Origin of the sequence: Streptococcus sp. HMSC061E03 (assembly GCF_001813505.1) — a bacterium.
In the GTDB taxonomy this organism is placed as follows: domain Bacteria; phylum Bacillota; class Bacilli; order Lactobacillales; family Streptococcaceae; genus Streptococcus.
Genome location: NZ_KV812786.1, coordinates 20419 through 78089, shown reverse-complemented (window position 1 = coordinate 78089; position 57671 = coordinate 20419). Strand labels below are relative to the sequence as shown.

49 protein-coding genes are annotated in these 57671 nt (G+C 42.4%); 35 read left to right on the top strand and 14 right to left on the bottom strand.

All coding sequences use genetic code 11. The features are described 5' to 3' along the window. Positions 1-187 precede the first annotated feature (187 nt). A complete protein-coding gene (rpsD, locus tag HMPREF2917_RS07005) occupies positions 188-799 on the top strand; it encodes a 30S ribosomal protein S4 (protein WP_070589864.1) in 612 nt (203 codons plus the stop codon). Between the two features lie 188 nt (positions 800-987). Here the strand turns inward: rpsD and HMPREF2917_RS07000 are convergent, their stop codons facing one another. Further along, positions 988-1521, bottom strand: a complete 534-nt coding sequence (locus tag HMPREF2917_RS07000; RefSeq protein WP_003001962.1) for a TetR/AcrR family transcriptional regulator — start codon at positions 1519-1521, stop codon at positions 988-990. Positions 1522-1655: 134 nt separating this feature from the next. On the opposite strand from HMPREF2917_RS07000, the gene HMPREF2917_RS06995 reads away from it, so the two are divergent. Further along, a complete protein-coding gene (locus tag HMPREF2917_RS06995; RefSeq protein ID WP_070589862.1) occupies positions 1656-4451 on the top strand; it encodes a YhgE/Pip domain-containing protein in 2796 nt (931 codons plus the stop codon). Between the two features lie 86 nt (positions 4452-4537). Here HMPREF2917_RS06995 and HMPREF2917_RS06990 read toward each other — a convergent pair whose 3' ends face one another. Beyond that, positions 4538-5221 carry a DUF4947 domain-containing protein gene (locus tag HMPREF2917_RS06990; protein WP_083307677.1) on the bottom strand — a complete coding sequence of 228 codons (684 nt, stop codon included), beginning with the start codon at positions 5219-5221 and terminating at the stop codon, positions 4538-4540. Positions 5222-5310: 89 nt separating this feature from the next. After that, complete coding sequence (locus HMPREF2917_RS06985) at positions 5311-6558, bottom strand: carbohydrate-binding domain-containing protein (RefSeq protein WP_070589858.1); 1248 nt, start codon at positions 6556-6558, stop codon at positions 5311-5313. 213 nt (positions 6559-6771) lie between these two features. Here HMPREF2917_RS06985 and HMPREF2917_RS06980 point away from each other — a divergent pair, with 213 nt between their 5' ends. The 10 genes from HMPREF2917_RS06980 to HMPREF2917_RS06935 all read left to right on the top strand — a co-directional run bounded on the left by HMPREF2917_RS06980 (position 6772) and on the right by HMPREF2917_RS06935 (position 16365). Beyond that, positions 6772-7551, top strand: a complete 780-nt coding sequence (locus tag HMPREF2917_RS06980; RefSeq protein ID WP_070589857.1) for a polyphosphate polymerase domain-containing protein — start codon at positions 6772-6774, stop codon at positions 7549-7551. Further along, positions 7544-8227, top strand: coding sequence for a DUF4956 domain-containing protein (locus tag HMPREF2917_RS06975; RefSeq protein WP_070589854.1), 684 nt, complete (start codon positions 7544-7546; stop codon positions 8225-8227). The genes HMPREF2917_RS06980 and HMPREF2917_RS06975 overlap by 8 nt, the downstream gene beginning before the upstream one ends. 329 nt (positions 8228-8556) lie before the next feature. Then, positions 8557-8685: a teichoic acid D-Ala incorporation-associated protein DltX gene (locus HMPREF2917_RS06970; protein ID WP_003002102.1), complete on the top strand. Its 129-nt coding sequence runs from the start codon at positions 8557-8559 to the stop codon at positions 8683-8685. Positions 8686-8703: 18 nt separating this feature from the next. After that, positions 8704-10254 carry a D-alanine--poly(phosphoribitol) ligase subunit DltA gene (dltA, locus tag HMPREF2917_RS06965; protein ID WP_021154127.1) on the top strand — a complete coding sequence of 517 codons (1551 nt, stop codon included), beginning with the start codon at positions 8704-8706 and terminating at the stop codon, positions 10252-10254. Continuing rightward, positions 10251-11504 carry a D-alanyl-lipoteichoic acid biosynthesis protein DltB gene (dltB, locus tag HMPREF2917_RS06960; RefSeq protein WP_070589852.1) on the top strand — a complete coding sequence of 418 codons (1254 nt, stop codon included), beginning with the start codon at positions 10251-10253 and terminating at the stop codon, positions 11502-11504. The genes dltA and dltB overlap by 4 nt, the downstream gene beginning before the upstream one ends. A 15-nt stretch (positions 11505-11519) precedes the next feature. Beyond that, positions 11520-11759: a D-alanine--poly(phosphoribitol) ligase subunit DltC gene (dltC, locus tag HMPREF2917_RS06955; RefSeq protein WP_003002265.1), complete on the top strand. Its 240-nt coding sequence runs from the start codon at positions 11520-11522 to the stop codon at positions 11757-11759. Then, positions 11752-13020, top strand: a complete 1269-nt coding sequence (gene dltD / locus HMPREF2917_RS06950) for a D-alanyl-lipoteichoic acid biosynthesis protein DltD (protein ID WP_070589849.1) — start codon at positions 11752-11754, stop codon at positions 13018-13020. Before dltC ends, dltD begins: the two co-directional genes overlap by 8 nt. A 251-nt stretch (positions 13021-13271) precedes the next feature. After that, positions 13272-13496: a hypothetical protein gene (locus HMPREF2917_RS06945; RefSeq protein WP_021154124.1), complete on the top strand. Its 225-nt coding sequence runs from the start codon at positions 13272-13274 to the stop codon at positions 13494-13496. A gap of 97 nt (positions 13497-13593) precedes the next feature. Beyond that, a complete protein-coding gene (gene aspS, locus HMPREF2917_RS06940) occupies positions 13594-15348 on the top strand; it encodes an aspartate--tRNA ligase (protein WP_049482684.1) in 1755 nt (584 codons plus the stop codon). A 75-nt stretch (positions 15349-15423) separates the two neighbouring features. Continuing rightward, on the top strand, positions 15424-16365 hold the full coding sequence (locus HMPREF2917_RS06935) for a YitT family protein (protein WP_003009152.1): 942 nt from the start codon (positions 15424-15426) through the stop codon (positions 16363-16365). A 29-nt stretch (positions 16366-16394) separates the two neighbouring features. Here the strand turns inward: HMPREF2917_RS06935 and pulA are convergent, their stop codons facing one another. The 6 genes from pulA to HMPREF2917_RS06905 all read right to left on the bottom strand — a co-directional run bounded on the left by pulA (position 16395) and on the right by HMPREF2917_RS06905 (position 23954). Then, positions 16395-18470, bottom strand: coding sequence for a type I pullulanase (gene pulA / locus HMPREF2917_RS06930; RefSeq protein WP_070589847.1), 2076 nt, complete (start codon positions 18468-18470; stop codon positions 16395-16397). 8 nt (positions 18471-18478) lie between these two features. Continuing rightward, positions 18479-19462: a LacI family DNA-binding transcriptional regulator gene (locus HMPREF2917_RS06925; RefSeq protein ID WP_013904333.1), complete on the bottom strand. Its 984-nt coding sequence runs from the start codon at positions 19460-19462 to the stop codon at positions 18479-18481. An 11-nt stretch (positions 19463-19473) separates the two neighbouring features. Next, positions 19474-20286 (bottom strand): DUF1189 family protein, encoded by an 813-nt coding sequence (locus HMPREF2917_RS06920; protein WP_021154118.1) that lies wholly within the window; start codon positions 20284-20286, stop codon positions 19474-19476. Between the two features lie 144 nt (positions 20287-20430). Then, on the bottom strand, positions 20431-21273 hold the full coding sequence (locus tag HMPREF2917_RS06915; RefSeq protein ID WP_021154117.1) for a sugar ABC transporter permease: 843 nt from the start codon (positions 21271-21273) through the stop codon (positions 20431-20433). Position 21274: 1 nt separating this feature from the next. Next, the gene (locus tag HMPREF2917_RS06910) at positions 21275-22570 is read right to left on the bottom strand and encodes a sugar ABC transporter permease (RefSeq protein WP_070589844.1); all 1296 of its coding nucleotides are present in this window, start codon (positions 22568-22570) and stop codon (positions 21275-21277) included. A gap of 127 nt (positions 22571-22697) precedes the next feature. Next, positions 22698-23954: an extracellular solute-binding protein gene (locus HMPREF2917_RS06905; protein ID WP_023919928.1), complete on the bottom strand. Its 1257-nt coding sequence runs from the start codon at positions 23952-23954 to the stop codon at positions 22698-22700. Positions 23955-24403: 449 nt separating this feature from the next. Between HMPREF2917_RS06905 and malQ the strand changes: the two genes are divergently transcribed. The 5 genes from malQ (at position 24404) to nrdI (ending at position 32995) form a co-directional block, all read left to right on the top strand. Next, a complete protein-coding gene (gene malQ, locus HMPREF2917_RS06900) occupies positions 24404-25933 on the top strand; it encodes a 4-alpha-glucanotransferase (protein WP_070589841.1) in 1530 nt (509 codons plus the stop codon). Positions 25934-25978: 45 nt separating this feature from the next. Beyond that, positions 25979-28237 carry a glycogen/starch/alpha-glucan family phosphorylase gene (gene glgP / locus HMPREF2917_RS06895; protein WP_070589838.1) on the top strand — a complete coding sequence of 753 codons (2259 nt, stop codon included), beginning with the start codon at positions 25979-25981 and terminating at the stop codon, positions 28235-28237. 488 nt (positions 28238-28725) lie between these two features. Beyond that, positions 28726-31536, top strand: a complete 2811-nt coding sequence (locus HMPREF2917_RS06890) for a GbpC/Spa domain-containing protein (protein ID WP_070589835.1) — start codon at positions 28726-28728, stop codon at positions 31534-31536. Positions 31537-31962: 426 nt separating this feature from the next. Then, positions 31963-32478 (top strand): ABC transporter permease, encoded by a 516-nt coding sequence (locus tag HMPREF2917_RS06880; RefSeq protein WP_070589829.1) that lies wholly within the window; start codon positions 31963-31965, stop codon positions 32476-32478. Positions 32479-32539: 61 nt separating this feature from the next. After that, a complete protein-coding gene (gene nrdI, locus HMPREF2917_RS06875) occupies positions 32540-32995 on the top strand; it encodes a class Ib ribonucleoside-diphosphate reductase assembly flavoprotein NrdI (protein ID WP_070587707.1) in 456 nt (151 codons plus the stop codon). 242 nt (positions 32996-33237) lie between these two features. Here nrdI and HMPREF2917_RS06870 read toward each other — a convergent pair whose 3' ends face one another. Next, positions 33238-33483, bottom strand: coding sequence for a hypothetical protein (locus tag HMPREF2917_RS06870; RefSeq protein WP_023919916.1), 246 nt, complete (start codon positions 33481-33483; stop codon positions 33238-33240). 152 nt (positions 33484-33635) lie between these two features. Beyond that, the gene (gene argS, locus HMPREF2917_RS06865) at positions 33636-35324 is read right to left on the bottom strand and encodes an arginine--tRNA ligase (protein ID WP_070589826.1); all 1689 of its coding nucleotides are present in this window, start codon (positions 35322-35324) and stop codon (positions 33636-33638) included. Positions 35325-35428: 104 nt separating this feature from the next. Here argS and argR point away from each other — a divergent pair, with 104 nt between their 5' ends. Together argR and mutS are read left to right on the top strand one after the other, a co-directional pair. Then, positions 35429-35869 (top strand): arginine repressor, encoded by a 441-nt coding sequence (gene argR, locus HMPREF2917_RS06860; RefSeq protein WP_023919910.1) that lies wholly within the window; start codon positions 35429-35431, stop codon positions 35867-35869. A 109-nt stretch (positions 35870-35978) separates the two neighbouring features. Beyond that, positions 35979-38528 (top strand): DNA mismatch repair protein MutS, encoded by a 2550-nt coding sequence (mutS, locus tag HMPREF2917_RS06855; RefSeq protein ID WP_070589824.1) that lies wholly within the window; start codon positions 35979-35981, stop codon positions 38526-38528. 35 nt (positions 38529-38563) lie between these two features. Here mutS and HMPREF2917_RS06850 read toward each other — a convergent pair whose 3' ends face one another. Together HMPREF2917_RS06850 and HMPREF2917_RS06845 are read right to left on the bottom strand one after the other, a co-directional pair. Further along, the gene (locus HMPREF2917_RS06850; RefSeq protein WP_049492667.1) at positions 38564-39019 is read right to left on the bottom strand and encodes a DUF3021 domain-containing protein; all 456 of its coding nucleotides are present in this window, start codon (positions 39017-39019) and stop codon (positions 38564-38566) included. After that, a complete protein-coding gene (locus HMPREF2917_RS06845) occupies positions 39013-39453 on the bottom strand; it encodes a LytTR family DNA-binding domain-containing protein (protein ID WP_021154101.1) in 441 nt (146 codons plus the stop codon). Before HMPREF2917_RS06845 ends, HMPREF2917_RS06850 begins: the two co-directional genes overlap by 7 nt. 247 nt (positions 39454-39700) lie before the next feature. On the opposite strand from HMPREF2917_RS06845, the gene mutL reads away from it, so the two are divergent. Genes mutL through HMPREF2917_RS06830 form a run of 3 tightly spaced genes read left to right on the top strand, consistent with a single transcriptional unit; the run spans position 39701 to position 42834 of the window. Then, entirely contained in the window at positions 39701-41644 is a 1944-nt protein-coding gene (gene mutL / locus HMPREF2917_RS06840) for a DNA mismatch repair endonuclease MutL (RefSeq protein ID WP_070589928.1), read from the top strand. A 20-nt stretch (positions 41645-41664) separates the two neighbouring features. Next, positions 41665-42258: a Holliday junction branch migration protein RuvA gene (gene ruvA / locus HMPREF2917_RS06835; RefSeq protein ID WP_070589821.1), complete on the top strand. Its 594-nt coding sequence runs from the start codon at positions 41665-41667 to the stop codon at positions 42256-42258. 9 nt (positions 42259-42267) lie between these two features. Beyond that, positions 42268-42834: a DNA-3-methyladenine glycosylase I gene (locus tag HMPREF2917_RS06830; protein ID WP_070589818.1), complete on the top strand. Its 567-nt coding sequence runs from the start codon at positions 42268-42270 to the stop codon at positions 42832-42834. Between the two features lie 211 nt (positions 42835-43045). On the opposite strand, the gene HMPREF2917_RS06825 is transcribed toward HMPREF2917_RS06830, so the two are convergent. Beyond that, positions 43046-44077 (bottom strand): S66 family peptidase, encoded by a 1032-nt coding sequence (locus HMPREF2917_RS06825; RefSeq protein WP_070589815.1) that lies wholly within the window; start codon positions 44075-44077, stop codon positions 43046-43048. 376 nt (positions 44078-44453) lie between these two features. Here HMPREF2917_RS06825 and HMPREF2917_RS06820 point away from each other — a divergent pair, with 376 nt between their 5' ends. From HMPREF2917_RS06820 to HMPREF2917_RS11300, 13 genes are all read left to right on the top strand, one after another. After that, positions 44454-45722, top strand: coding sequence for a competence/damage-inducible protein A (locus HMPREF2917_RS06820; RefSeq protein ID WP_070589813.1), 1269 nt, complete (start codon positions 44454-44456; stop codon positions 45720-45722). 120 nt (positions 45723-45842) lie between these two features. Beyond that, positions 45843-46988 (top strand): recombinase RecA, encoded by a 1146-nt coding sequence (gene recA, locus HMPREF2917_RS06815; RefSeq protein ID WP_003002082.1) that lies wholly within the window; start codon positions 45843-45845, stop codon positions 46986-46988. 87 nt (positions 46989-47075) lie between these two features. Further along, entirely contained in the window at positions 47076-47474 is a 399-nt protein-coding gene (gene spx, locus HMPREF2917_RS06810) for a transcriptional regulator Spx (protein ID WP_003009108.1), read from the top strand. Positions 47475-47609: 135 nt separating this feature from the next. After that, positions 47610-48206: an SP0191 family lipoprotein gene (locus HMPREF2917_RS06805; protein ID WP_031576799.1), complete on the top strand. Its 597-nt coding sequence runs from the start codon at positions 47610-47612 to the stop codon at positions 48204-48206. 124 nt (positions 48207-48330) lie between these two features. Continuing rightward, on the top strand, positions 48331-48597 hold the full coding sequence (locus HMPREF2917_RS06800) for an IreB family regulatory phosphoprotein (protein WP_003002070.1): 267 nt from the start codon (positions 48331-48333) through the stop codon (positions 48595-48597). Continuing rightward, on the top strand, positions 48597-49016 hold the full coding sequence (gene ruvX, locus HMPREF2917_RS06795; RefSeq protein ID WP_003014525.1) for a Holliday junction resolvase RuvX: 420 nt from the start codon (positions 48597-48599) through the stop codon (positions 49014-49016). The genes HMPREF2917_RS06800 and ruvX overlap by 1 nt, the downstream gene beginning before the upstream one ends. A gap of 22 nt (positions 49017-49038) precedes the next feature. Beyond that, entirely contained in the window at positions 49039-49344 is a 306-nt protein-coding gene (locus HMPREF2917_RS06790; protein ID WP_003001941.1) for a DUF1292 domain-containing protein, read from the top strand. A 207-nt stretch (positions 49345-49551) separates the two neighbouring features. Further along, positions 49552-50784, top strand: a complete 1233-nt coding sequence (locus HMPREF2917_RS06785; RefSeq protein WP_070589810.1) for a bifunctional folylpolyglutamate synthase/dihydrofolate synthase — start codon at positions 49552-49554, stop codon at positions 50782-50784. Positions 50785-50860: 76 nt separating this feature from the next. Next, complete coding sequence (locus HMPREF2917_RS06780; RefSeq protein ID WP_070589807.1) at positions 50861-51271, top strand: SP_0198 family lipoprotein; 411 nt, start codon at positions 50861-50863, stop codon at positions 51269-51271. A gap of 276 nt (positions 51272-51547) precedes the next feature. Next, positions 51548-53083 (top strand): cardiolipin synthase, encoded by a 1536-nt coding sequence (gene cls / locus HMPREF2917_RS06775; RefSeq protein ID WP_070589804.1) that lies wholly within the window; start codon positions 51548-51550, stop codon positions 53081-53083. Between the two features lie 171 nt (positions 53084-53254). After that, a complete protein-coding gene (locus HMPREF2917_RS06770) occupies positions 53255-55093 on the top strand; it encodes an MFS transporter (RefSeq protein ID WP_070589801.1) in 1839 nt (612 codons plus the stop codon). Between the two features lie 122 nt (positions 55094-55215). After that, positions 55216-57426: an anaerobic ribonucleoside-triphosphate reductase gene (gene nrdD, locus HMPREF2917_RS06765; RefSeq protein ID WP_070589926.1), complete on the top strand. Its 2211-nt coding sequence runs from the start codon at positions 55216-55218 to the stop codon at positions 57424-57426. Positions 57427-57437: 11 nt separating this feature from the next. Continuing rightward, on the top strand, positions 57438-57578 hold the full coding sequence (locus HMPREF2917_RS11300; RefSeq protein WP_141751538.1) for a hypothetical protein: 141 nt from the start codon (positions 57438-57440) through the stop codon (positions 57576-57578). Positions 57579-57671: the final 93 nt, after the last annotated feature.

Sequence of the window (57671 nt, the reverse complement as noted above, 5' to 3'; positions counted from 1 at the left end):
ACAAAGTTTCTATTCCGTGATAGAATAGAATTTGTGCGAAATGACAGCAGGACAAAATGAAGCTCGTCAACAGGAAGTCAGCTAGAAAAGTAACCTTTGCTGTTTGGGCGAAGGCTTTCTGAACGAATCAGGTTTGTCTAAAGCGTTATTTCCTACAAAAAATTATTTTTATAGGAGGACATTTTAAATGTCACGTTATACAGGACCATCTTGGAAACAATCTCGCCGTCTTGGCTTGTCACTTACAGGTACAGGTAAAGAATTGGCACGTCGTAACTACGTACCAGGTCAACACGGACCAAACAACCGTTCAAAATTGTCAGAATACGGTTTGCAATTAGCTGAAAAACAAAAACTTCGTTTCTCTTACGGACTTGGTGAAAAACAATTCCGTAACTTGTTCGTACAAGCTACTAAAGTTAAAGAAGGAACTGTCGGTTTCAACTTCATGCTTCTTTTGGAACGTCGTTTGGATAACGTTGTTTACCGTCTTGGACTTGCGACTACTCGTCGTCAAGCTCGTCAATTCGTTAACCACGGTCACATCCTTGTTGACGGAAAACGTGTTGATATCCCTTCATACCGCGTAACTCCAGGTCAAGTGATCTCAGTTCGCGAAAAATCAGCTAAAGTTCCAGCTATCCTTGAAGCTGTTGAAGCTACAGTTGGACGTCCAGCATTCGTATCATTCGATGCTGAAAAATTGGAAGGTTCATTGACTCGCCTTCCAGAACGTGATGAAATCAACCCAGAAATCAACGAAGCACTTGTCGTTGAATTCTACAACAAGATGCTTTAATTTTAAGATATACCTTACAGAAAGCCTACTACAGTGGGCTTTTTGTTTTGTCTTAAAGGGTTGATTTCTGGCTTTGTTCAGTTACAAATTTTCTAAAGCTGTTTCATTACATGAGACAGTTTTTTGTTTTCTTAAAACTGAAACCTTCTAATAAAAAACTCCTGATCTATCTAGATCAGGAGAGACTATTACCGTAACATTTTCATTAAAAATTCAGCCATTTGTTGAGGGCTTTCTTTTTTTCCGCGAGAAACCCACATTTGACAGACTCCGAAGAAGGCATTGGTCAGATAGACAGAACTGTAGACTCTTTCAATATCTGTTAATGATTTATGACTATAGCGCTCTTGCAAACTATCAACCAGAAGAATCTGTAATTTATGTCTTAAGAAGGTTTGGATCTCCTTGGTTCCATTCTCTGTCAGAAGAACCGCAAAGAGTGGCTCCTTGGTTAGAAATTCGAACACTTCTGTAATCGCTTGGCGCTTGTCGTCTTGGTGTTTATCAAAGATATATTCAAGCTTGTGAAAGAGTGCTTGTTGGTAGCGCTCGATCATATCGTACTTGTCTCGATAGTGGGTATAAAAGCTAGAGCGACTAATGCCGGATTCTTGTGCTAACTCAACCGTTGTGATTTGGTCAAATGATTCCTTTTCGAGTAGTCGAACCATCGCCTCCTCAATATTTCGTTTTGTTTTTAATCGTTTATTGCTCTCAGTCATCTGTTCATCCTTTTTGCACAAAATTATACACAGTGTCTAAAAAACAAGATTTCCTACTTGTGAAATTTTCTAGAAACTGTATAATCTATTATATCAGAAATTTAGACATTGTGTATAAAAAGGAGACAAAAAATATGATGAAAGAATGGAAGGCTGTTCTTAAAAAGCCAACATTTATCATTGTCATGATTGGAGTTGCGTTGATTCCAGCTCTTTATAATATTATTTTTCTATCTTCCATGTGGGATCCATATGGTCAGGTTTCGGATCTTCCTGTAGCGGTTGTCAATAAGGATCAATCTGCTACATATAATGGACAAAAAATGGAAATCGGGAAAGACATGGTGTCCAATTTGAAGGACAATGACTCACTTGATTTTCATTTTGTAGATGAGAAAGCTGCGAAAGATGGTCTCAAAAATGGCGATTATTATATGATTGTAACCCTGCCTGAGGATCTTTCAAAGAAAGCTAGCTCCATTCTAACCAATCATCCAGAACAGATGACCATTGATTACCAAACGTCCAGTGGTCATAGTTTTATCGCAGGAAAAATGAGCGACTCTGCGATGACAAAAATGCAGCAGACAGTGGCTGAAAAAGTGACCAATACTTATACAACAGCTTTATTTTCCAAAATGGGATCGCTTAAATCTGGTATGGGGACAGCGGCAGATGGAAGTGCTAAATTAGCAGATGGTGCAACAAAGTTGGAAAACGGTGGGCAAACACTGACCACTAATTTGAATACCTTAGCTAGTTCCAGTTTAACATTTTCAGATGGTGCAACCACCCTTCGTACGGGTCTAGCAGCCTATACAGATGGTGTTGGTCAATTAGGAAATGGTCTTAATCAAATGGCTGGTCAACTTCCAAACTTGGTATCTGGAGTCAATCAATTAAATAATGGGTTTGGTACTTTTAATACAGGCTTGATGGCTTACGCTACCGGAGTGGATCGATTAGGAAATGGTCTCAATCAAATGGCAAGTCAAACCCCTCAGTTGGCTTCAGGAGTTGGTCGATTAACCAGCGGTATGGGGACACTCAATGACGGTCTTGGGAATTATACCAATGGCGTGCGTCAATTGAATTCGGGTCTATCTAACTTTTCAAATGGTTTAGTGACCTATACAAATGGAGTTGCTACATTATCAGAGGGAGCGGGTCAATTAAGTAGTCAATCCGCTACTCTTCGAAATGGGGTTTCTCAATTAGAATCAGGTATTCAAACATTATCAAGTCAGCTACAAGCTTCTACAAGCCAATCAGCTCAGATTGATCAATTGGCAGCTGGTTTGAACCAATTAAATGCAGCGATTCAAAATGCTTCGGTAGATACCAGTCAACTTTCATCTGGATTGACGAGTATTGCGAATTCAGCCCAAGCGATCCTTTCTTCTGCCCAAGCAGATCGTGCAAATGCCCTTGCAAGTGTACAAGGGACAGCAGCTTATCAAGCAATGACAGCTGATCAACAAGCAGAAATCAATGCGGCTATCTCATCAAGTCCAAGCTCGAGTGAAACAGCAGCTCAAGGGATCTTGACAACGATCCAAACGATCCAAAGTAGTTTGAATACAGGAAATAACTTGACACAGTTGCAAACTGCAGCCAATCAAGTTTTACCGACAGCTTCTTCTACCTTGACAGACTTGTCAAGTGGCTTGTCTAAGATCCAATCCGCAGTTAGTGGACAATTGTTGCCAGCTAGCCAAACCATCAGTCAAGGGGTCGGCGCTTATACAGCTGGTGTTGATAAAATCGCTAGTGGAGCAACCCAACTTCAGACCAATAGTAGCACTTTAACGGATGGTGCTAGTCAGTTAGCAGCTGGTGTTGGCCAACTAGATAGTAAATCATCAGAATTACTTGCAGGAAGCAATCAATTAGCTTCTGGTCTAGGTGAGTTAAACGGGAAGATGCCTGCCTTGACATCAGGCATGAATCAACTGGCTTCAGGAGCGACCCAATTAACAGGGAAGTCTGGTGAATTGCTTGCTGGAGCTGGAAAATTAGCTGACGGTGTAGGACAATTGAGCAGCAAAACTCCAGAATTGGCAGGTGGTGTCAATAAACTTGTCACAGGTGTCAACCAGTTGACAGAGAAATCAGGTCAATTGGTGACGGGGGCTGATAAACTAGCTGACGGTGCAAATCAAATCTCAGATGGATCCAGCAAATTAGCAGCAGGTGGTCAAACATTGACAAACGGTTTGGGTGAATTAGCAACAGGAAGCCAAACCTTGAGTCAAGGATTAAACGATGCTAAGGGACAATTGAATGCTGCGACAACTGAAAAAGAGAACGCAAAAACCTTAGCAAATCCTGTCACGACCTCTAAAACAGACCATGACAATGTCCCTGTAAATGGGGTCGGAATGGCTCCTTATATGATCTCGGTAGCACTCTTTGTTTGTGCCTTGTCAACCAATATGATCTTTGCAAAATTGCCATCCGGTCGTCATCCTGAAAGTCGTTGGGCATGGTTTAAATCTCGCTTTGAGGTCAACGGAACAATTGCAGTGGTTGCAGGAGTCTTGGTCTATGGTGCCGTTCACTTGATTGGTTTATCAGCCAATCATGAAATGGCTACCCTCTTCCTTTGTGTGATTGGTAGTGTAGCCTTCATGTCTATCGTGACCGCTTTAACAACATGGCAAAGAAAGGTCGGTGCTTTCCTTTCCTTGATCCTCTTGCTCTTACAATTGGCTTCTAGTGCAGGAACCTATCCTCTTGCCTTGACAAATGGCTTTTTCCAAGCCATTCATCCATTCTTGCCAATGAGCTATACCGTTTCTGGTCTTCGTCAAACGATTTCGATGACAGGAGAAATTGGAAATCAAGTGGCCTTTCTTCTGATGACTATTGCTCTTTTTGCAGGGCTCGGAATGTGGTTCTATAATCCAAAAAAATATGAAGAGGACTAATCTTCAGGAACTCCCAACAGAATGTGTTGGGAGTTTTTTGTTTCATGTGAAACAAAAATTCTCGCTTGTTTAAGCGAGAATGTTCATCATTTAAAGAAGACAACATCGGGATTCGGTGTAATATAGAGAAGTTGGTCGTTTTCAAAGACCAGTTGGATGGTGTTGTTTTTATAGGTGTAAATGGTATAGTCTACTCCGGATTTAGAAGCTTGTTTGAGATCAACAGCTCCCATCAAAAAGGCGTGAGCTTGTTCCCCTGTGATTTTCCCCTCGTGGTAGAGCCCTTTAATATTTTCTAATTCGGTATTTTCAAAAGATTCGGCAATATAAGCAGGGTCTGTTAGTTGTTTCTCTGGATTCCCAAGGATCTTTTGGACAAGGGCAGTGGTATATCCTTCATAATCCGGTGTCTGGGCAAAAATATGATCGCCATTTCTAGAGTAGGCCACTTTTAGGTTCCCTGTTGCATAAATTTTATCTTTGGGTGCTTCTTGAGCATTTCTAGGGAGTCCTTCGGTTGTGACGATGTCAGAAGTGGTTTCCGTAGTAGTTGAAGGAGAGCTAGAGGAGTTGCTTGAGCTATTTGAACTGGTTGAACGAATCGGGTGGCTAGAACGACTCGAGCTACTTTTTTTAAAGATTTTCTTTTTTGAGCTGGTAGTTGTTGGTTCTTTTTTAAAGTTGATCTTAAGATCCGGCACACAGGCTGATAGAAAAAGAAGAGACAGCAAGAGTGTGAAGAAAAGAGGGAGTGTCTGTTTTTTCATCATGTTCCTTTCGATAAGCTGATTGATTTTCTATTCTATCATAAAAAGGGTAACAAAAAAAGGTCAGGAAGAAATCCTGCCTTTATTTGTTATTATGGATGCCCACCTCCAGGTCCACCGCCTTGAGGTCCGCCACCACCTGGAGCCCCACCGCCTCCAGGCATGGAGTTGACAATTTCCGTTTGTTTTTCACCGTTGATATAGATGTCTCCGCCAGTGTAGGTAGCAGTACCATCAAAGTCGAATCCAGATTGTCCCGTTAATTTAATGGTTCCTCCGGTAACGGTGATATTTCCATTCGAATCAATTGGATCGGTATCCCCTTGGCCAACTTCAACATTAAGGGTTCCGCCATTCATAGTGAAGAAAATTTCATCTTGGTTAGCATTAGCATTGGCAGCATTGACACCATCATCAGTTGCATAGATGGTGATATCTCCGCCGTTGATGGTGATCGATTTTGCTTCGAGACCTTCGACAGACTCTGTTACCTTGTAGGTTCCACTATCGATGATCAGATCACCAGAAGCATGGATTCCGTCGTCTCCTGCGGTGATGGTCGTTTTGTTATCTGAAAGGTACATGGTTCCGACCGAAGTATCGTCATCATTATCCACCTTGACGGCATCTTCATCTGCATCGATGGTCATGGTCGTACCAGTGATATTGAGTTCGTCATTGACGTTGAAGGCATCTCCTACAGCCGTGATCTTATAGGTTCCACCTGTGATATGGAGAGTGTCATTGGCCTTGATCCCGTTGTTCTTCTTGGCGTCAATGTTGAGCGTACCTGAACCATTGATGGTGAGGTCGCCCTTAGAGAAGATCACCGCATCGGCATCTTCATCAGTGTTGGAGCTTGAATCAGACAAGGTATTGGTCGTGCCATCCGCTAGAGTCAGGTAGACATGCCCGGCTTTCGTAGCAGAAATTGGCGCGTTGGTGTTGGTCATGGTAACGCCTTTCAAGACGATGTGAACATCATCTGAGTCACCTGCTTCGACCTTGATTTGAACCCCATCGGATTCACCAGAGATGACATAGGTTCCAGCCTTTGAGATGGTCACAGTTGATCCAGATACAGCTACGCCGTCACCTGATACATTTGCAGAAGATCCAGATAGTTTTACAGTAGAGGCTTTACTTTCATCATAAGAGGTGTCTGAATCTTTTTCGGTAAAATAGTCAGATTGCTTGGTTTTAGTCGTTTTCTTTGAGACACTAGAAGCAGTTGTTGTTGCGTTTGTTGTAGCTGATTGAGATGATGCTTGGCTACACGCTGTTAGTAGGGTGAGGGTTGCGGCCCCCGTTAATAAAAATTTCCATTTGTTTGATTTCATGAGCTTTTCCTCTCGTTCAATTGATATGCTCCTAGTCTAAAGTTGCTAGCTGAAAGTTTCCTAAAGTTTTTCTGAAAGGAATCTTAACTTTAGTTTTCTTTAAGTTTGGCTTAATGACCAGTTAAGAAAGTCCCATTAAACTAGAAAACACGTAAGTCGTATCCATACTTACTGAAGATTAGAAGCAATATCCCCCCTTAAAGGAGTAGAAACATGAAAAAAACAATTGAGACAAGTTTTAAACGAATCGAAACAAAATATATCGTCGCAAAAGATGACGTAAAAGACTTGATCAAAGACTTAAAAAAATACGTCGTAGAAGATGATTGTCCAACTTCAACTATTTCAAACATTTATTTTGATACGGAAAATTTTGAGGTTATTCAAGATGCTCTTGCGAAACAACACCGCCGTGAAAAAATACGTATGCGGACTTATATAGAAACACCTCAAGCAGACAGTCCGGTATTTCTAGAGGTGAAGTCAAAAGATGAAGAAGGAATTGGCCATAAATTCCGTCTAGTCGCTACTTCACAAGCCATTATCAACTTGATGACAGATGGGACAGTAGATCATCAGATACAAGATCCAGACTTAGTGCAAGAGATTCAGAGATTGCGCAAACGCTATGGTCATCGGTTGGAACCACGGATGTTCATTTACTATGATCGCTTGTCTCTCAAAGAAAAGAAATCCATTCAGGGTTATCCTTATCAGAAAATTCGCGTGACAATCGATCAAAACTTAGTCTTTCGTGATCAAGCTGTTAGTCTTTTTCATGGGAAGAAAGGAGAACCTTTGTTAGAGGATGACTTCGTGATCATGGAAATTAAGGCTCCCGGACAAGAACCTCAATGGTTAAAGGATATTTTAGAGAAGTATGGTTTGGTCAAGCAGAAATTTTCAAAATATAGCTGTGCTTATCATAAATCACAAGGATTGGATTATGCCCCAAGACCAGTGGAAGAAACGGTAGGTGCTGCTTATGTCTAATCTATTTGATTCTATTTTTAATAATGCCACAGCGACAGTGGATCCGGTGCGCTTACTGTTGGCCCTTTTGGTCAGCCTCTTTCTAGGGATGGCCCTATCTTGGACCTATAAATACCGAACACTTTACACTCGAGAGTTTGTCATTAGTTTGACCTTGCTTCCTTCTATGATGACCTTAGTGATCTTTTTGGTCAATGGAAGTTTGGGAACCTCGATTGCAGTGGCAGGGACCTTTAGTTTGATCCGTTTCCGGTCAGCTACGAGTGGTTCGAGAGAGTTGATTGCGATTTTTCTTGCCATGATTATAGGATTGGCGGCGGGTTCGGGCTATCTTTTATTGGCCATTTTATCAACCCTTTCTTTACTAGGAGTGTGGCTGGTATTAGAGAACAAACAGAGTAAGGCAGATCATCAACGGCGCCGTCATTTGACCATTACCGTCTTAAAACAAGATTCTGTTGCAGAACAAATCAGCCAGTTGTTGGACCAAAGTTGTTCAGAAATTGACTTTATTTCTGTCACAACGGCCCAAGCTGGAGAACAACTGACCTTGAACTATGAGGTAAATATGGAATCGAACATCGATGATTTTGCCCTTGCCAATCTATTGATTAGCAAGATTGAAAATTGTGATGTAGCTCTGACAAAGAAAGCGAAGAAAAGAAAGAATTTATAACTGCTATCCTACTTTAGGATAGTTTTTTAGGGTTTTAAGAACTTTTTAAGAAAAAGTGGTATACTGTTTCTAAAAAATTGAAGGAATCCCTTATGAAAAAGACTGCTATTTTTGAAGATGTCGTCTATGACCCATGATTCATCAAGGTAATGTAAAATAGAATAGGATTTCAACCAGAAAACTGATTAAAGAAAAATGCTTTCGTTAAACGGCTTGAATGATCTGAAATGATAACGTTTTCTACCACATTCTCACTATGTTTAAGATTGCTTACTTGGTATAAAAAATGGTAAAATAGTGAGTAACAATCAAAATGAAGAGTGAAACTTATGAAACATAAAACACTTTATAAATTTATCGGGCAGACGGTCTTGTATTTCGCCATTTTCCTAGCCCTACTTTATTTCTTTAGTTACCTTGGTCAAGGTCAGGGTGGCTTTATCTACAACGAATTTTAGAAAAGGAGACTCCTAGCCGTGTCAAACCAACCAATTACTGATATGATCGAGACAATTGAACGTTATGCGCAACTACAACCAGACTATCCTGTCTACAATGTCCTTGGTGAGGAGCATACCTATGGCCAATTGAAGGCTGATTCAGATAGCTTGGCTGCCCACATCGACCAAATGGGACTTCCTGAAAAGTCACCTGTAGTGGTCTTTGGTGGTCAAGAATATGAAATGTTAGCAACCTTTGTGGCCTTGACAAAATCTGGCCATGCCTATATCCCAATTGATAGCCACTCTGCCTTGGAGCGCGTGTCTGCCATTGTTGAAGTAGCAGAGCCAAGCTTGATTATTGCCATCAATGAATTTCCATTGGAAAACCCAGCTGCTCCAATCATGTCCTTGGAGCAAGTGCGTGAAGCTTATGCGGCTCAGCATGCCTATGACTTGAAACATCCGGTCAAAGGGGATGATAACTACTACATCATCTTTACCTCAGGGACAACTGGGAAACCAAAAGGGGTGCAAATTTCGCACGATAACTTGCTCAGTTTTACCAACTGGATGATTACGGACAAGGAATTTGCAACGCCAGAGCGTCCGCAAATGTTGGCGCAACCGCCCTATTCCTTTGACTTGTCTGTCATGTACTGGGCACCGACCTTAGCTCTTGGAGGAACGCTTTTTGCTCTTCCATCAGCCATTACTCAAGACTTCAAACAACTCTTTGCGACCATCTTTTCTCTTCCGATTGCTATCTGGACTTCAACACCATCTTTTGCAGATATGGCCATGTTGTCTGAAGATTTCAATGCTGAAAAAATGCCAGGGATCACCCATTTCTACTTTGATGGGGAAGAGTTGACAGTCAAGACTGCTCAGAAATTGCGCGAGCGTTTCCCAAATGCACGTATCATCAATGCCTACGGCCCAACAGAAGCAACTGTAGCTCTTTCGGCTGTAGCCGTAACAGATGAGATGTTAGCGACTTTGAAACGTCTGCCAATTGGTTATACCAAAGAAGATTCTCCAACCTTCATCATTGATGAGGCAGGCAACAAATTGCCAAATGGTGAGCAAGGGGAAATCATCGTGTCTGGACCAGCCGTTTCAAAAGGTTATATGAATAATCCAGAGAAAACAGCAGAAGCCTTCTTCGAATTTGAAGGTCTTCCAGCCTACCATACAGGAGATGTCGGAACCATGACAGATGAAGGTCTTCTTCTCTATGGTGGACGGATGGACTTCCAAATCAAGTTTAACGGTTACCGTATCGAGCTAGAGGATGTCTCTCAAAACTTGAACAAATCGAAGTATATTGACTCAGCAGTCGCAGTACCGCGTTATAATAAAGATCACAAGGTCCAAAATCTCTTGGCCTATGTCATCTTAAAAGAGGGTGTCAAAGAACAATTTGAGCGCGAAATTGATATCACGAAAGCCATTAAGGAAGATTTAGAAAACATCATGATGTCTTATATGATGCCTTCAAAATTCCTCTATCGTGACAGCCTGCCATTAACACCAAACGGGAAAATCGACATCAAAGGGTTGATTAGCGAGGTTAACAACCGATGATCGAGTTTTTGAAACAGCTCCCTCATTTAGAACACTATGGAACACCGATCTATTTTATCTACCTCATTCTAGCCTTTTTGCCGATCTTTGTGGGTCTCTTTTTCAAAAAGAGATTTCCGATCTATGAAGGACTGGTGAGTCTGATCTTTATCATTTTGATGCTGACAGGTTCGAATCTCAAGCAAATTTATGCCCTGCTCTTTTACGTAGTCTGGCAAATCTTGATTGTGTATTCCTACAAGATCTATCGTCAGAAAGCGGACAATAAGTGGATTTTCTATCTTCATTCCTTCTTGTCTGTCTTGCCCCTGATCTTTGTTAAGGTAGAGCCAGCAATCAAGAATGGGCACCAATCCTTGTTTGGATTTTTAGGGATTTCGTATTTAACCTTCCGAGCTGTCGGAATGATCATCGAAATGCGAGATGGTGTCTTGAAAGAATTCACACTTTGGGAATTCTTACGCTTTATGCTCTTTATGCCGACCTTCTCAAGTGGGCCGATTGATCGTTTCAAGCGTTTTAATGAGGATTATAAAACCATTCCTGAGCGTGAAGAATTATTGGATATGTTGGAGCAAGCTGTTAAGTATATCATGTATGGTTTCCTTTATAAATTTATCCTAGCTCATATTTTTGGCCACTTATTGTTAGGACATGTGCAGACCTATGCTTTGTCTCAAGGTGGATTCTTCAATATCGGAACGCTGGGAGTCATGTATGTTTATGGCTTTGACCTCTTCTTTGACTTTGCGGGCTATTCGATGTTTGCTTTAGCAGCTTCCAATCTGATGGGAATTAAAAGTCCAATCAACTTTGATCGTCCCTTTAAATCACGTGACTTAAAGGAATTCTGGAATCGTTGGCATATGAGTTTATCTTTCTGGTTCCGTGATTTTGTCTTTATGCGTCTCGTGATGGTATTGATGCGCAATAAAGTATTCAAGAGCCGGATTACCACCTCAAATGTTGCCTACATTATCAATATGTTGGTCATGGGCTTCTGGCACGGGGTGACTTGGTACTACATCGCTTATGGGCTCTTCCATGGGCTTGGACTGGTCATCAATGATGCTTGGATTCGTAAGAAAAAGACCATCAATAAAGAAAGAAAAGCAAAAGGATTGGATCCTATACCGGACAATCGTTGGACCAAAGCTTTAGGGATCTTTATCACCTTTAACACAGTGATGCTGTCCTTCCTGATTTTCTCAGGATTCTTGGATCAACAATGGTTTTCAAAATTGAAATAAAAGGAGAATAGAAAAATGGATGTAAAATCTCAAGTAATTGAAATTATTGACGAATTGTTTATGGAAGATGTCTCAGACATGATGGATGAGGATCTCTTTGATGCGGGTGTCCTTGATAGTATGGGGACAGTCGAATTGATTGTGGAACTGGAAAATCGCTTTGGCATCCGTGTTCCTGTATCTGAATTTGGACGCGATGATTGGAATACTGCTAACAAGATCGTAGAAGGTGTAACGGAGCTTCAGAATGCTTAAGCGTTTGTGGCTGATTTTAGGGCCCGTATTTTGCGCGCTCCTCATGGTAACAGCTTTATTATTCTTTTATCCAATCAATCATAAGCACAACTATACCGAAGAGAAAAAAGCTGCGGTAAGTCTGAATGCAGAAGGATTCAAGAGTCGTACAAAGAAACAAGAAGCACTCTCTGATCCACAGCATCGCTTTGTCCCTTATTTCGGCTCCAGTGAGTGGTTGCGCTTTGATGTGGTGCATCCAGCGGTTTTGGCTGAAAAATATGACCGCAATTACAGACCCTACTTTTTAGGAGAACGTGGTGCGGCTTCTTTGAACCAGTATTTTGGAATGCAACAGATTTTGCCAGAACTCAAGGACAATACAGCTGTTTATGTAGTTTCTCCGCAATGGTTCACTAAGAAGGGATACGATTCCTCTGCTTTTCAACAATTCTTTAATAGCGATCAGTTGAATAGCTTTATTGCCAATCACCAACAGGATGCTGCATCCCAGTATGCTGCAAAGCGTTTGTTACAACAGTATCCAAATGTCGCCTTTCAAAGTGTTGTAACGAACATTTCTCAAGGAAAGAAAATTTCCAGATTTGATCAGTCTTTGAACCAGTTTGTTTCCCACCTTGTCCAACGCGAAGATGCTTTGTTTAGTAATCTTGCAACGCGTACAAACGGGAATTACGATAAGAAGGTCAAAAAACGTCTACAAGATTTACCAGATCAATTCTCATATGAGAAATTGGAAGAAATTGCAACGGCTGAAGCAAAAGTCAAAACCAATAACAACGACCTTGGAATCAGCAATCATTTTTACAATACTCGTTTAAAAATGAAGTTGAAGAAACTAAAAGGTTTCCAAAAAAACGAATCCTATGTTCAATCTCCTGAGTACAATGACTTGCAATTGGTTCTAGACCAGTTTGCTAAATCTCGGACCAATGTCATCTTTGTCATTCCTCCAGTTAATGCCAAATGGATGAAATACACAGGCTTGAGCCAAGAAAAATATGAACAGGCTGTTCAAAAGATTCGTTACCAATTGGAAAGTCAAGGATTCACCAATATTGCAGACTTTTCTAAAGATGGTGATCAGCCCTACTTTATGGAAGATACGATTCATATGGGATGGAATGGTTGGCTAGCCTTTGATAAAGCGGTCAATCCCTTTGTCACAAAGGCTGAAAAAGCACCAACTTACCATCTAAATGATCGCTTCTTCAGTAAAGACTGGGCTCAATATAAAGGGACACCAGACGAATTTAAATAATGCTTGATCAAAGGGGGCAGGATCAAATCCTGGCTCCTTGATTTGTGAGGAAAGTGACGAGAAAGTCACAAACGAGCAAGAGAGTTATCCACAGGCTGTGGGAAACTTCCTTGTAAATGGATGAAAACAAGTCCTGGTGCTGATGACACTTCCTCTTTTGAGGGAGCAAAAGGTGAAAGTTATCCACATTTTTGTGGATAAGTGATAAAAAACAGTGGATAAGTCAGCTGGTTTGTGAAAAGGAGAATAGTGTGAAAAAAATTTGGTTTTACGCAATCGTTCAGGGAATTGTGATCTTTTTTATTGTGGGTGGCATGACCTATGTACTTAGGGGAGATTTCTTTTTCCGCTACCTATCCCCTATTTTTGGACTAGCAGCAGCTGTCTTGCGATTTGGGACGGCGACTTTAATGAAGGTGCTAGCACCCACTCTCTACGATGATCCCAAAAAGAAAGAAGAGAGCCACGATAATTAAAGAAGTTGGTGACTGAAAAAGTTGAGCTAAAGGCCACTTTCTGCGGGTCTTTATGGTAAAATAGAAGGAAGAATATTAGTTTGGAGATTAATTAGAAATGAAACGTTCAATGTATGCTGGACGTGTTCGTGAAGAACACATTGGAACTCGTATTACCTTGAAAGGATGGGTTAGCCGTCGTCGTGACTTGGGTGGTTTGATCTTTATCGATCTACGCGACCGCGAAGGGATCATGCAATTGGTGATCAATCCAGAAACAGTTAGTGCAGAAGTGATGGCTACAGCTGAAAGCATCCGTAGTGAATATGTTGTAGAAGTGACAGGTCTTGTAGAAGCTCGTGAACAAGCTAATCCAAACTTGCCTACAGGAGCAGTAGAACTCAAAGTGGAAGCTATTACGGTTCTCAATACTGCAAAAACTACACCATTTGAAATCAAGGACGGAATTGAAGCCAATGATGATACCCGTCTTCGTTACCGCTACTTAGACCTTCGTCGTCCTGAGATGTTGGAAAACCTCAAACTCCGTGCAAAAGTAACCCATTCGATTCGCAATTACTTAGATGAATTAGAATTTATTGATGTGGAAACACCGTTTCTTTCTAAGTCAACTCCAGAAGGAGCGCGTGACTACTTGGTTCCTTCCCGTGTCAATAAGGGTCATTTCTATGCCCTTCCACAAAGTCCTCAGATTACAAAACAATTGTTGATGAATGCCGGTTTTGATCGCTATTATCAAATCGTGAAGTGTTTCCGTGATGAGGATTTACGGGGAGACCGTCAACCTGAGTTTACACAGGTCGACTTGGAAACTTCTTTCTTGAGTGATCAAGAAATCCAAGATATCACAGAAGGCTTGATTGCACGTGTCATGAAAGAAACCAAGGGAATTGAAGTAACACTCCCATTCCCACGGATGAATTATGATGACGCGATGGCCTTGTATGGTTCAGATAAACCAGATACACGTTTTGAAATGTTGCTCCAAGACTTGACAGAGCTTGTCAAGGGTGTAGACTTCAAAGTCTTCTCAGAAGCTCCAGCAGTTAAGGCGATTGTTGTCAAAGGTGCAGCGGATCATTACTCTCGTAAAGATATCGATAAATTGACAGAAGTTGCGAAGCAATACGGTGCAAAAGGTCTTGCTTGGGTGAAATATGCTGAGGGTGCTTTGAATGGTCCTGTTGCGAAGTTCTTGACAGACTTGACAAGTGACTTGACAGCTGCTTTACAGTTAGAAGACAAGGATCTAGTTCTCTTTGTAGCAGATACTCTTGAAGTAGCCAATGCAACGCTTGGTGCTTTACGTGTTCGTCTTGCGAAAGAGCTTGACTTGATTGACAACAATCAATACAACTTCCTTTGGGTAGTGGATTGGCCAATGTTTGAATGGTCTGAAGAAGAAGGCCGTTATATGTCTGCTCACCATCCATTTACACTCCCACAAGCTGAAACAGAGCATGAATTGGAAGGAGATCTTTCAAAAGTTCGAGCAATTGCCTATGATATCGTCTTAAATGGCTATGAATTAGGTGGAGGAAGCCTACGGATTAATCATAAAGATTTACAAGAACGGATGTTTAAGGCACTTGGATTTACAAAAGAAGCTGCCAATGAACAATTTGGTTTCTTGTTGGAAGCAATGGATTATGGTTTCCCACCACATGGAGGATTGGCGATTGGTTTGGACCGCTTCGTGATGCTTCTTGCAGGTGAAGATAATATTCGGGAAGTCATTGCCTTTCCTAAGAATAACAAGGCGACAGATCCAATGACACAAGCTCCTTCTGTCGTTTCTGAAAAGCAATTGGATGAGTTAAATCTTCAAGTAGAAGTAGCAGAGCAAGAATAGGACAAGAGAGAAAAGGGAGAGTCTAGGAATCAGTTGCTCTAAGATTTTCCTTTTCTTCTAATCGATGGATTGAAAATGAAAAAAATTCGCTTTCATAAGCTATTTCGCTATCATGTGCGGCGACTAGCTTATAACATTAAATTATTGCGCGTGCTGAAGAGCATCTCCCGTGAGAAATACGATGAAAAAGTGTCAGCTTCCTTGCTGTATGGTTTTCTATCAGCGATTGCCGTCAACTTCTTCTTTCAACCAGGACATGTATACTCCAGCGGTGCAACAGGTCTAGCTCAGATTTTATCTGTTCTGAGCCAACGCTTTATTGGCTTTACGATTCCGGTTTCGTTGACCTTTTATGCCATCAATATCCCTTTGATGATTGTGGCTTGGTATCAAATTGGCCATAAATTTACCATCTTTACCTTTATTACGGTTTCGATGAGTTCCCTCTTTATTCAGTTCGTGCCAGTGATTACGTTGACCAACGATCCGATCATGAATGCCCTATTTGGTGGGGTTGTCATGGGAACAGGGATTGGTTTTGCTCTTCGGAACAACATTTCCAGTGGAGGAACGGATATTGTCAGTTTGACGATTCGAAAACGGACAGGAAAGAATGTCGGCAGCATCTCCTTTTTGGTCAATGGGACCATTATGTTGATCGCTGGTCTGACCTTTGGTTGGAAGTATGCTCTTTACTCTATGATTACCATCTTCGTATCGAGTCGAGTAACGGATGCTGTCTTTACCAAGCAAAAACGGATGCAGGCAATGATCGTAACGAGCCAGCCAGATGCCATTATTGAAAAGATCCATAAAAAATTGCATCGTGGAGCAACCATTATCCACAATGCAGAGGGAACCTATAACCATCAGGAAAAAGCGGTTCTGTTGACAGTTATTACGCGTGCAGAGTTTAATGAATTCAAATATATTATGAAAAAAGCTGATCCTCAGGCTTTTATCACCATTTCAGAAAACGTTCATATCATTGGACGCTTTGTGGAAACAGAAGAATAAAAATAAAGGTCACCACATTGTGGTGACCTTTATTTTGTTGATTCAGTTTCATGAAGAAGGAGCCAACTATGGGCAGGAATAGAAAGTTCCTTTCCTTTAGGAATAGGGGTTTTTAGGTTGGCATGAGGATAGGCAAATAACAGCTGGCTATCGCTCGGATGTTGATAGGTCTGTTCTTGATCACCGATATTGACAAGAATCGTTATTTTTTCACGATCTTTCTCAATCGTGTAGATTAAATGATGATCAGACAACCATTTGACATCACAGTAGTCGCGAATCTCTTGCCCTTTTTTCAAACGAAGGAGTGGCTGTGATTTCCGATAAGCAATCAATTCTTCAAGAAAAGCAATTTCTTCTTGGCATTTTGGAAGGGATGTCCAGTCCAATTGGTTGAGACTATCTGGCAAGTTATAGGTGTTGTCTTCGAGCCCTTTTGTGCGATAAAATTCTTGACCAGCATGGATAAACGGCACTCCTTGAGCTAGTAACACTAAATGAAGAGCTAATCGTGAGAGAGCTTTTCGATCTTCTAGACGAATCTCTTCCTTTTCAAGTTGGAAATAATCAAAAACAGTTGCATTGTCGTGGCATTCGACGTACTGAATGGCTTGTTGAGGTTGGGTGAAATGAGCAGGCCCTAGCTTCCCGACATTCGCCGTTAGAATGTTAGCGAAATCATTCGCAGAATGTTGACTCTCACGACGGTGACCAGCTACAAGTGTTCTCTTGATCGTATCCCGGAAGTTATCACTGAAAAAGCCAAAGGCTGGTAATCGTTTCGCGTTATATTGGTGAGCGAGCTGATCTTCAGAGAGGCCTGTATCCATCTTCCACCCTTCCCCATAGAGATAGATGTTAGGATAGATTTCACGGAGTTCTTCTGCAATCTCTGTCATGGTTTGAATGTCTAGGATTCCCATCAAGTCAAAGCGGAAACCATCAAAGCCGTAGAGGGAAACCCATTGTTTGAGGGATTGCTTGATATAGTGTCTCACCATGGAGCGTTCACTTGCTACGTCATTTCCACAGAAAGTTCCATTGGTCCGCTCGCCCTCTGCATTATAACGGTAGAAATAACCAGGAACGATCTGTTCAAAAGCGTACTCATCTGCCTGGTAGACATGATTGTAGACTACATCCATGATGACACTCAGATTAGCCCGGTGATAGGTGTCAATGGTGTCTTGGAGCTCTAGGATTCGTGCATAAGGATCGTTAGGATCACTCGCATAGCTTCCTTCTGGAACATTGTATTGAACAGGATCATAGCCCCAGTTGTAGGCTTTCCATTGATCCTCTTCATCGACACTACCGAAATCGTAGACTGGAAGTAACTGTACATGGGTAATGCCCAGTTTTTGAAGGTAATCAAATCCAAGAACCTCACCATTGAGTTGGGGCGACTCTGTCAGGCCTTTAAACTTACCAGGGTGTTTAAAGCCAGCCTCTTTTTGGGCAGAGAAATCCCGAACGCTCATCTCGTAGATGATTGCTTCTGTTGGGTCTAATTGACGAGTGGCACGCCTGATAGGACGTGTGATCTTCTTCCAGTCGATGACCAAGCTATCTCCAGAGTTCGCTAAAGAGGATAGAGCATAGGGATCATGAATCCGACGTTCTAGGCCATTGACACGAAACTCATAGTGGTAGGCAGCTCCTTCCCAATCCCCTTTGAGCACGAGTTCCCAGACACCGTTTTCTGTACGATTCATCGGATAGACCTGATCTTCGATATGAAGGGTCACATTTTGCGAAATCGGTGCCCAGAATTTAAATTGAGTCTGATGTGGTGTGTAGAAACTTCCTAGATCCTCTCCACTATAGGTGAAGGTTTGATCAAAAATGGGTTTGCGAACAATTTGACGATAGTGGAGAATAGAAGAATTTCCAGCAGCATCGTAGATGGTGTACTCTTCTCCCAGTTCAAGCGGAACAGGGCTTAAGAAATAGTCTCCTGTATCAGTCGCTCCACTTGACGTTTTGACAGGGATTAAGGCAAGATGACCTTGGTTCGTTTTCAAATAAAAAGGAAGGATATGCTCCTCTCCCTTTTGGATACGAATGAGGTCTTGGTCATCTAAATAAGCAGTAAATGTAGACATAAAGACTCCTAGAGTTTCGTAATGGTATGGTCAATCAATTGACGGTAGCAAACGGTTTTTCCTTCTTTGTGATCCTTGATAATTTGTAGAATTGTCCGAACAGACTCACGTCCGAGTTCCACTGCATTGATGTCAATATAGGCTTCAATATCGAGTCGTGGCTTAATCGAATCAAAGGAAATAATCGGGATTGTCAGCTGGTGTTCTAATAGGTATTGGCGCACCCCTTCAGCAACGAGAATATCGGTTGTCATGATGGCATCTAACTCTGCTAGGGGAAGGCTCTCCATCATTTGATAAGAATTGTCTTCCAACATAAAACCAAATGAGAAATGAACCAGTTTTTCATCGAGAGGAATCCCTGCTTTTTGGAGGGCTTCTTTATAACCTTCGTAGCGGTCTTGAGATACGAACAGTTCTTTGTTTCCCCCGATAAAAGCAATTTTTCGGTAGTTTTGTTGAATGAAATAATCCGTCGCATCAAATGCAGCCTTGATATTATCATTATCCACTAGCGATACAAAAGGTGAAGCTGCCTTTCCGAGAATGAGGAAGGGGAACTTGTCTTTGATCGCAAATTCAACGAGGGGATCATTCGGGTTGGAATAAAGGAAAATCAAACCATCTACACGATTTCCGTAGATGAGTTGTTTGAGGTTGTCGAGCCGCCGTTCTTCATTTTGCCCCGTACAGATTTGGATGGCATAATCATTGTCTGACGCGATCTGGGTAATCCCTCTTAAAACAGTTGGGAAGAAAGGATTCTGGTAGAAGACGTCACTGTCGATTGGTAGGACCAAAGCAATGACTTGACTAGATTGGCTGACAAGGCTGCGAGCATTAAGATTGGGATGGTAGTCCAATTCGACCATGGCCTCACGGACACGTTTTTTTGTTTCATCACTAATCGTGGATTTGTTTTGGATGACGCGCGTGACAGTTGAAGGCGCGACGCCAGCGAGTTTCGCCACATCTTTGATGGTAACACGCATGAGAAAACCTCCTAGCGGTGATAGTCTGGATCACGGAAGTGGGTCTTATAAAATACCATAGCAAGATAGAGTACAAATAAGACATTTTGGATCATGATCGTCGTAGTAAATACTTGATGGAATAGTAAACTGATGAAGACACTCAGTAAAATAGGGAGTCCCAAGCAATTCAGAATACAATTGAAACATTCCTTGAAAGTTTGTAGTGAAAAGAGTCGAGATTTTCGTGTCAAGTAGAGGAAGAAAGATGCCCCTACGATGAGAATCAAATAATTGACTGTCGATAAGAAGCCAGAGAAAATCACGAGAAAGAGACTGACAGGGAGTCGATTGTCGCGAAACCAATCGCTAGAGATAGCTTGAGTGAAGCTTTTTTTATCCCGAAGGCTCTCTTGATTAATAGCCTGGTATGAGACTGTAGCGAGTTCTTTATTCTCTTTTGAGATAATCAATTGTTTGCGATCAAAATGGAGTGTTAACTCCTTGCCTTCACTAGCCTTTGCCTCTTGGCCTAAGATAACCTGTCCTTTTGAAGTCTTGTGTACAGGGTTAGTCCCTGTATAGGTGAGCTCTTGGTCTTTGATCACGACGTGTTCTTGGATATCTTTCATAACGTCTGTTGATAAAGGATCAAACACATCGCTGACAAAGGTTGTCAAAGGATAGGTTTTGAGTTGAGCATTTTGCAGAGCCACAGGTAATAGTGTGATAGAGATTAGAAAGAAAGAAGTAAAAATCATTTGGAACCAGCTCAGTTTTTTGCGGTTTGCAAAAGAAGAGCGGAAATTGAAGATACTTGCGAAATAATTAAAAGGATAGGGCATAAGATGACCTTTCTAAATATAAGAGTATCAGAAATGCAAAGAGAAATCTCTTTGCATTGATTTTATTCTTAACGAAGGGTAGTAAAGCATCCACCATACTACCCTCAACTTAAAAATAAAATGTGCTTGAAATAAGATTCTATTTTATCCTTTATCTCCACCAGCTGTCAAGCCTGAAACAAAGTTCTTTTGTAGGAAGAAGAATAAGATACAGATTGGAACCGCGATCAAAATAGCACCGGCTGCAAAGAAGGCGATTTTTTGATTTTTTTGGTCACTGATAAAGGTTTGAAGACCAACGGCTACCGTATAGTTCACTTCGTCACGAAGCAAGAATTTAGACAAGATATAGTCTCCGAAAGGCCCCATGAAAGCCCAAAGTGCTTGAACGGCAATCATTGGACGAACAAGAGGAAGGACGATTTGCCAGAAGCGACGGAAGTGTCCAGCTCCATCCAATTTCGCAGATTCATCGAGGGAAATTGGAACAGTATCAAAGTATCCCTTCATCAACCAGGCATTCATTGGAATACCACCACCAACATAAAGGAAGATCAAGAACCAAGGTTGGTTCAAGGCATTCAGCATCAAAGCCATAACGAAGAAGGCTGTGAGGGCTGCCATGGTTGGGACCATTTGAATAATCAAGAAGAAGACCAAACTTTGTTTACGCGCCAAGAAATTGTAACGGCTGTATGCGTAACCTGCGAAGGTAACGATACTTGTTTGTACAATCATGGTGATAATGGCGATAACCAAGGTGTTCATATACCAAGTGCCATAATGGGTTTCAGAGAAAAGTTTTGAGAAGTTATCAAAACTAAGATTGCCACTAAAATCAAGTGTAAAGGCACTGACATTCCCTGATTTGAAGGCTGATAGAACCGTAATCAACAATGGATAAATGATAACGATTGAAAGAACCACCATGTACAGGTAAGTCAAGAAATGATTGAGGCGGCGTTTAAATTGAACTGAATTTTTCATTTTATACATCCTCCATATCAAATGCATGTAGTTTCTTGAAGGCAACCATAGAGATTGAGATCACAATCACAGAGATAATCAAGGTTACCGCTGCAGCCATTGAATATTGAGGAGAAGAATTGGTTGTCAACTTGTAGATCCATGAGATCAAGATATCTGTAGATCCGGCGTTTCCTCCGACAGAACCAGGTCCCCCATCGTTAAACAAGTAAATGATGGAGAAGTTATTAAAGTTGAAGGTATATTGACTGATCAAAGTTGGAGCTGCAACAGCCATAATCATTGGGAAAGTGATGCTGCGGAATTTTTGCCAACCGTTGGCACCATCAATATAAGCAGCTTCGTAAAGATCGTTTGGAATAGATTGAAGAATCCCTAAAGTCAGGACGTAGATGTAAGGGAAGCCGAGCCAACCTTGCATCATAATCAAAGCAATTTTTGTCCAGGTAGGATCTGTTTTCCAAGGAATCAAAACGCCATCTAAGAATGGGAAGATCTTCGCAAACAATGGGATAACTTGTGCATTGATAGCACCGACACTATCGTTAAACATATTTGAGAAAGTTAGGATAGTGATGAAGGCTGGAACAGCCCAAGGAAGCAAGAAGATAACCCCAAAGATTCGTTTTCCTTTTACGAATGGTTGGTTGGCAACAATAGCGGTCAAGATACCGAGTACGATTTGAAGAGTAGAAGCTGCGAGGGCCCAAATAAAGGTCCAACCAAGAACCGATGTGAAGGCTGAGCGGAAGGTACTCAAGGTCCACATATTAGTGAAGTTTTGGAACCCGATCCAATCAAGCAAGGCTGTTGGAGCGGTATGTTTGAAGTCGTAGTTGGTAAAGGCGATCATCAAAGTTACTAAAACTGGGAAGATAATCGCAAATGTCATAGCAATGTATGAAGGAATGATCAATAAATATGGGAAGCCATTTTCATAGATGGCTTGAACCATTTCTTTTCCAGTTTTTGGAACAGCAATGCCATTGTTGATACGTTTTGCAACGGTTCCAGCATCCTTAATATTTAAGGCATAAAATAGGAAGTAAACAATGGTAATGATCAAGTGGAAGGCGCCACGAATCAAGATAAAGAGAGAATTATCTTGTCCACGGACGGTTCCAAGTGTAACCAATTTCGCTAATTCTCCAGCTCCAATTCCTAGGAAATAGGCGAGAAAGAGAATGGTTACGGCAAGAAAAATATAGCCTTTGGTTTTTTGTTTGTTATAAATTTGCCCAAGACCCGGGATCAAAGAGAGCCACATAGCCTTTTTAGGGTTTTGTTCTGTAGTCATTCAAATCTCCTTATAATGTCCTTGCTAGAGAGCAGGAAGACAAGTCAGACAGTAAGTTGTGCTTGAAAATTGAACATAAGAGGTTGGGACTTTGTCTCCAACCTCTTACTCACACCTAAAAACTGTCTTATTTGCTACCGAATTTTTGTTCGATGGTTTCTTTAATCAATTTCACTGCATCGTCAGCAGATGCTTTTGCAGATTTTTTACCACTTACAGCATCGAAAAGCATAGTAGCAGCTGGATCCCAAACAGCACTCATTTCTGAGATATTTGGCATTGGTTGAGCATTCTTGAATTGATCAACAACGGCAGTTGTCAATTCATCGTTTTTGCTAACCGCATATTTACGAGCTTCTGTGTTGGCAGGAACTTCATTGGTCTTGTCAAACAAAGCTTTTTGTTGGTCAGTACTTGTCAAGAAGTCAATGAATTTTTGAGCGCCATCAAGGTTTTTCGCACCTGCAGGGATAACCCAAGCTTTACCACCACCAAAGGCAGAGTATTGTTTTCCGTTTGGAAGAGTTGGAATCGTTGCGACACCGTAGTTTACTTTAGCTTCTTTCAATGAAGCAGCTTTCCAAGGACCATCGATGATAGCAGCTGTTTTACCTTCTTGGAATTGTGTTTGGATGAAGTTAGCAGCAGCTTTTGTATCTTGCAAACCTTTTGGCCATTTAGCATACCAAGTTTTTGCATATTCGATACCATCGATAGAACCTTGGTTGTTCAATCCAATATCTTTAGGATCTGTACCGTCTTTACCAAACACATAACCGCCGTTACCTGAAAGTAAACCGTAAGTGTAGTAGAAGTTTGTCCAGTCAGCTAAGAAGGCAGTTGTTTTACCAGGTTCGCTAGCGAAGTCGTACTTGCTATCTTTTGCAAGATTTTCAAGATCACCAAATGTTTTTGGAGCTTCGCTTACAAGATCTTTGTTATAGTAGAGAACCAATGTTTCGATGACAGCAGGTGCACCGTAAACTTTACCACCGTTTGTTACAAGAGCTTCAGTTGTTTTATCTGTATGGCTATCTTTGTTTAATGTCACTTCAGCCAATTGACCATCGCTACCAAGACCACCTACACGGTCGTATGGAGCCATCATTACGTCTGGAGCTTTTTTAGATTGGTTATCAAGAGAAAGGTTATCCAATCCACCAAGAGCATCACCAGTCTTGATGTTAATTTTTACGCCATTTTCTTTTTCAAAAGCTTTTGCAGCTTCTTCAACATAAGATTTGTAGCCTTTGTCTACATAGACGTTGATTTCTTTACTTGCCTCAGAAGAACCTGATGAGTTATTGCTACAAGCAGCAAGTAAGAAGCCGGCAAAACCAACTGTACCAAGTACAGCAGCACTACGTAAAATTGTACGTTTCATGATTTATTCCTCCTAAAGAATAAAAAAAGATAATAATTAGAAACCGTTTTAGACAAACGTTTTCCTAAAACGTCTTAAGTATATCACAAGGCGAAAACGTTTGCAAGTAGTTTTAAACAATTTTTTTAAAAATATTTTAATTCCGAACTTTCTTCTATAAAATGCATCAAATTTGTTGACATTAGCCAAAGGAAAGAATACACTAAGGGGGTGAGGACATTCTGAAAAAAGTTAAAAAAGTTTTTAAGAAATCCCTTGCAGAAAATAGGGAAAAAGTTTATAATAACATGGTACGCAAACGTTTTCGCAAAAATTGCGTAAACTGAGTTGCGCCTGTTCGATTTTTAACAAAGAGTAGAGCCGCTTGAGAGCTGGATACGACTCTGCAACGATACCCATACCGTGCACCGAATCGCAGGCTTCAAAGAAATAAAAAGAGGTGGTAACCCATGAAAAAACGTCAAAGTGGTGTTTTGATGCACATTTCTTCCCTTCCTGGACAATACGGGATCGGATCATTCGGTCAATCAGCATATGATTTTGTTGATTTCCTCGTTCGGACCAAGCAACGTTACTGGCAAATCTTGCCGCTTGGTACAACTAGTTATGGAGACTCTCCATACCAATCTTTCTCAGCTTTTGCTGGGAACACTCATTTTATTGATTTCGATCTTTTGATCGAGCAAGGTTTGTTAACAGAAGCAGACCTTAAAGGAGTGGACTTTGGTCAAGATCCTACTCAAGTGGATTATGCAAAGGTTTTCGAACAACGTCGTCCCTTGCTTGAAAAAGCAGTTGCGAATTTCTTAAAATCAAGTGATCAAAAAGAATTCCAAGAATTTTGTGAAGCCAATGCTTCTTGGTTGGAGCTCTTCGCAGAATACATGGCTATCAAAGAACACTTTGATTTAAAAGCTTGGACAGAATGGCCAGATGCAGCTATTCGTGCGCGTGAGCCAAAAGCTTTGGCTAAATACCGTGAAGAATTGGCTGATAAATTGACTTACCATCGTGTAACTCAATTCTTCTTCTTCCAACAATGGTTGGCCTTGAAAGCTTATGCCAACGACCACCACATTGAAATTGTGGGAGATATGCCAATCTATGTAGCGGAAGATTCAAGTGACATGTGGGCTAATCCTCATCTCTTCAAAACAGATGAAAACGGAAAAGCAACTTGCATTGCAGGATGCCCGCCAGATGAGTTCTCAGCAACTGGTCAACTTTGGGGGAACCCAATCTATGACTGGGAAGCAATGGACAAAGATGGCTACCAATGGTGGATTGAACGCTTGCGTGAAAGCTTCAAGATCTATGACATCGTTCGGATCGACCACTTCCGTGGTTTTGAGTCTTACTGGGAAATCCCTGCTGGTTCTGAAACTGCAGCACCAGGTAAATGGGTCAAAGGTCCTGGCTACAAACTCTTTGCAGCCGTGAAGGAAGAGCTCGGTGATTTGAACATCATCGCTGAGGACCTTGGCTTTATGACGGATGAAGTTATTGAGCTTCGCGAACGTACTGGCTTCCCAGGAATGAAGATTCTTCAATTCGCCTTCAATCCTGACGATGAAAGTATCGATAGCCCTCACTTGGCACCAAACAACTCTGTGATGTACACTGGAACACATGATAACAACACAGTTCTTGGATGGTACCGCAATGAAATCGACGATCCAACTCGTGAGTATCTTGCTCGTTATACCAACCGGAAAGAGTACGAATCTGTACCGCATGCTATGCTTCGCACCGTCTTTGCTTCCGTCAGCTTCATGGCGATTGCTACGATGCAAGACTTGCTTGAGTTAGATGGCTCAGCTCGGATGAACTTCCCATCTACTCTCGGTGGTAACTGGTCATGGCGAATGACAGCGGATCAATTGACTCCAGCTGTCGAGCAAGAATTGCTTGATTTCACTACGATCTATCGTCGTGAAAACAAAGACTTGAAAAAAGAAGTTAAGAAAGCAAAAAAATAATCTTTCCCCCCTATTAAAATTGTTGAAACAAAGGAGACTCCCAACATGGAATCATTACAAAAATATGTGATTGATCATCATCAAAAAACAATTGCTGAATGTTCAAATGAAGAATTGTACATTGCCTTGCTAAATTACACCAAGCAAGCAAGCGCTCAAAAGAAATTAAATACTGGTAAGAAAAAAGTTTACTACATCTCAGCTGAGTTCTTGATCGGTAAACTCTTGTCTAACAACTTGATCAACTTGGGTCTTTACGACGATGTTAAAAAAGAATTGTCAGATGCTGGTAAAGACTTGATCGAAGTCGAAGAAGTGGAATTGGAACCATCACTTGGTAACGGTGGTTTGGGACGTTTGGCAGCCTGCTTTATCGACTCTATCTCAAGTCTTGGTTTGACAGGGGATGGGGTTGGTTTGAACTACCACTTTGGTTTGTTCCAACAAGTCCTTAAAAACAACCAACAAGAAACGATTCCAAACGCATGGTTGACTGACCAAAGCTGGCTCGTTCGTTCAAGCCGTAGCTACCAAGTGCCATTTGCACACTTCACATTGACTTCTACCCTTTATGATATCGATGTCCCTGGTTACAAGATTGATACCAAGAACCGTTTGCGTTTGTTCGACTTGGATTCAGTTGATTCATCTATTATTGAAGATGGTATTAACTTTGACAAGACAGATATCGCTCGCAACTTGACCCTCTTCTTGTACCCAGATGATAGTAACCGTCAAGGGGAATTGCTCCGTATCTTCCAACAATACTTCATGGTATCAAACGGTGCACAATTGATCATCGACGAAGCCATCGAAAAAGGAAGCAACTTGCATGACCTTGCTGACTATGCTGTTGTCCAAATCAACGATACTCACCCATCAATGGTCATCCCTGAATTGATCCGTCTTTTGACAGAACGTGGTATTGGAATGGATGAAGCCATCTCTATCGTTCGTAGCATGACGGCTTACACTAACCACACAATCCTTGCAGAAGCCCTTGAAAAATGGCCACTTGAATTCTTGCAAGAAGTGGTTCCTCACTTGGTTCCAATCATTGAAGAATTGGACCGCCGTGTTCGCGCTGAATACAAAGATCCAGCTGTTCAAATCATCGATGAGAATGATCGCGTACACATGGCGCACATGGATATCCACTATGGATTTAGCGTAAACGGGGTAGCAGCACTTCACACAGAAATCTTGAAGAATTCTGAGTTGAAAGCCTTCTACGACATTTACCCTGAAAAATTCAACAACAAAACAAACGGTATCACATTCCGTCGTTGGCTCATGCATGCCAACCCAACCTTGTCACACTACTTGGATGATATCCTCGGACGTGACTGGCACCATGACGCATCTAAATTGGAAGACCTTCTTTCTTATGAAGATAAAGATGCAGTCAAAGCAAAATTGGAAAACATCAAGTCTCACAACAAACGTAAATTGGCTCGTTTCTTGAAAGACCATCAAGGTGTGGAAATCAATCCTAACTCTATCTTTGATACCCAAATCAAACGTCTCCACGAATACAAACGTCAACAAATGAACGCTTTGTATGTGATCCACAAATACTTGGACATCAAAGCTGGAAATATCCCTGCTCGCCCAATCACTGTTCTCTTTGGTGGTAAAGCAGCTCCTGCCTACACCATTGCACAAGATATCATCCACTTGATCCTTTGCTTGTCTGAAGTGATTGCAAACGATCCAGCAGTAGCTCCACACTTGCAAGTGGTGATGGTTGAAAACTACAACGTAACTGCTGCAAGCTACTTGATCCCAGCTAGCGATATTTCTGAGCAAATCTCTCTTGCTTCGAAAGAAGCTTCAGGTACTGGTAACATGAAATTCATGTTGAATGGTGCGTTAACACTTGGTACTATGGATGGAGCAAACGTGGAAATCGCTGAATTGGTTGGACGTGACAACATCTACATCTTCGGTGAAGATTCAGAAACTGTAATCGATCTATATGAGAAATCAGCATACAAATCAGCGGACTTCTATGAACGTGAAGCTATCAAACCATTGGTAGACTTCATTATCAGCGATGCCGTTCTTGCAGTTGGTAACAAGGAACGCTTGACTCGTCTTCACAAGGAATTGATCAACAAAGACTGGTTCATGACTCTTCTTGACTTGGAAGACTACATTGTCACCAAAGAACGTATGTTGGCTGACTACGAAGACCGTGATGCATGGTTGGATCAAGTCATCGTTAACATTGCTAAAGCAGGATTCTTCTCATCTGACCGTACGATCGCTCAGTACAATGAAGATATCTGGCACTTAAACTAATCATTAGTTGTTAGACCAAGGCCCATAAGACCTTGGTCTTTTTTCGTTACTTCTTATTTGGGAAAAGAAATGGAGCTAGTTTAGGGGATGGACACTTCTGTAAGAAGTGTTGTTTTTTTGAATTTTGCAACTCCTAAAGGGAAAAAATTACATAATTTTTTATTTCAGTCTTCAAATCTAATTTATTGGTATAAAAAAATAGTTCCTCTTAAAAAGCCTTCCGGTGAAATTTATAAAAAGAGAAACCGGGATGAAAATCCTTGAAAATAAAGGATTTTTCACAGGTGCTTACATATATTTTCAACTAAAAGATGAGGAAGGTCCGGAAGGTTTGGCGTTTCAAGTTGTTATATCTTTAAAGTAAAATAAAAAATTAAAACGACAAATATTTAAAAATGGTTGATTGTGATACAATAGAGATAACTGAAAGTAGCATATTTTTGCCTCTACAGTGAGATTTTTTTAAACAAAAAAGGAGAGTTTTGAAAATGAAAAGCTATCGTGAACATGTTTCGAAGCAGGAAAAATTTTCAATTCGTAAGTTATCAGTCGGTGTTGTTTCATTGGCCATCGCTGGATTGGCTACTGTTAATACCTACGGAGCAGAAGTGAAAGCAGATGAAGCAACAGCGCCTGCAACTGAAGCGACTACTACGGATACAGCAACAAGCGATGCAGCTGTTTCAACAAGTTCTAAGTTGACATCTACAACTGTGACAGAAGGAAATAAAACAGTTACGACGACTTATGTAGAATCACCAGAACTTGAAAAAGCAAAAGCTGATGCGGCTACAGAAGGTGTGACCGTTACAGAAGAAGCTGAAAAAGTCCAACCATCTATCGCAGCAGCAGAAGCAGATAATAAAGCTCAAACAGCTGAAATCAACACAGTAGTTGATAACTACAAAAAGGCAAAAGCGGAGTATGAAGCAAAATCTCAAGAAATCACATTGATTGAAAAGAGAAATGCGGATGCGGAAGCAGATTACCAAAAGAAAACAGCAAAGTACAATCAGGAAAAGGCAGCTTATGATAAAGCTTTAGAAGAGTACAATACTAAAAAAGCAGCCTACGATGCCAAAGTAGCCGAAAAAGCAGCAGCCGATAAGGCCAATGCAGATGCCAAGGCTAAGTATGATGCAGAAATGGCTGTTTACAATACAGCTAAAGCGCAATATGACAAAGATTTACAAGAATACCAAGCTAAGAAAGCTCAATACGATAAAGATAAAGAAGCTTATGGTAAGTTAGTTGCTAAGAAAGCAGAAGAAGATGCTGCTAAAGCTAAGTATGAAGTTGAGCTTGCAAAATACAATGTAGACCTAGAGCAATACGGCAAAGATTTTGCTACTTATCAAACAAAACTTGCTGAATATCAAACAGCTTTGGCACAGTACAAAGATGCTAAAGCAGCCTATGATAAATACATGAATGATAATGGTTTCCAAGATCTAAAAGATGTTGAAACTGTTCAAGATTTGACCTTCCAACGTGAAGGTGGAGCTACTCATACCATTGATGGTATCAGTACTTATCTCACTCGTGATGCCCAAGCTCGTTTGAATACCAGCAATGTGCATCAGTATGATTCCAATAAATTGGAAGCTTCAGATATTGTAGCAACTAGTCCTTGGGCCAATAATGAAACTGAATTTATTCAAATTAAAGAAGGTGACAAATTTGTTGTAACCTATGACAATTTGAATCAGTCCAGCATGCGTGAAAATAAAAAGGATATGCATCCAATCAAGCGCGTGATTTACCGTTATGAGATTCTAAGTCTCCCATCAAATGATGGCAAAGGAATTGCAGCTATTAGTGCGGACCCAACTGTTACTATGACAGTCGGTGCTTCAACAGACCAAAATAAACCAGTTAAAGTTGCTGTAGATGTTGAATTCTATGATGGTGATGGCAATAAGTTTGATTTGACACAGCACAATGCGATTGTCGCTTTGAACTCCCTTAACCACTGGACGGGTGCTTCCTATGTAGATAGTGGGGATAAACCTCGTGCCCTTACAGTAGAAGCTAAAGATAAAAATGGCAACACCGTTCGTGGAACTTGGAACCCATATGCAGATGGTTCATCAATGAGCATTGAAAACAATGCTGTTGTAGTTAAAAATGGAACAGCTGACTTTGGTACTGCGGACGTCACTATCTCTGCTGAAAATCCGATTAAGATTGTGGCTCAAAACGCAACATGGAATGGCAGCGAATTTGCAGTTAGTGAAGAAACTGTGATTGATGCAACATCTGTTAATGCTTCAGGAGCTGGGAATGGTCATGATATCGGAACAGATGAATTCACATTAGATGGTAAAGATGATGTGATCGGTTCTTATACGATTGATCCAACTTCAGGACGGATCATCTTCACTCCTAAGAAGAAATTTGAAAATGTAGAGCACCAAGAATCTGTAAATGTTGGGAATAATAAATACATTCCAATTCCAAATTCAAGTGTTACTTATGATTCTGCTACAAAAGAGGTAACATCATTTAAAGATAACCAATACATTGAACACGGATCAATCTTTAATGGTGAATCTTCAACGACTCTTGAAGGTTGGGACAATCCATCTTCTCCATACCTCTATTATGGTGGGGCAGGCTTGAAGATGTCTGATGGTCACTTGGTATTTACGGCCAATGGAGCTAATGCTGCTGGTCAACCAACGGTTTACTGGTTTGCCATTAACTCAAATGTTGGTATTCCAAAAAATCCAGGTGAAGCGCCAAAAGAGCCAACAAAACCAACAGAACCTAAGGCACCAACACCACCAACGATTACAATTGAAGTACTACCTGCGGAACCAAGCAAACCAGAAGAACCTAAAGGTCCAACGGCTCCAAAAGAACCTAACTACACTGTGATCATAGTTGATGTGAAGGAACCAAAAGCACCAACTCCACCAACCCAACCAACCCCACCGACTCCTGAAGTCGTTCCAAATACGAATCCGGTGAAACCGGAAGCTGAAGTGAAATGGCATAAGAATAAAGTGGTAACGGAAACAGACATTCCAACTCCACCAACACCAGTTCCTCCAACTCCACCAACTCCATATAACCCACCAACACCAATTGTTCCACCTACACCAATCGTTCCACCAACTCCAGAGGTTCCAACCGAACCAACTCCTGAAGTTCCGGAACAACCTGTACAACCTGCGCAACCACAAACACCTGCGCTTCCAAATACAGGTACAGAAAGCTCAACTGCAGCTGTTCTTGCAGGTGCGATGGCTGGATTGCTTGGATTAGGTCTTGCTCGCAAGAAAAAAGAGGATTAATTCTTATCCCTTTCGTTCATTTATCTAAGTAAAGAAAGTCAGAAGGCAAGTCCTTCTGGCTTTTTTGATGGAGTGATGACCAAATAGTTGAGAAATAGAACAGAATAGTTTTTGGATAAGGAGAGGAAATGGCTTTTATAGACCAAATCGTGTCGAAATGAAGCAGAATAGAAATGGATGACACAAGAAGAAGAGAATGAGGTATACTGGTGCTGTTCGAATGAAAGTTTATAGGACTCCGTTATATCTCTAATCATTCCAATGATACAGTTGCGATGGCTTTTCATCTTTTGCACACATTACTTTTCCAAATGAATTTCATTTGAACGTATCAGTGATCAGGCAAGTGCTTCCACGGTTTTGAGACGCTTGCCTTTCTATCTGTATCGCGATATAATAGGGTGTAAGAAATGAAAAGGAGTTTGTATGAAAAAGAAACCTATCTATCTTTACATCCTGTTATTTTTCTCTACGGTTGGAACCCTGACTTCAGCTGTCTCAACCTTTGGAGCTTCAAAGAGTTTTGAGTTGACAGATGATTTTGCTAAACAACTTGGTTTAACAACGGCTCAAGACAAGGCTGACTATGTGACATATTATGAGAAATCAGCCCAACTCAATCAGTCTCCACTAACCTTTTTATTTGTTTCTCTGATTCTGATTGCTTTGCTGGCAACTTTCTATTTCCTCTTTATGAAGCAGGATCTGTTAACAGCCCATTATACTTATATGGGGCAGATTTTATTAAGTCAAGCCTTCTCTTGCTATAATTATTTTGCAGGGCGTCCGCTATTGGCTAGTTTCTCAAACCCGTCCCTTCGTCAACGATATCTAGCATCTTCGTCCATTGCTTTGTTGCTCTTGACTGCTCTATCTCTTCTCTTCCTTGGAATTGTTTTGTATAAAACCTTGCGTATGAGAAAAGCTCAAGCTAGGGCATAATAGATAAGTTTAGATGGAGCTCTCTTAGAGGATAAGAGAGCTTCTTGATTGGAGAAAAAAGATGAAAGTATCCTTTGTTTATATTAGTCTGAGTGGGAATACAGAGAGTTTTGTCCGTCGCTTAAGTGACTATTTGCTGGAAGTCCATCCCGGACTTGAAATCGAGAAAGTGCATGTGAAAGACCTGGTCAAAGAGGGCCAGCCCTTCTTTGAAATGACCAATCCTTTTATCACTTTTTTGCCAACCTATTTGGAGGGTGGAAATGGTGTTGACAATGGCGATGTGGAAATTTTGACGACAGATGTTGCGGATTTTATTGCTTACGGAGACAATGCCAGCAAGTGCTTAGGAGTGGTTGGATCAGGCAATCGGAATTTTAACAATCAATATTGTTTAACCGCTAAGCAATACAGCCAGCGCTTTGGTTTCCCTATGTTAGCCGATTTTGAAATGCGGGGGATGTTGGGAGATATTAAAAAAGTAGCCGCCATTGTAGAAGAGTTGTATCATCTTTAAAATAAAGAGAGGCTGGGACAAAAGTCCTAGCCTCTTAATTATTTTTGGATTGTAGAGCAAGACGCAGTGGTTGAGTGGGCTCTAATACGCTGATTTCATCAGCTTATACAGCCCTACTCAACTGTGCGGAGGTGGGACGACGAAATCGAATTCTAACGAATTACCGATTTCTGTCCCACTCTCTTATTTGTTGCGACTGAATAGAAGAGGAGTCGCATTTTATATGACTCCTCTTCTATGGCTTATTTTAATTTTTCAGTGATTTCTTTAGCAAGTAGGAGCCCCAATCGATAGTCTTTATTGATGGCATGGATGACATCGTTGATATTGTCGGTCTCTTGGATTTTTTCCTTGATGCTATCTTTGAAAGCTTGATCTTTCAAGAGTTGCTCTTGTAAGAGCCGTTGTAGTTTTTCTCTTTCGTACTTGTTAAATAAAAAGAGGACCACTAGACTGATGAGGATTAAGATGTAAACGGTTTGATTCATAGATTTCTCCTGTATATAAAGGATCTGAAAATGTAGAGATTGAGGGGCATTGGACATGAGAAAAGGAGTGAGAAAGAACTAAATTGAATCGCATTTAGTTTCTCCTCTCACTCCCGTAAGAGATGTTCTACTTATCCATCATAGATAAGAAATTACATTTTCTCAGGTGCATCGACACCAAGTAAGCGAAGAGCTTCTTTTAAGACTACTGCAGTTGAGTAGCTAAGAGCAAGACGGCTTTCGCGTTCTGGGCTTTCATCCAAGATACGAGTGTGTGCATAGTATTTGTTGAAGGCTTGAGCCAAGTTGATAGCATATTTTGCGATCAAGGATGGATCATAGTTTTCAGCGGCACGTTTGACAACACGAGAGAAGTCTTGGAGAAGCTTGATGATTTCCCAGCTTTCAGGATCGCTCAAGCTGTATGTCGCATCTGTAGATGGTGTGAAGTTGGCTTTACGAAGGATGGATTGGATACGAGCGTAAGCGTATTGAACGTAAGGTCCAGTTTCTCCTTCAAAGGATACCATGGCTTCAAGGTCAAAGTCATACCCGTTGCGGCGGTCTGTCTTCAAGTCGTAGAATTTAACCGCACCAACACCGACTGCATGTGCCACTTCTTCCTTGTTTTCCAATTCTGGATTCTTTTCTTCGATCTGAGCTTTGGCACGAGAGATGGCTTCTTGAAGAGTTGGTTCGAGAAGGATGATATTTCCTTTACGAGTTGACAATTTTTGGCGGTTTTTTGTCACCAAACCAAAGTCAACGTGAACCATATCGTCACTCCAGTCAAATCCCATTTTCTTCAAAACAGCTTTCAACTGACGGAAGTGGTTAGATTGTTCTTGACCTACAGCATAGATGTTTTTCACAAAGTTGTAAGTCCGTGCACGGTACATAGCGGTTGCGATATCACGAGTGATATAAAGAGTAGCACCGTCTGATTTTTTGATCATAGCTGGTGGAAGGTTGACATCATCCAACTCAACGATGCTAGCCCCTTTAGATTCTTTCAACAAGCCTTTGTCTTCAAGGATTTGGACAGCTTCATCCATCTTGTCATTGTAGAAAGCTTCTCCGTTTAAGCTATCAAACTCAACACCGAGGAGTTTGTAGATACGGTTGAATTCCACCAAGCTTTCGTCACGGAACCATTGCCACAATTCAGTTGCTTCTGGATCTCCATCTTCCAATTTTTTGAACCATTTACGTCCTTCTTCATCAAGCTCAGGATCGTTTTCGATTTCAGCATTGATACGAACGTAAAGTTTTAGCAATTCATCGATTGGGTTGGCTTCGACAGCTTCCTTGCTACCCCATTTTTTATAAGCGACCATCAAGAGACCAAATTGTTTACCCCAGTCTCCCAAGTGGTTGATTTTAATGGTGTTGTAGCCCATTTTGCGGAAGATGTTTGAAAGAGCATCCCCGATAACGGTTGAGCGCAAGTGACCAACTGAGAATGGTTTTGCAATATTTGGACTTGAAAGGTCGATGGTAATGTTTTGGCCATGACCTTCGTCTTGTTGACCGTAGTCTGCACCTGCTTCGATGACGGATTTGATTACTTGATCAGAGATCTTAGATTTGTCTAAGAAGAAGTTCACGTAAGGTCCAGTTGCAACGACTTTTTCGAAGGCACTTTGGTCGATCTTTTCAGCAATATCTGCAGCGATTGCTTGAGGAGCCTTGCGTTCCACTTTTGCAAGTGAGAAGGCTGGAAAAGCAATGTCACCAAGATCAGATGATTTTGGTTGTTCAAGCAAGTTTAAAATAGCATCTTGGTCAAGAGAGTCAATCACTTTGGCCAATTCACTAGCAATGAGTTCTTTATTATTCATATTAGCTCCTTAGTCCTTTTAACTATTATTTTAACACAATTCTGAGCGAATTTTCAATTTTTTTGGTATAATTTAAAGTATATTTATTCAAAAGTGGAGGTCCAATGAAAAAGACAGAACGTCACCTTTTGATTCAACAAATGATTCGAAATGAAAAATTGTCGACTCAAAAAGAGATTCAGGATCGATTAGAAGCAAAAGGAATTGCTGTAACGCAAACAACTCTGTCACGAGATTTGCGCGATCTGGGTCTAGTCAAGGTGAAACGAAAAGACCAGTTGTATTATATTTTGCCAAATGAGCCTGAGGTGGCAGAGATTTATATTATGTTGTCCAGCCACGCCAAGTCTGTCTCACGAGCAGAATTCACTTTGGTTTTGCGGACAGAGCTAGGAGAAGCAGCTCTCTTGGCCAATGGTGTAGATGAAATGTCAGATGAGCGTATTTTGGGAACAGTAGCAGGGGCCAATACCCTCTTGATTGTTTGTCGAGACCAAGAGGCAGCCATTGAAATTCAAAATGAAATTTTAGGGATGATGCAGTAATCAAGCCCTGTTAAGATGTCAAAAGGAGGAAGATAGTGAGCTATCTACTCCTGTTTTCATCTATGGAGCTTGTGTCAGAAAATGATGCAACAGTAAGGAATAAAGAAGTATGGCAGTAGAGAAAATATCCCCTGGAATGCAGCAGTATCTAGATATCAAAAAAGACTATCCGGATGCCTTTTTGCTGTTTCGAATGGGAGATTTTTACGAATTATTTTATGAAGATGCAGTGAATGCAGCTCAAATTTTAGAGATTTCCTTAACCTCACGGAATAAAAATGCAGAGAATCCAATTCCCATGGCGGGTGTTCCCTACCACTCGGCCCAGCAGTATATTGATGTTCTCATTGAACAGGGGTATAAGGTCGCGATTGCAGAACAAATGGAAGACCCCAAAGAAGCCAAGGGGGTCGTTAAGCGTGAAGTCGTACAGGTGATTACGCCGGGTACAGTGGTGGATTCGACCAAGCCAGATAGTGAGAATAACTTCCTGGTTGCTTTGGATCGGTCAGGAAATGAGTATGGGTTAGCCTATATGGATCTGGTGACAGGGGAGTTTCAGGTGACGACCCTCAATGACTTTAGCATGGTTTGTGGAGAAATCCGCAATTTACGGGCGCGTGAGGTGGTCCTGGGTTATGAGTTGCCAGAACAGGAAGAGCGTGTGTTTGTTAGCCAGATGAATCTCTTGCTGTCACATGTAGAGACGGCGCTCGACGATGTTCAACTTTTAGGGGATCAGTTGAGTGAGCTAGAAAAGGAAACAGCTGGGAAACTTCTCCAGTATGTCCACCAGACACAAATGCGGGAATTGAGCCACCTCAAAAAAGCCCATCATTATGAGATTTGTGATTTCTTGCAGATGGACTTTGCGACCAAGGCTAGTCTTGATTTGACAGAGAATGCGCGGACTGGGAAGAAACATGGTAGCTTGTATTGGTATTTAGATGAAACCAAGACGGCCATGGGAGGTCGTTTGTTGCGATCCTGGATTCAGAAACCCTTAGTCGATTTGAAACGGATTCGAGAGCGCCAGGACGTCATTCAAGTCTTTATGGATCATTTCTTTGAACGGAGCGATTTGACCGACAGTCTCAAAGGGGTCTATGACATTGAACGCTTAGCGAGTCGGGTTTCCTTTGGCAAGATCAATCCTAAGGATCTCTTGCAGCTAGGAGATACTCTGGGGCATGTGCCGACGATCAAGTCAATTCTACTGGGGATTGGTGATCCAGTCTTAGATGTCTTGATTGCACGCTTGGATGAACTTCCTGAATTGCACCGCTTGATTACCTCGGCTATTGCTCCGGAAGCGTCTGCTGTTATTACAGAGGGAAATATCATCCGTACCGGTTTTGATGAGCAATTGGACCAGTACCGTGTTGTTCTTCGGGATGGTACTGGTTGGATTGCTGAGATTGAAGCCAAGGAGCGCGAAGCCAGTGGCATTACAGGTCTAAAGATCGATTACAACAAGAAGGATGGCTACTATTTCCATGTCACCAATTCTCAATTGAGTCACGTTCCTGCTCACTTTTTCCGCAAGGCGACCTTGAAAAATTCAGAACGCTTTGGTACGGAGGAATTGGCACGTATCGAAGGAGATATGCTAGAGGCGCGTGAGAAGTCTGCTAATTTGGAATATACGATTTTTATGCGGATTCGTGAAGAAGTTGGCAAGTATATCCAACGTCTGCAACAGTTAGCTCAGGCGATTGCGACGGTTGATGTTTTACAAAGTTTAGCCAGTGTCGCTGAGTCGCAACAATTGAATCGTCCCTTCTTTCATGAAGAACGACGAATCGCGATCGACAAAGGTCGTCATCCGGTTGTTGAGAAAGTGATGGGAGCCCAGTCCTATATTCCTAATAGCATCTTTATGGACGAAGAACGGGATATTCAGCTGATTACGGGGCCAAATATGAGCGGGAAGTCTACCTATATGCGCCAATTGGCGATCATTGTGATTCTTGCCCAAATTGGCTCTTATGTTCCAGCGCAAAAGGCCGAGTTGCCAATCTTTGATGCAATTTATACCCGAATCGGAGCTGCTGATGACCTGGTATCGGGGCAGTCTACCTTTATGGTGGAAATGATGGAAGCCAATCACGCCATTCGCAAGGCAACACCCCAGTCCTTGATTTTGTTTGATGAGTTGGGACGGGGAACGGCGACTTATGATGGGATGGCTCTCGCCCAATCCATCATCGAATACATTCACGATCGCACGGGTGCCAAAACCTTGTTTGCAACCCATTACCATGAGTTGACGGCTCTCTCAGAGACCTTGTCCCGTTTGGAAAATGTTCATGTTGCGACCTTGGAGCGAGATGGTCAGGTTACCTTCTTGCACAAGATTGAACCCGGCCCAGCAGATAAATCCTATGGGATTCACGTGGCCAAGATCGCTGGTTTGCCAGAAGAATTGCTGAAGCGGGCGGATGCGATTTTGACCAAGCTCGAAGGACAAGCCCAGCAAGTACCGCTTGCGGATACAACTCCTAAAAAGGAAGTGTCTTCGCAGGTTGCTGAACAAATGTCCCTCTTTGAGGAAGAAACAGAAAGTACAGTGATCACAGAATTGAAGAATCTGGATCTCTACAATATGACTCCCATGGAAGTCATGATGGCAGTCGCCGAATTGAAAAAGAAATTGTAAAAAGAAGATCCTCGTAATAGCGAGGATCTTTTCTCTTAGTGGTTAGCAATGCTTTGGTTGATTTCTTGGACTTGTTTTTTATAAAAATGATGGGAGACCAACCAGATGATCACGTAAACGAGGGTGAATTCGACAACGAGTGAGAGGTAAAATCCGAGTCGTGCTGGAAACCAGCCGGCTAACGTAGCTAGGGGAATAAAGCCAAGCAACATGAGCAAGTAATGGCTCAGAGTAGCCCGTAAGAGGCTCCAGTCTTTTTGAAAGAGGAGACTTCCGAAGCTAAAGAGGACCCCAATTGCACCCCAAACGAGAGCACAATAGAGCATGACCAGTGAGCCGTGAACATGATGCAAGAACATCCAGCGGCCGACTGTAGAGTTGGGACTTAAGGGAAGGTACAACTCAGGTGAGAAGAGATAGGAAAAGAAGATGGATAGGATGAGCCCGATGAAAATCCCTTTTAGGGCGTCAGAAAAAGATTGTTTTAGCATGATAATTTCTCCTTAATGGCTTTCAAGTAACGACGGGAGGAGTAGGTCAGACTCCCGTTTTTAAGATAGATTTGCACCGATCCTCCACTGGTAAAGTGCAGGTGATCGATTTCTTTTGTGTTGATAATTTCAGATTGGGAAATTTTGAGAAAGCAGGTCGGTAAGTCTTCAGATAACTGATAGAGTGGCCCAGTCAGAATAAATTGATCTGTCATGGTCTCACCAATTACTTGCCGATTTTCAATGTAAAAACGTTGGAATAGCTGGCTTTCGATCAGGTAAGCTTCCCCATCCTTTTTGGCACGTAAGCGCCCTTTTTGATCCAATTCTTCCACAAAGTCTCGGATTTTCTCTACACGCGCAGACAGTGCAGGTGCTGTGATCATCACCGCTTCTTCTTGGAAGTGGGAATCAATTTGTACTTCAACTTTCATAAGATCGTTTCTCCCTCCTTTGGGTAAAGTCGGTTGGCCTGCTAGCCCGGCTCCTTCTTTACACTACTATTAAACACTTTTTCCAAAGGGAAGACAAGGGGATTTGTCTATGTGGTCATTTTCTTTGTCTATGCGGTTTTTAAGGAAGAAGATGGGCCAGCCTCTATTTTTTAAGAAAGGGAGTCTTGTGGATCTGTGGTATAATAGAGCTACATGTATCGGTGAAAAAATAGGTAAAGGAGCAGACATGTCACAGATTATTGAATTGCCAGAAGTCCTAGCCAATCAGATTGCGGCAGGTGAAGTGATTGAACGACCTGCTAGTGTGGTCAAGGAATTGGTTGAAAACTCGATCGATGCTGGGGCTAGCCAGATTGTTGTCGAAATCGAAGAAGCAGGATTGAAGTCGATTCGGATTACAGACAATGGGGAAGGAATAGCGCACGATGAGGTCGCTTTGGCCCTCCGTCGACATGCGACCAGTAAGATCAAGAGTCAAGCGGATCTCTTTCGTATTCGAACGCTTGGTTTTCGTGGTGAGGCCATGCCTTCCATTGCTTCTGTCAGTATTCTAACCCTTCTAACGGCGCAAGAAGGAGCTGCCCACGGGACCAAATTGGTCGCAAAGGGTGGCGAAATTGAGGAATTGGAGCCAGCGACAAGCCCTGTCGGGACCAAGATCACAGTGGAAGATCTCTTTTTTAATACACCTGCTCGTCTCAAGTATTTAAAGAGCCAGCAGGCAGAGCTATCCCATATTGTGGATATTCTCAATCGCTTGAGCTTGGCCCATCCTGAGATTGCCTTTACCTTGATCAATGATGGAAAAGAAATGACCAAAACAGCGGGGACTGGCAATCTCCGGCAAGCGATTGCGGGTGTCTATGGCCTCGCGTCTGCCAAGAAGATGGTGGCCATTGAAAATCGTGACCTGGATTTTGAAGTGACGGGCTTTGTGTCCTTGCCTGAATTGACTCGTGCCAATCGCAATTACATCAGTCTCTTTATCAACGGCCGTTACATCAAGAATTTCTTGCTCAATCGAGCTATCTTAGACGGCTACGGCAGTAAACTCATGGTGGGGCGCTTTCCACTCGCGATCATTAATATCCAGATCGATCCTTACTTAGCGGATGTCAATGTTCACCCTACCAAGCAAGAGGTTCGTATCTCCAAAGAACGAGAACTGATGGCCTTGATCTCCCAGGCTATTGCGAACGCTTTGAAAGAGCAGGACCTAATTCCGGATGCTCTAGAAAATCTAGCCAAGTCGACCATTCGTCGAACAGAAAAGCCAGTGCAGACAACCCTGCCTTTAAAGGAAAATCGCCTCTATTATGATCGAGAAAGTCAAGATTTCAAGCTTCGACCAGAAGTGGCAGATCCTCAACGGTCTCTAGCAGATGAGGTTGCTACTGAAGCTAGAATCCAAGAAAACCCAGTAGAAAAACCGACAAGTGCGATCAAGTTTGCGGAAAGAAAGACTGCGGTCTACGATGAGCTGGACCACCCAGAGTTGGATCTGGCTAGTCTAGACAAGGCCTATGATAAGTTGGATGGGGAAGAACATTCGACCTTCCCAGAGTTGGAATATTTTGGTCAGATGCATGGGACCTATCTCTTTGCCCAAGGTAATGGGGGGCTCTACATCATTGACCAGCATGCGGCCCAAGAGCGGGTCAAATACGAAGAATACCGCGAGAGCATCGGGGATGTGGATGGCAGTCAGCAACAACTGCTGGTGCCTTATATCTTTGAGTTCCCTACAGACGATCTGATCCGCCTGCAACAGCGCAAGCACCTCTTAGAAGAAGTGGGCGTCTACTTAGAAGAGTACGGAGCCAACCAGTTGATCTTGCGGGAGCATCCGATCTGGATGAAGGAGGAAGAGATCGAGTCGGGTATCTATGAAATGTGTGATATGCTCCTTTTGACCAAGGAAGTGTCTATCAAGAAATACCGGGCGGAGTTGGCCATCATGATGTCCTGCAAACGCTCCATCAAGGCCAACCACACGCTGGACGATTACTCTGCACGCGACCTGATCTACCAATTGTCCCAATGTGACAACCCCTATAACTGCCCTCATGGCCGTCCGGTCTTGGTTAACTTCACCAAGTCGGATATGGAAAAGATGTTCCGACGCATTCAGGAAAATCACACCAGTTTACGGGAATTGGGCAAATATTAATCAAACAATAAAGGAAGATTATGTACGAATATATTAAAGGAATTTTGACGAAAATCACCGCCAAATACATCGTGGTAGAAACAGCTGGGATCGGTTATCTCTTGCATGTGGCCAATCCCTATGCTTACTCTGGTAAAATGAATCGAGAGGTGCAAGTCTATCTCCATCAAGTAGTCCGTGAAGACGCTCACCTGCTCTATGGCTTTGCGACAGAAGAAGAGAAAAAGCTCTTTTTGAACTTGATCTCGGTATCTGGAATTGGCCCAGTTTCAGCTCTGGCTATTATCGCTGCGGATGACAATGCAGGCCTTGTCCAAGCCATCGAAAGCAAGAACATCACTTACTTGACCAAGTTTCCGAAGATCGGCAAGAAAACAGCCCAACAGATGGTGCTGGACTTGGAAGGTAAGATCAATCTTGATCTAGAAGATGCACCGGCTCAGTCCAAAGCTAAAGTTGCAGAAGAAAACCAAGCCCTTGAAGAAGCTATGGAAGCCATGTTGGCATTGGGCTACAAGGCAACGGAACTTAAGAAAATCAAGAAATTCTTTGAAGGAACTTCTGATACTGCTGAAAACTACATCAAGTCTGCTCTTAAGATGTTGGTGAAATAGGAGAAGAAGATGCCAAAACGCTGTGGCTGGGTCAAAATGACCAATCCGTTATATGTAGCTTACCATGATGAAGAATGGGGTCGGCCCCTCCATGATGACCAGGCCCTTTTTGAGTTACTCTGTATGGAGACCTATCAGGCTGGACTATCTTGGGAGACGGTTCTCAATAAACGGCAGGCTTTCCGAGAGTCTTTTCATGCTTACCATCTTCAACGCGTCACAGAGATGACCGACTCTGAACTGGAAACTTTGTTAGACAATCCAGCCATCATCCGCAATCGTGCTAAGATCTATGCGACACGGGCCAATGCTCAAGCCTTTCTACAAGTCCAGGAAGAATTTGGATCCTTTGATGCTTATCTTTGGTCTTTTGTCAATGGGAAAACCATCAACAATGATGTTCCAGATTACCGGCAGGCTCCAGCGAAGACAGCTCTTTCTGAGAAGCTAGCCAAGGACCTCAAAAAGCGTGGTTTTAAGTTCACCGGACCAGTCGCAGTTTTATCCTACCTACAAGCAGCAGGATTGGTTGATGACCATGAGAATGATTGTGAATGGAAAAGTGGAAATAAGTAACTTTAGATGACTAGAACATCAGAGAATATAGAAAAAGAGAGTGGGACAGAAATCGGTCATTCGTTAGAATTCGATTTCGTCGTTCCACCTCCGCACAGTTGAGTAGGCCTGTATAAGCTGATGAAATCAGCGTATTAGAGCCCACTCAACAACTGCGTCTTGCTCGACAATCCAAAAACAATTGAGAGGCTAGGACTTTTGTCCCAGCCTCTTATTTGTTATAGTCAAAGCGAATGACTTGCTCCGTTGCATCTACATGGGCGTGGACTCCGAAGGGGACAATTGCTCTTGGAGTTGCGTGTCCGACATTCAGATTATAGACAATCGGGATATTGCTATCAATGATCTCCAATAGTGCTTCTTTATAGTCGTCATAGAAAGTTTCATCCATAGGTTTTCCGACCAAGAGTCCACTGATGACCTCGAATATACCCGTGTCCTTTAAAGTCCTCAACATCTTTTTGAAGTCTTCAGGTTTAGGCTTTTCTTCGCTTGTTTCTAGCAAGAGGATTTTTCCTTCCCAGTCGGATAAGTCAGGGAAAAGTTTGTATTTTTGGCAGAGGTCTGTGCTGTCTGCGTGTAGAGAGTTGTCGAAAATATCATAGAGAGACTCAAGACAACCACCGAGGATTTCTCCCTCAAACTGAGCATTGCCTTGTAACAAGTCAAAACCTGTATTTGCATGGCTGACACGAGGTGTTCCCAAGGCTTTGGGACTAAAATCAGTCCGTTCCTCATACCAAACGTTACTAGGGCGAATTTCTGAGATTTTTCCAGTCTCAATCAATTCTTTAAAGTAGTGGAGGCTATATGGCAACATTTCTTTGTTTAACTCACAAATGTCTGCTAGAAATGATTGGCCGTAAAAAGTCTTGATTCCTAGTTTATGCAACATGAGATGGTTCATGGTCGTATCCGAGAAGCCAAGAAAAATCTTTTGTTTGATAACCTTTTGTAGTTGGTCATTTTCAAAAATATAAGGTAGCAAGCGATAGGTATCGTTTCCACCGATGGCGCATAGGATCATGTCGATACTATCATCAGAAAAGGCCTGAATCAAATCCTCCGCACGAGCTTCAGGATGTTCTTTGATAAAGTCTAAGCCTTTTAGTGAATGAGGTAAAAAGATAGGATTGAGTCCGAGGTCTTTGAGTCGTTGGACCCCCAAGTCCACTTCGTGCTTGACAAAGTCCTCTCCGATAATCCCACTAGATAAACTTATAATACCAATAGTAGAAACCATATCTCATCCTCCTAGAAAAAATTGATGCTATTGTATCACAAAAAATGAGGGGAAACAACAAGAATTAGAGCCAGAAGAAGGCTTTTAGATCAAGAAAGTAGTCAAAAAGCAACCGCTCGATATGGTTGCTTCGGAATATAGATAAGCTCTATCAACAATAGAAAATAGCCCTTTAGAAGCTGATTACCACATAGTTAAAAGTCTTAGGAATGTTGATGTAATAGTGTTTCTAAGAATTTTTTACTTTATACTCTAAAAGAAAAAGATTGAAGAAAGTTGTCCAAAATGGACTTTATCTTCAATCTGTTTTTTAAATAATTTAGGAAATTGTGTTAAAATGAAATGAAAATTACGAATAGTATAAGTGGGAGGCACCATGAAGGCGGAAATTATTGCAGTTGGAACGGAAATTCTAACAGGACAAATTGTGAACACCAATGCTCAATTCTTGTCTGAAAAATTGGCTAGTTTAGGGATTGATGTCTATTATCATGTGGCGGTAGGAGACAATGAAGGTCGTCTCTTCTCGACCATTGAGACAGCTTCAAAACGCAGTGATTTGGTGATTTTATGTGGTGGACTTGGGCCAACAGAGGATGATTTGACCAAGCAAACCCTTGCTAAGTTTTTAGGGAAAGAATTGGTTTTTGATCCAACAGCGCTTGCCAAACTCGACACCTTCTTTGCGAGTCGTCCTGATTATGTCCGGACGCCCAATAATGAGCGACAAGCACAATTGATTGCCGGTTCAATCCCCCTTCAAAACCGTACAGGTCTCGCGGTTGGAGGTTTGATTGAAGTCGATGGTGTGACCTATGTCGTTCTACCTGGTCCACCAAGTGAGTTAAAACCCATGGTCAATGAACAATTGGTGCCTCATTTGACAACAGGGGAGCAGCTCTTTTCAAGAGTCTTGCGCTTCTTTGGGATTGGGGAAAGCCAGCTGGTTACGATCCTAGCAGATATCATTGAAGAGCAGAGTGATCCGACGGTGGCTCCTTATGCCAAGACGGGAGAAGTAACCTTGCGTCTGTCTACAAAGGCGAAGGATCAAGCCTCAGCGGATGCGAAGCTCGATGTCTTAGAAAAGGAAATCTTATCACGCCATACCCTGGACCATCAACCCTTGCATGAACTGTTTTACGGTTATGGGGATGACAATTCGATGGCCAAGGTGGCCTTTGATCTCTTGAAACGGACTGGTAAGACCATTACAGCTGCAGAAAGCCTGACGGCTGGCCTTTTCCAAGCGACTCTGGCAGATTTTTCAGGGGCGTCCAGCATCTTTGCAGGTGGTTTTGTCACCTATAGTCTGGAAGAAAAAAGCAAGATGTTGTCTATTCCAGCTCAAGAGTTAGAGCAACATGGAGTGGTGTCTCACTTTACAGCTCAAGCCATGGCTTCACAGGCCCGTAAGTTAACAGGATCCGATTATGGCATTAGCCTAACCGGAGTTGCGGGGCCAGATAGTCTAGAAGGGCATCCAGCAGGGACCGTCTTTATCGGACTTGCGACTCCACATGGAGTGGATAGTGTCCAAGTCAATATCGCTGGACGTAGCCGGGCGGATGTCCGCGAAATTGCAGTCCTTCATGCCTTTAATTTGGTGCGCTTGGCTGTATTAAATGGTGAAAATTTGGTATAATGAAGCTTGTGCCAAATGAAGAATAATTCTAAAAATGGATAGGAAATGTGCCTTTCAAATGACGGAAAACGTCGGTGAGTTGCATGCATTTCCTGTATAGTAAAAACATAGGAGAAAAGAATGGCGAAAAAACAGAAAAAATTAGATGATATCTCTAAGAAATTTGGAGATGAGCGTGAAAAAGCGCTCAATGATGCCCTGAAATTGATCGAAAAAGACTTTGGTAAGGGATCGATCATGCGTTTGGGGGAACGTGCAGAGCAAAAAGTACAAGTCATGAGCTCTGGTTCCTTGGCGCTTGATATTGCCTTGGGTGCTGGTGGTTATCCAAAAGGTCGGATCATCGAAATCTATGGTCCAGAATCATCTGGTAAAACAACCGTTGCCCTCCATGCAGTAGCGCAAGCACAGAAAGAAGGAGGCATTGCTGCCTTTATCGATGCGGAGCATGCCTTGGATCCATCTTATGCAGCAGCTCTTGGGGTCAATATCGACGAACTTCTCTTGTCTCAACCAGACTCAGGGGAACAAGGTCTTGAAATTGCTGGTAAATTGATCGACTCTGGTGCGGTTGATTTGGTGGTTGTCGACTCTGTTGCGGCCTTGGTACCACGTGCGGAAATCGATGGAGATATCGGGGATAGCCACGTTGGTTTGCAAGCTCGGATGATGAGTCAAGCGATGCGTAAACTCGGAGCTTCGATCAATAAGACCAAGACCATTGCCATCTTTATCAACCAATTGCGTGAAAAAGTTGGAGTCATGTTTGGGAATCCTGAAACCACACCTGGTGGTCGTGCCCTTAAATTCTACGCTTCTGTCCGTCTAGATGTTCGTGGAAACACTCAAATCAAGGGGACTGGGGACCAAAAAGATACCAACGTTGGTAAGGAAACTAAGATCAAGGTTGTGAAGAACAAGGTAGCTCCACCGTTCAAAGAAGCCATGGTCGAAATCATGTACGGGGAAGGAATTTCACGTACAGGTGAATTGGTGAAGATTGCAACAGATTTGGATATCATCCAAAAAGCGGGTGCGTGGTACTCCTATAATGGCGAAAAAATTGGTCAAGGATCTGAAAATGCTAAGAAATTCTTGGCTGACCACCCAGAAATTTTTGACGAAATCGACCACAAGGTTCGGGTTCATTTTGGTTTGATCGAAGAAGACGAAGCAGTGAAAACCCTTGATAAAACTGAAGAAGCAGCTCCTGTCGTAGAAGAAGTAACTCTAGATTTAGATGACGCGATTGAAATTGAAGATTAATTTTTTTCAAAATAGGTCGCTAGACTGATGGTTTTTGTGTTATAATTTAATACGATAGTATTATCGTGTAGCGAAAGGAGTGCAGGCATGATTAAAATTTATACAGTGTCAAGTTGCACCAGCTGTAAAAAAGCAAAGACTTGGCTCAACGCTCATCAGCTAACCTATAAAGAACAAAACCTCGGTAAGGAAGGGATCACCAAAGAAGAATTATTGGATATCCTTACAAAGACTGAAAATGGAGTGGCAAGTATTGTCTCTTCAAAAAATCGATACGCTAAAAATCTAGGAGTGGACATTGAAGACTTGAGTGTCAATGAAGTCATTGACATCATCATGGAAACACCTCGTATTCTTAAAAGTCCGATCTTGGTAGATGACAAACGTCTCCAAGTGGGCTACAAAGAAGATGATATTCGTGCCTTCTTGCCACGATCAGTTCGAAATGTAGAAAATGCAGAAGCGCGGATGCGTGCAGCTCTTTAAAACGATTGAAAATCAGAAACAATTTGTTTCTGATTTTTTCTTGTTAAAAATCGAAATGGAAAGCAGTTTACTGCGCCATTTTACCAAATCTATGATACAATATTTTAGAAAACAATAACTAGTAAGGAATGGAAAATGAAAAGGAAAATCTTCTTATTGGGTGCACTTGCCTTGTGTTTGACTGGATGCGGTCAAAAAAAACAAGCGAAAACGCCAAATTCAAGTGAACAAAAGGCAATCCAAGCAAAAGCAGAGCAACTGCAAAAGGATAATAAGAGTATCCTGCAAAAAGCTGAAGAAAATAAAGTCATCACTAGAACCTTTGTCTTTCCAAAAGATGACAAGGGGACACAACAGACGCAAATCGTCACCTATGTGGGGAATACCTTTAAAAAATTGGAGACCATCAATGTGACGGCAACCGATGAGGAGTTGAAAAAAGGGATCCAACAGGTTGGAGTAGAGGAAGCGCAAAAGCAATTGAGAGAATCCTTTAATAAGGATGATGCCTTTAAAGAAGCTTTGACAGTGCCAGGTTTCACAGCTGATTTGACCTTGGAAAATGAGAATGAATACAAGGTAACCATCACCTATGACTTTGAAGCGATGGATGTGAAGAAGGCTGAAGGTATGACCTACTTCAAAAACAATCACTTACCAGAGTTGTTGAAGCTGACACCGAGTCAATTTGCGGACAATCTCATCAATGCTGGAGCAAGTGAGCAAAAATAAAAAAACAGTTTAACTGAAATAGCTCAAAAATGCTTGAAAAAGCTGTAAAATCAAGGGCTTGACCGTTGTGGAAAACTCTTGATTATGGTATAATAGTAATATTCTAAGGAAAGAGGGTGTTCTTGTGGGATTTACAGATGAAACAGTACGTTTTAATCTTGATGATTCAAATCGTAAGGAAATTAGCGAGACCTTGAAAGATGTTTACTTGTCACTGGATGAAAAAGGCTACAATCCAATTAATCAAATCGTAGGATACGTACTCAGTGGTGATCCTGCCTATGTACCTCGTTATAATAATGCACGGAACCAAATTCGTAAATATGAACGAGACGAGATCGTGGAAGAATTGGTACGTTATTATTTGAAAGGGCAAGGAATAGACCTCTAATGAGAATTATGGGATTGGATGTTGGCTCAAAGACTGTCGGGGTTGCTGTGAGTGATCCTCTCGGTTTTACAGCTCAGGGTCTTGAAATCATCCAAATCGATGAAGACAAAAAAGAATTCGGTTTGGAGCGCTTAGCCGAATTAGTAGCTCAATACAAGGTGGACCGTTTTGTTGTGGGCTTGCCGAAAAACATGAACAATACCAGCGGACCACGTGTGGAAGCCAGTCAGGCTTACGGCACGATGATTGCTGAAAAGTTTGGGTTGCCAGTCGACTACCAAGACGAACGGTTGACGACAGTTGCTGCAGAGCGGATGTTGATTGAGCAAGCAGATATTAGCCGTAGCAAACGCAAAAAAGTTATTGATAAGTTAGCGGCGCAGCTTATTTTACAAAATTATTTAGATCGCAATTTTTAGAAAGAAAACGAGGAAGAATAGTATGGCACATGATCATAACCACGACCATGAAGAACGTGAATTAATCACATTGGTGGACGAACAAGGAAATGAAACCTTGTTTGAAATTCTTTTGACCATTGATGGCAAAGAAGAATTTGGGAAAAACTATGTCCTTTTGATCCCTGCAAATGCAGAAGAAGATGAAAACGGCGAAGTTGAAATCCAAGCTTATTCATTTACAGAAAACGAAGACGGAACAGAAGGCGACCTTCAACCAATCCCAGAAGACTCAGATGCAGAATGGGATATGATCGAAGAAGTCTTCAACAGCTTCATGGAGGAGTAAAAACATCCACTGGATGTTTTTACCCCAACTCCAAGAAATTGGAAAGAGTTGGTAAGTCCGGGGGACGTTTTTAGCCCTGCTTCAAGAAACAAGAAAAAGCAGGAAGTCCGATGGACTTGCTGTAAAAATGAGAAAGAAATAACTACAAAAGAAAGGAGCGCAAACGTCAGAAGAGGTTTTGTCGCTTTTTTCTTTTAGGAGGAAGATGTGAATAAGATTGAGCAATGGATGAATAGTCGGATCGGTCTGAATTTTCGATCGGGACTGGATCGTATGGAGCAGGCAGTGAGCCTTTTAGGGAGGCCAGATAAGGCTTACCCGATCCTTCATGTGACAGGAACCAATGGGAAGGGATCCACAATCGCCTTTCTGCGTCAATTATTGATGGCTCACGGAAAGAAGGTTGGGACCTTTACCTCTCCTCATATGATCAGTATCCATGATCGGATTTGTATTGGGGATCAGCCGATTTCAGATGAAGATTTTACTCGGATTGGTCAAGAAGTTCAACAAATGGAGCAGACCTTGCTTCAAACCCAGGACCAACTCTCTTATTTTGAGATTATCTGCCTCATGGCCCTCTTGTATTTTAAGGAACAAGCTGTGGATGTAGTCTTGTTGGAAGTTGGCATCGGTGGGCTTCTAGATACGACCAATGTAGTGACGGGAGAGATCGCAGTGATCACTTCGGTTGGCCTGGATCACCAGGAAACACTGGGAGGGACGATTGCGGAAATCGCCCAGCAAAAGGCAGGAATCTTTAAGAAGGGCAAGAAAGCTGTGGTGGGTCCCTTATCGGATGATGCTATAGCTGTTTGTCAAGAAAAAGCGGAGCAATTGGCTGTGGGTCTCCACGCCTTCCAGAAAGATTTTGGCATAGAGCAGGATCGCTTTTGGAATGAACGTGTGGAACTTGTCTTGCCGTCTCTGGGCTTGAAGGGTGATTACCAACGGGAAAATGCTGCAGTAGCTCTGGAGGCCTTTCTCCTCTATATGGAAGGCCTAGATGAAGAAGTGGATATGGAGCAGGTCAAGCACGCCTTGCAAGAGACGCGGTGGCCGGGCCGTCTAGAGTTGTTTGGCGACCAGGTGTATCTGGATGGCGCCCATAATCCTCATGCTATGTTGCGCTTGATCGAGTTTGCCAATAGCTTAGCAGGAAAGCGCGTGAAGATTTTATTTGGGGCCCTCAAGCGAAAAGATTATAGCGGGATGCTCCAAACGCTTCAAGCGGGATTGCCGGAAGCTGAATTGATTTTGACGACCTTTCATTACGGTGAAGTGGTGGCACAAGGCGACCGACAAGACCTGCCCTATGTAGCGGACTACAAGGCCTATATCAAAGAATTTATGGATCAGAGTTCCCCAGATGAAGTCTTATTTGTCACAGGATCCTTGTATTTTATTGCGGAAGTAAGGGCATTTTTATTAGAGGGGTAAACAATTGACCTAAAGACTTTCTTGGCGTATACTGGTGGTAGATAGTATACGGTTATGGCGAAAGGAGCCGATCTTAATGAAAAAAATCATGTCTATACTGACCTTGGCAGTAGCCCTTTTCCTGACTGCTTGTAGCCAGCAAGAACAAGCGACACAGACTTCGAGCAAACAGACGTCTGCTTCATCACAGACTGTGACTTCTGCGAGTAAAGAACAGAAAGAAGGGGTGTCCATAGATGGAAGCTATCGAGGACAGGACGAGGAAAATACGATCCTCTTAGTTGTGACGGGTCAAAAAGGCACGTTTACGGTGCAAGATGCTGATGGAGAAGAAGAGGCCAAAGAGGTTAGTATTGATCCGGTCAATCAATCCATGCGTATCGGAGATGAGCCTTATCGCTATCGGATCGAAGGGGATCAGTTGTCGCTAGAAGATCTGGAGCAAGCAGAGGATGATCAAGGGATTATTGTCCTGACCAAGCAATAAGGGACGAGACAAGAGAGAGTGGGACAGAAATCGGTCATTCGTTAGAATTCGATTTCGTCGTTCCACCTCCGCACAGTTGAGTAGGCCTGTATAAGCTGATGAAATCAGCGTATTAGAGCCCACTCAACAACTGCGTCTTGCTCGACAATCCAAAAACAATAGAGAGGCTAGGACTTTTGTCCCAGCCTCTTTTTGTTTGTCAAGAAGGGGCTTGGTTGGTCGTTGCATCGGGTAAAAAGAATTGGTATACTAGTAGAAAGAAAAAAGGAGGATGCTGTGACCTTTCGAAAATTACGTCTATTAATGTCCAAATATGGATTTAGTATTTTGTTTATGGGCTTTGAACTATGGGCATCCTTTGCGGCCTTCTTCTGGCTCAATAGATGGTTCCCTCATTGGCTATCTGTTGCAGTCATTGGGCTCTTATATGTGTCGACAATCTTAGCTATTGTTAATCGAAATACCCCGCCTGAAAATAAGGTGACCTGGCTCTTGATTGCCGTCATTCCTGTCTTTGGATCGCTTTTATACCTCATGTTTGGAGAGCGACGTTTGTCCAAAAAGGAAATGATCCAGCTGAAAAATATGGAGTCCATGAAGTTTCGAGAGGACAATAGTCATCAGTTGCGTAAGGAGCTCAAGCAAGAAAGCAAGGCGGTTTATGGCTTGGTCAAGTCGATTTTATCCATGGATCACAATGCGGATCTCTACAATGGGACGGCATCAACCTTTTACCCTCTAGGGGAGGAGATGTATGAGCAACTACTAGAGGATCTGAGAGCGGCGAAAAAATTTATCTTCATCGAGTTTTACATCATTGATGAGGGCTTGATGTGGAACAGTATCCTAGAGATTTTAGAGCAGAAAGTGAAAGAGGGGGTCGAAGTCAAACTCCTTTATGACGACATCGGCTGTATGGCAACCTTGGCTGGGAACTATACCAAACGATTGCGAAAGATGGGGATTGATGCCCATAAGTTTAACAAGGTGATCCCCCGTCTAACAGTGGCTTATAACAACCGAGACCACCGTAAGATCTTGGTCATTGATGGCCAGATCGGCTATACGGGTGGTGTCAATTTGGCAGACGAGTACATCAACCACATTGAGCGGTTTGGTCACTGGAAGGACAGTGCCATTCGTTTAGATGGACGAGCTGTTAAGGCCTTAACGCGACTCTTCCTCATGAACTGGTACATCAACCGTGGGGAAATCGAGGATTTTGACCGCTACCATATTGAAAATAAGGCGGTCGAAGGAGAAGGGCTCTACATTCCCTATGGGAGTGGACCAAAACCGATTTACAAGTCGCAGGTTGGAAAGACAGTCTATCAAAATATGATTAACCAGGCGACGGATTACGTCTATATCACGACTCCTTACTTGATCATCGATTATGATTTGGCAGAGGATATCCGCAATGCGGCCCTTCGTGGGGTGGATGTTCGCATCGTGACCCCGCATATTCCGGATAAAAAATTGATCCAAATTGTTACGCGTGGGGCTTACTTGGATCTGATGGATGCAGGAGTAAAGATTTATGAGTATACACCTGGATTTGTCCATAGCAAGCAAGTCCTGGCAGATGACGAAATGGCGGTTGTAGGGTCGATTAACTTTGATTACCGCAGTTTGGTCCATCACTATGAAAATGCGGTCTGGATGTATCGGACGCCTGCCTTGAAAAAGATTCGGGAGGACTTTGACCATATCTTTGAAGTGTCTCAAGAAATCACGGAAGACACCTTCCGCTTTACATGGCACCAAAGCTTAATCAAGGAAATTATGCAATTGTTCGCACCGATGTTGTAATAGGTGTGGGCATACAGAAGAAAGAGTCAGAAGCTGAGAGATCTGACTCTTTTTCCATAGGACTATGTGGCAAGAGGCTGACAGGGTCGGCAGAATTTGGTATACTAGAGAAGATAATGGGCTTTTTTCTAAAAGGAAAGAGCAGAGGAATAGCGAAGAAAAGGAAAAAGAATGAGCGAAAAAGAGCAAGAAATGACTTCGAAAAAGTTAGGGCTTCACGTGGGAGATAGTTTTCAGGATACACGTGAAATTCGCGAAGCGCTAGATAAATCAGTCTTTCGTGAAGAAGAGCCGACTCATAGCCAGCAGGCAGAAGTCTTGGAGGAGCCGGTTGCAATGGAGGCATCAGAGGAAATTAGTGATGCCAAGCCAGAAGCAGTAGCAGAACCTACACAAGAATCGGAACAGGAAGCGGAGCAACCGCTCAGTCGGATGAGTCGTCGTTCGCGTAAGGCGGGAGTTGAAGCGACAAAAGCGGAAGCATCTAAGCTAGAAGAGAATACGGAAGAGCTAGAAGCGGATGTGGCAGTTGAACCGATCCGTCGTCACTCCAAGCGTCCAGTGCCCCTAGCGATTCCTTTTGTGTTGAGTCTCTTGATTAGTTTGCTGCATGTCGGGGTGCCAATTTTAACCCGTTTTGCCACCAATCAACAATCGCAAAACTTGTATGCTGGCTGGGCAATGACCAAGGGTCAAGTACCGTTTGGTGATTTTTACGGAACCAATGGTCTGCTCTATTATGCAATCAACTGGTTGGGAAGTTTAGCTGGTGGACATTGGATCTTGATGATTCTCCAAGCGATTGCCCTCTTCTTTGCGGGTACTTACCTCTATCGGGTTGTGCGCTTGCTGGTGTCTGATAAAGATACAGCGAAGAATGTCCAGTTGCTCTTTTATTTCTTGGTGCTAGGCCTTGGTTTTGGAGGGACCTATGTCACCTTCTTTAGCCTTCCAATCCTATTTGCCAGCATGAATTTCATTTTGGCTTATTTGATTGGGGATCGTAAGGACGAAGGCTTTATCCTTTATGGTGCGATTGCCGCTGTGGCTTTCTTAGTTGATCCGATGACTAGTGCCCTGTTCTATTTATTGGCCTTTCTTGGTTTAACAGCCTTTAATATCAAGCAAAAGAGATGGGCACGTGGCTTTTATCAACTGCTAGCGGCTCTCCTTGGTTTCTCACTTGTCTTTTATCCAATTGGCTATATCACCGTTTTGAATCAGACTTTTGGCTATGCCATTAACCAAGTAACCTATGTCTTTAATGCCTTGAATTTCACGAATGGACAGACCTTCAGTAATGCCATCTATTATGGCTTGTTGGCGCTGGCCTTTGGCCTAGTTTCTGCCTTTTTGATGTCCTTTACCAAGCAAAGTAGCAGTGCTCGCCGGATCTTCCGCTTTATGGGATGGGCAGGTAGCCTGGTAGTCCTCATTGTGTCGATTGGTCTTCCTGAACAAGGCGCTTACCAATTGTTACCGATGTTGCCATTTGTTCTTCCCTTGTTTGCAATCTGGTTCTCACGAGATGGGGAAGAAAACGATGGGATCGAACGTCGTGGTCGGAAGAAGAAAAACAAGGAAGTTTGGGCCGCTTACTTTACGAGCCAAGCTTTCTTGCCGCTAGTAGCCCTTGTCTATTTATTAGCGAATCCAGTGGTCCAAGATGTCGTGGTTCAGTCTGGTCAATCCAGTGAACGGAGCGCTATCGCTAGCTACATTCATAACCACAGCAAGGCCAAAGATACCATCTATGCTTGGGATACAACGGCTACCATCTATCAAGAAAGTGATCGCTTGTCGGCTTCTGCCTTATTGACTCCAACTTCTTATCTGGGAATTAATGAAAATCGGACCAATGCGATCCAACAAATCGATCGGTCTGAACCCAAGTATATTGTGGTCAACAATCAGGTGGAGTTGACCTCCAATATGAAGGACTTGCTCAAAGAAAATTATCGTCTAGTTGAGAAGAAATACCGTTATTTCAAACTCTATCAACGCTCTTAAGAAAATCAATATCTTGTGTTTTAGAAAGTTTTTTAGAATTTTCACCACAAGATATTGATTTTTATTTTTGGAGTGGTATAATACAACTTGTATGTAAATAAATGAAGAGAGGCATGTTTGGTATGATCACCTTGAGAGAAGAAAAACTGAGAATGGCCCCGGATATTTTTGTTGAAAAACGAGATGGCCGCCGTGTTCAATTCGATGTTGAAAAAATTTATAAAGCCTTGTTGAAGGCGACAGAAGAAGTGACTTCTCTCACTCCAGTGATGGAAGCCAAACTAGAAGCCATTGTCGATCGTGTAATCGCAGAGATTTTGGAACGTTTTCCAAATGGCGTGAAGATTTATGAGATCCAAAATGTTGTCGAACATGAATTGCTTCAAGCCAATGAATATGCGATTGCTGAGAGCTACATTACTTATCGGACTCAACGGGATTTTGAGCGCTCAAAAGCGACGGATATCAACTTTACGATTGGAAAACTCCTCAACAAGGACCAAGCGGTTGTCAATGAAAATGCCAATAAGGACAGCGATGTCTTTAATACGCAACGGGATTTGACGGCAGGGATCGTTGGTAAGTCTATTGGTCTTAAAATGTTGCCTAAACACGTAGCCAATGCCCACCAAAAAGGGGATATCCACTACCATGATTTGGACTATAGCCCTTATACACCGATGACCAACTGCTGTTTGATCGATTTTGAAGGCATGCTCAGAAATGGCTTTAAAATTGGGAATGCAGAAGTCGAAAGTCCTAAGTCCATCCAAACTGCAACGGCTCAAATCTCGCAGATTATTGCCAATGTAGCTTCTAGTCAGTACGGGGGTTGCTCGGCTGACCGGATCGATGAGGTCCTGGCCCCTTATGCAGAAAAGAACTACCAAAAACACTTGGCAGATGCCAAAGAGTGGGTGCTTCCTGAAAAGCAAGAGGACTATGCTTGGAGCAAGACTCAAAAAGATATCTATGATGCCATGCAATCGCTGGAATATGAGATCAATACCCTCTTTACTTCGAACGGGCAAACTCCCTTTACTTCGCTTGGCTTTGGTCTTGGAACCAATCGCTTCGAACGGGAAATCCAAAAGGCGATTTTGGAAATTAGAATCAAGGGACTGGGTTCAGAACATCGGACAGCCATCTTTCCAAAACTGATCTTTACCCTCAAGCGGGGGCTCAACCTAGAACCTGGAACGCCCAACTATGATATCAAGCAATTGGCCTTGGAATGTGCGACGAAGCGCATGTACCCAGACGTTTTGTCTTATGACAAGATTGTCGAGTTGACAGGCTCCTTCAAGGTGCCGATGGGATGTCGCTCTTTCCTTCAAGGTTGGAAGGACGAGAATGGTGTGGAAGTTAATTCTGGCCGGATGAATCTTGGGGTCGTGACCGTCAATTTACCTCGGATTGCCTTGGAATCGGGCGGAGACAAGGAGAAGTTCTGGCAAATCTTTAATGAACGGATGAACATCGCTGAAGATGCCTTGGTTTACCGCGTGGAACGCACCAAAGAAGCGACACCAGCCAATGCGCCGATCCTCTACCAATATGGGGCTTTCGGGAAACGCTTGGGTAAATATGATCAGGTAGATCAGCTCTTCCGTCATCGCAGAGCGACCGTTTCTCTTGGCTATATCGGACTTTATGAAGTCGCAACCGTCTTTTATGGTCCAAATTGGGAACACAATCCAGAAGCCAAACAATTCACGATCGATATCATCAAGGATATGAAAGCGCGCGTGGAAGAATGGTCTGACCAGTATGATTACCACTTCTCCATCTATTCGACACCGTCAGAAAGCTTGACAGACCGCTTCTGTCGCCTAGATACGGAGAAATTTGGTCAGGTTCCGGATATCACAGACAAGGAATACTACACCAATAGTTTCCACTACGATGTTCGTAAGAACCCAACGCCATTTGAAAAGTTGGATTTTGAAAAAGTTTATCCGGAAGCTGGAGCTTCTGGTGGCTTTATCCACTATTGTGAATACCCTGTGCTCCAACAAAATCCAAAAGCCCTTGAAGCGGTTTGGGATTATGCCTATGACCGGGTCGGTTATCTCGGAACCAATACGCCGATTGACCGTTGTTACAAGTGTGATTTTGAAGGAGATTTCACGCCTACTGAGCGCGGATTTGCTTGTCCAAACTGTGGCAATAGTGATCCGAAAACGGTTGATGTGGTCAAACGGACCTGTGGTTATCTAGGAAACCCGCAAGCTCGTCCGATGGTCAATGGCCGTCATAAGGAAATCGCTGCACGGGTCAAACACATGAATGGATCCACGATCAAATCAGCTGGTCACCAAGTGACAGATTAGAAAAGGACATTATGGGAAAATACCAATTAGATGATAAAGGAAAGGCTCAGGTTCAACGATTCCACGAAAAGCATTCAAAGGGTGGAGTCAATAAAAAAGACCGAGTAGCCAGCCTGAGAGAACAATTTTTAAATAAGGCTAAGAAAAAATAAAAGTGAGAGTTCTCGCTTCATATTGAAGATGAAATTCACTTTTGAGACTTTCCTTGGGTGGGTACGGACGTCAGCGAACTTCTACGAAGTTCC

Coding starts and splice junctions, on each gene's coding strand:
- rpsD (WP_070589864.1), top strand. CDS start 188: ATGTCACGTTATACAGGACCATCTTGGAAACAATCTCGCCGTCTTGGC.
- HMPREF2917_RS07000 (WP_003001962.1), bottom strand. CDS start 1,521: ATGACTGAGAGCAATAAACGATTAAAAACAAAACGAAATATTGAGGAG.
- HMPREF2917_RS06995 (WP_070589862.1), top strand. CDS start 1,656: ATGATGAAAGAATGGAAGGCTGTTCTTAAAAAGCCAACATTTATCATT.
- HMPREF2917_RS06990 (WP_083307677.1), bottom strand. CDS start 5,221: ATGATGAAAAAACAGACACTCCCTCTTTTCTTCACACTCTTGCTGTCT.
- HMPREF2917_RS06985 (WP_070589858.1), bottom strand. CDS start 6,558: ATGAAATCAAACAAATGGAAATTTTTATTAACGGGGGCCGCAACCCTC.
- HMPREF2917_RS06980 (WP_070589857.1), top strand. CDS start 6,772: ATGAAAAAAACAATTGAGACAAGTTTTAAACGAATCGAAACAAAATAT.
- HMPREF2917_RS06975 (WP_070589854.1), top strand. CDS start 7,544: ATGTCTAATCTATTTGATTCTATTTTTAATAATGCCACAGCGACAGTG.
- HMPREF2917_RS06970 (WP_003002102.1), top strand. CDS start 8,557: ATGAAACATAAAACACTTTATAAATTTATCGGGCAGACGGTCTTGTAT.
- dltB (WP_070589852.1), top strand. CDS start 10,251: ATGATCGAGTTTTTGAAACAGCTCCCTCATTTAGAACACTATGGAACA.
- dltC (WP_003002265.1), top strand. CDS start 11,520: ATGGATGTAAAATCTCAAGTAATTGAAATTATTGACGAATTGTTTATG.
- dltD (WP_070589849.1), top strand. CDS start 11,752: ATGCTTAAGCGTTTGTGGCTGATTTTAGGGCCCGTATTTTGCGCGCTC.
- aspS (WP_049482684.1), top strand. CDS start 13,594: ATGAAACGTTCAATGTATGCTGGACGTGTTCGTGAAGAACACATTGGA.
- HMPREF2917_RS06935 (WP_003009152.1), top strand. CDS start 15,424: ATGAAAAAAATTCGCTTTCATAAGCTATTTCGCTATCATGTGCGGCGA.
- pulA (WP_070589847.1), bottom strand. CDS start 18,470: ATGTCTACATTTACTGCTTATTTAGATGACCAAGACCTCATTCGTATC.
- HMPREF2917_RS06925 (WP_013904333.1), bottom strand. CDS start 19,462: ATGCGTGTTACCATCAAAGATGTGGCGAAACTCGCTGGCGTCGCGCCT.
- HMPREF2917_RS06920 (WP_021154118.1), bottom strand. CDS start 20,286: ATGCCCTATCCTTTTAATTATTTCGCAAGTATCTTCAATTTCCGCTCT.
- HMPREF2917_RS06915 (WP_021154117.1), bottom strand. CDS start 21,273: ATGAAAAATTCAGTTCAATTTAAACGCCGCCTCAATCATTTCTTGACT.
- HMPREF2917_RS06910 (WP_070589844.1), bottom strand. CDS start 22,570: ATGACTACAGAACAAAACCCTAAAAAGGCTATGTGGCTCTCTTTGATC.
- HMPREF2917_RS06905 (WP_023919928.1), bottom strand. CDS start 23,954: ATGAAACGTACAATTTTACGTAGTGCTGCTGTACTTGGTACAGTTGGT.
- malQ (WP_070589841.1), top strand. CDS start 24,404: ATGAAAAAACGTCAAAGTGGTGTTTTGATGCACATTTCTTCCCTTCCT.
- glgP (WP_070589838.1), top strand. CDS start 25,979: ATGGAATCATTACAAAAATATGTGATTGATCATCATCAAAAAACAATT.
- HMPREF2917_RS06890 (WP_070589835.1), top strand. CDS start 28,726: ATGAAAAGCTATCGTGAACATGTTTCGAAGCAGGAAAAATTTTCAATT.
- HMPREF2917_RS06880 (WP_070589829.1), top strand. CDS start 31,963: ATGAAAAAGAAACCTATCTATCTTTACATCCTGTTATTTTTCTCTACG.
- nrdI (WP_070587707.1), top strand. CDS start 32,540: ATGAAAGTATCCTTTGTTTATATTAGTCTGAGTGGGAATACAGAGAGT.
- HMPREF2917_RS06870 (WP_023919916.1), bottom strand. CDS start 33,483: ATGAATCAAACCGTTTACATCTTAATCCTCATCAGTCTAGTGGTCCTC.
- argS (WP_070589826.1), bottom strand. CDS start 35,324: ATGAATAATAAAGAACTCATTGCTAGTGAATTGGCCAAAGTGATTGAC.
- argR (WP_023919910.1), top strand. CDS start 35,429: ATGAAAAAGACAGAACGTCACCTTTTGATTCAACAAATGATTCGAAAT.
- mutS (WP_070589824.1), top strand. CDS start 35,979: ATGGCAGTAGAGAAAATATCCCCTGGAATGCAGCAGTATCTAGATATC.
- HMPREF2917_RS06850 (WP_049492667.1), bottom strand. CDS start 39,019: ATGCTAAAACAATCTTTTTCTGACGCCCTAAAAGGGATTTTCATCGGG.
- HMPREF2917_RS06845 (WP_021154101.1), bottom strand. CDS start 39,453: ATGAAAGTTGAAGTACAAATTGATTCCCACTTCCAAGAAGAAGCGGTG.
- mutL (WP_070589928.1), top strand. CDS start 39,701: ATGTCACAGATTATTGAATTGCCAGAAGTCCTAGCCAATCAGATTGCG.
- ruvA (WP_070589821.1), top strand. CDS start 41,665: ATGTACGAATATATTAAAGGAATTTTGACGAAAATCACCGCCAAATAC.
- HMPREF2917_RS06830 (WP_070589818.1), top strand. CDS start 42,268: ATGCCAAAACGCTGTGGCTGGGTCAAAATGACCAATCCGTTATATGTA.
- HMPREF2917_RS06825 (WP_070589815.1), bottom strand. CDS start 44,077: ATGGTTTCTACTATTGGTATTATAAGTTTATCTAGTGGGATTATCGGA.
- HMPREF2917_RS06820 (WP_070589813.1), top strand. CDS start 44,454: ATGAAGGCGGAAATTATTGCAGTTGGAACGGAAATTCTAACAGGACAA.
- recA (WP_003002082.1), top strand. CDS start 45,843: ATGGCGAAAAAACAGAAAAAATTAGATGATATCTCTAAGAAATTTGGA.
- spx (WP_003009108.1), top strand. CDS start 47,076: ATGATTAAAATTTATACAGTGTCAAGTTGCACCAGCTGTAAAAAAGCA.
- HMPREF2917_RS06805 (WP_031576799.1), top strand. CDS start 47,610: ATGAAAAGGAAAATCTTCTTATTGGGTGCACTTGCCTTGTGTTTGACT.
- ruvX (WP_003014525.1), top strand. CDS start 48,597: ATGAGAATTATGGGATTGGATGTTGGCTCAAAGACTGTCGGGGTTGCT.
- HMPREF2917_RS06790 (WP_003001941.1), top strand. CDS start 49,039: ATGGCACATGATCATAACCACGACCATGAAGAACGTGAATTAATCACA.
- HMPREF2917_RS06780 (WP_070589807.1), top strand. CDS start 50,861: ATGAAAAAAATCATGTCTATACTGACCTTGGCAGTAGCCCTTTTCCTG.
- HMPREF2917_RS06770 (WP_070589801.1), top strand. CDS start 53,255: ATGAGCGAAAAAGAGCAAGAAATGACTTCGAAAAAGTTAGGGCTTCAC.
- nrdD (WP_070589926.1), top strand. CDS start 55,216: ATGATCACCTTGAGAGAAGAAAAACTGAGAATGGCCCCGGATATTTTT.
- HMPREF2917_RS11300 (WP_141751538.1), top strand. CDS start 57,438: ATGGGAAAATACCAATTAGATGATAAAGGAAAGGCTCAGGTTCAACGA.